The sequence below is a fragment of the Aggregatilinea sp. genome (assembly GCF_036822615.1).
In the GTDB taxonomy this organism is placed as follows: domain Bacteria; phylum Chloroflexota; class Anaerolineae; order Aggregatilineales; family Aggregatilineaceae; genus Aggregatilinea.
The window spans coordinates 25,858-83,528 of record NZ_DAISHJ010000003.1; the positions used below are offsets into that span (position 1 = coordinate 25,858).

Genomic DNA, 57,671 nt, shown 5'->3' on the forward strand with positions numbered 1-57,671 from the left:
ATCGCCGGACAGGTGTCCGTACAACTCGTCTTCGTACAGATAGGGCGTCAGGTTCGAAGCCATCGCCGACAGGGCCCGGACGTCTTTGTCCACGTCATAGGACAGTGCCGGCAGTTGAGTGCTCATCGTCTCTCTAACCCTTCGATTAGTGAATACGGGTTAAATCGTGCTACTGCTTTTTCGTGCGCATCACGTTCTGATAGCGGGGATCGCTCTGAAGCTCACGCAGACGCTCGTCCGCGCCAGTCACGAGCCATTCGTATATGTGCTGCCCGCCGTCCCCATAAGACACCGTCGGCTCGAACCCCAGGATCTCTTTGACCCCGGTTACCAACGACTCAATGCCGTCAGCGGGCGTCAAGGCCAACCGCAAATACTGGTTGGGAACCCACTCCATCGTCAGGGGCAAGCCGTTCCATTCGCCTTCGACCTTAAAGGGCGACGTTTCGCTGGTGCAGTTGAGGTAGAGGCCGTTGATCCGGTTGCTCCAAAAGGTGTGATTCACCCGCTCTTCGATGAAATAGGCGCGATGTTCCGGCTCGCGGTAAAACCACGTGGTCGCGTTCGTTGCCATGAACTCAAAAACTCCTCTTAGGCAAAAACGATCTGCCACTAATCATACCATCTATGCGCCCTTTGCGGCTACCCAAGTCCTGAGTAAGGGGCTCGATTTTGAACCGCAACGCCCCTTGCGGTGTATTTTTCACGAGAACCGTCAGCAAAACGCACCCCGCCCCATAACGCGGCGCACCGGAAGGGCTTACATTCATGAGCGGATTTGCCTGGTTAGGCGTTTTAGGAAGCGCCTTCGCCACAACGCTTGCCCTGGCAGCATGGATCGTGATGGCGATCCCATATCTCGACAACGCCCCCTACATCACCGAACTGCGATACAACACGCGCAAGCCGCTGCAACTGGGGATCGTGATGTTCGCCGCGTTCTTTGCGATCTTCTTCCTGGGCGCGCGCTATCTGACCGAGGACACCAGCGGGCCAATGCTGCTGTTCGGGGGCGTGATCGTCGCGTTGCCGATCAGTATGCTGCTTGGCTCAGAAACCTGGGAGCATTACAACCCCAAAGGCATGGATCGCGCGCCGGGTCCGCAGGCGATCGCCATTGCGACGAGCATCGGGCTGGCGGAACTGGTCGGCGTGTCGGTGACGGCGCTGGTACTGCTCCAACTCGGCTGATCGCCCTTCCCTGCTACAGCCACAAAAAGACAGGGACGCTGCCCGGTGGGTAACGTCCCTGTTTTCGTCTGCGACTATCAGGTTAGCGTTGCGGCCAGCGTTCCTCGATGCCGCCGTGATGGATCGTCAAACGTTCCTCGATCAGATCGGCCTGGGCAGTATCAAAGTCGGACAGCGCGATGCTGCTGATCCACGCGTCCTTGATCACCCAGCGCCGGACCTCGACCCCATCATCCACAGCAACAACCGACAATTCGCGCGTGACTTTGGCGGATGAGTTTGCGAGCGTCTCGCGCGTCCAACGGTTGAAGGGCAGAGTCGGGTCCTGCTGGACCATCTTCACAATCACCACCGGCTGAAGAGTCACCTGACCGCTGCCGTCCATCTGCCGGATCGTCAATCCGCGCACGGCAAAGATACCGGCGGCTTCGGCTCCCTCAATCTCCACTTTGAACTCATTTGCGGACAGGCTGTCTACGGCCTGGATTCCGCTGCTTTGCTGCGCCATTCCTGATGCTCCTTCCGCCACTCATCGTTTAGCCGAGTATACACGTCCGGCTGTGTGAGCGACAACGCGGCGGATTGCTTACTCAGTTTCTTTCACGTCCTCGGCCAGACGAATGTGCAGATCCTCAAGCTGGGCAGGTTCCGCTTCCGACGGCGCACCGGCCATCAGGTCGGCAGCCTGCTGCGTCTTGGGGAACGCGATCACCTCGCGGATATTCGGCTCGCCTGCCAGCAGCATGACCAGACGGTCCACGCCGGGCGCGATGCCACCGTGCGGCGGCGTGCCGTACTCGAATGCCTCAAGCATGTGGCCAAACCGTTCGCGCGCGACGTCAGGATCCAGCCCGATCAGCTTGAAAATCTTCTCCTGGATCTGGCGGTCGTGGATACGGATGCTGCCGCCCGCGACTTCGTACCCGTTGCAGGCGAGGTCGTACTGCTGGCCGCGCACCTTACCGGGTTCGGTATCGAGCATGGCCGCGTCTTCCCACATCGGCGCGGTGAATAGGTGGTGGCTGGGATCCCAGCGGTGTTCGTCTTCATTCCACTCAAACAGCGGGAAGTCGATCACCCAGCAAAACGCGATCTTCTTGGGATCGGTCAGGTTGAGCCGGTCCGCCAGGGTGCGGCGCAGCGTATCGAGCGATCCGGCAACAACCGGAGCTGTATCCGAGACGAACAGCAGCAGGTCGCCGGGCTGAGCCTGCATCCGTTCCAGCAGCATAACCAGCAGGTCCGGCGTGAAGAACTTGGCGATGGGCGAGCGCACCGGGTTTTCGTCGCTCTCCTCGACCGCCATCCAGGCCAGACCCTTCGCGCCCGCCGACTTGGCGATTTCTTCCAGCTCACTCAATTCGCGGCGGCTGTAGGAGGCCAGACCAGGCACGCGAATCCCGCGCACCGGGTTCCCCGCTGCGACGTTGTCCGCGAAGACGCGGAAGGACGTGCTCGCCGCGATGTCGCTGATGTCCACAATTTCCAGGCCGTAGCGCAGGTCGGGCTTATCCGTGCCGTAGCGCAGCAGCGCGTCGTGGTGGCTGAGGCGCGGGAACGGCTTGTGGACCAGTTCCAGCCCGGCAACATCTTCCACGACGCGCGTCATCATACCTTCAACAAGATCCATCACGTCTTCACGCGTGACGAAGCTCATTTCCATGTCCAACTGGGTGAATTCCGGCTGGCGGTCGCCGCGCTGATCTTCGTCACGGAAGCAGCGCGCCACCTGGAAGTAACGCTCGTAACCCGCTACCATCAACAACTGCTTGAGCTGCTGAGGACTTTGCGGCAGCGCGTAGAACTTGCCGGGATGCACGCGGCTGGGCACAAGGTAGTCGCGCGCACCTTCGGGCGTGGTCTTGAACAAGATCGGCGTCTCGATCTCGACAAAACCCCGGTCGCCCAGGTAATTGCGGATGAAGCGCAGCACGTTGTGACGCAGCACGAGATTATGCTGCATCGAGGGGCGGCGCAGGTCGAGGTAGCGATAGCGCATACGCAGCGCTTCTTCGACCTTCTCGTCCTTGTTAATGTAAAACGGCGGCGTCTTGGCGCGGTTGAGCACCACGATACTGCTAGCGTGCACTTCGATATCGCCCGACGCGAGATCCGGATTTTCCATACCTTCGGGCCGCTTCACGACTTCGCCCGTGACCTGGATCACCCACTCCGAGCGGATATCGCGTGCCAGTGTGTGCGCCTCGGGCGCGGTCTGCTGGTTCACAGTCACCTGCGTGATGCCCCAGCGGTCGCGCAGATCCAAAAATACCAGGCCGCCCTGGTCGCGCCAACGATGCACCCACCCCGCAAGGGTTACGGTTTGGCCTGCGTTCTCAGCGCGCAGCTCGCCGCAGTTATGTGTCTTCAACATAGATTAAGTCCCCCGTGCGCAACGTGTGGTCCAGGCAGCCCGCCGGTAGCCACCTGTACAGTGTAAAATGCCGACAGAATATTCGGGGTAGTATAGCGCACTGCCCACACTTTTGCCTGTGTAGTGTGCACATTTACTGTATACCGCGCACCGGTTCGAATGCAGAGCAACAGCGCGGAATCAGGGTCGCGCGGCGCCCTGCCCATGCAAAATAAACAAAAAAACGCCCCGGCGGACGTGCCGGGGCGCTGCATTCGGAATGGAGGGACGGCGCAAAAATCACATCAAGCATCTCAGCACAAGCGTGACGTGCGACCTGATCGCAGCTTTACGGTCTACCAGCGACCTCAAAAGGCGGATATGCGCGAGGCTAACGAGCCAAACTCGATCCGGTCGGATCAGGGTGTTGAAGCTGCATGTAGCTGACGTCGGGGAGAGAATAATTCTTCCACCGGTACCAGTGATATGTCAGCAGGCTGCCAAGAGCCAACGGGTTGAGCAACTGCTGTAATTCGAAAAGATGTGGCTGATCCGCCGCAATAACAAGCCAGGACGTTGCAAGGATACAGAGCAGTAGCGGCGCATTCCACATTGTGTTGCGGCCAACCCACAACATGAACCAGATCGGGAGCAGCGTATAGACCAACGTATAATCATGGGTCTGCGGCAGGACCATCAAAGTGACGAGAATGAGCACAGACATGCTCCACAGCAACCGGGTCTCGTCCGGCAAAGACCGCATTTGTAAAAGCAGCGACAATCCCCAGACCACAACCGCAGCGATAATGAAATTGGATATACCCTCTCCGAATACACGTGTGGGATAGCTTGAAATTCCCCGCTCCTTATAGAACTCCACGCCATTGAAAAAGTCTGGAATCCAGAATCCGATCTGCAAAACGGTCAGTAGGAAAACCGTGCCTATCAAGCCAGCCCAGATCGCTACAACTTTATACCGCCGCTTCAGCAGCAGATCCAATAGAATGACGGCGACCAACAAGGCCCCTTCTGGGCGAATAGTTGCTCCAAGCAGCGCCAGTGCAGCAAGCCATGAGCGATTCTCAAGCAGCAGCCACCACGCAAGCAGCAAACAGGCCAAAACGAAAGGCACGAATTGGCCGAGCACGTAGACATTGACCGAATGGTAGTTCCCGACTGCTGAGGCCATAACAACGAGAGCCAACAGAAGCGGCTTAGCCCGCCAGCCCAACCGCGCAAACATCAACGATGGGGCCACCATGAAGATCAGGAGCTGCAAACCGCACCAAATGCTGACAGCGATCTTGATCGGCAGCAGCCAGAGAGGAAGCAAGATCCACGTAATCGTGGCGAGGTACAAAAAATGTTCCGATACAAACGGGGGCAGCTTGTGAGATGCGCAATAAGCATCATCAAACACCAGGGCATAGGGATTCTCTCCCCGGAGCATAACGTTTGCGCCAGCCCACCGTGGGTAGAAATCGAAATTGGTCTGGATCGGAACAAGCCACAAATACGCAGTTATTGAAAAGGCCAGCCACAGAATCAACACAAGTGATCCGAGTAGGACTTTCTGCCGCACCGCGTTATGCACCTGACGCACCCTTTCGAGGGGGTCACCAGGAAAGAGGGTCTGCGCTTCCCGTTATCGAGCCATTCATACGGGCAGCACCGGTACGCAAGCACACATACCGCTGCCCCAGTCAGGCAACAAAGAAGCTGCTGTATCACTGTAGATCTTGTTGACGCCCGGACCTCAGGCCGGCAGCGGTACAGACAAAGCGAGGTCCGGCCCCAACCCTACCCACCACATTTCCCGCTACCCCAGAGGATAATACCGCGAGCCTGTAAAATACTCAGGTTGCAAGTTCATTTATCATAGCATCTAATAATAATTACTTCAAAGTGACTAAATACAGTACGATAGGCGAAAAATGAATGTATTTTTTAACACACCAGAACTACACACAGGGGTTCGCCGTGCAGCCGTCACCATATCTGGAGTGCATCGAAGCGCCGTGATTCCGAGTGAGCCGAAGGAAAACAAAAACGCCCCGGCACTTTCACCGGGGCGCTGCATTCGGAATGGAGGGACGGCGAGAATTACGCCATACGTACGTAGGTCTGGCCTTCGACCCAGCGCGCAATGTAGGGATAACGATAATCCCGCCCGTTCCACGTTTCGACCGCCGCGATCACGGAGTAGATCACCATCGCTACCGGCAGCGCAAAGGTCGCCACGAAGTAGACCAACGCCAGAACGAGCACGATCGGGGTGAGAATGAAGCCAACCAGCAGCAGGATCAGCAGCATGGACAGGATCAGGAGCGCCCCCCAGACGATTGCGCCACCGATCAACAGCGACATGAAACCAACCGTGCCCACCAACTGAATGGTGAAGGCCTGGAGCGCGTGGAAGGCCACATACTGCGACCGCTTGCGGAACGCAAAGTAAATCAGGAGCGGCACGAACATCGTGAACAGCACGCCCGTACCCACGCTCGGCAGCGCGACGAGCGCCGTCAGCAGCGTGCTCGCATGCGCCAACGCGGCCCACTTGCGCTCGTTGGGGTGCACCGGGCTTTCCCATGCCTTACGCTTGGGCTTGCCCGATACGGGCGGCAGCTTCACGCCCTCCATGGGCGCTTCCAGGCGGTTGCGACGCTCCGGCGGATCGGGATAGTACCGATCCTGATATTCGCGCACCACCTGCTCGCCTTCGGAGTCGTCGCCAAGGCGCGACTTGATACCCTCTACGGCCTGGCGGATGTGATCCGGCACGGGCACGCCTTCGATTGGATCATTGGGCGCCGCAGGCGTCCCGGTGATGTTATCACTCGCGTTTGGATTCTGATCGCGCTCTTCCATCGTGTGCTCCTGGTAAGTCATCCCTGTAAACCAACACCGCTGAAGGTGATGTTCGCTCGTTGCTGTCGTCGTTCACTTGTTTATACGCAAGCCAGCGCACAAGGGTTGCGCATGGAATTCACCAGTTTCAAAAACTGTTTTCACGCCACCGTCCTACGGTATACTCGGCCCGCCGAGGAGGAACCCCCTATGCGCGACATCTTTCGAGACGATTTCACATTCACCAAACGGCACCTGGGCGTCATGCTGTGCGCCGCCGGTCCCGTGCTGATTGCGGCAATGCTGGCCGCCGAGTGGCTCGACGCCGATTCGGGCGGATTCGGACTGGTGCAGCGGCTGGGCGTCGTGCTCGGCGCGGCGGCGCTGGTGCTCGGCCTTTCGCTGATTCCTCTGGGCAACCAGCCCGCCTGACTATAATCGTATGGCAACCTATACTTCACCTTCCACGGATTCATCATACGCTTCCCGCGCCGCGCTCTGGATCGGGCGCATACTGCTCGCGGCAGCGGCGCTGCTGCTGATCGCACACACGCTGATTTACATCCACTACGCGATCGGGCTGATGCGCTTTCCCTTCGACTACGACCAGGGCGAGGGCTTCGAGCTGGTCGATACGGTGATGTTCAGCCACGGGGATTGGCCGTACCGCAGCAACGAAGTGTATCCGTTTTACGCCAGCAACTACCCACCCCTGTTCCACCTGATTCTGGTCCCGTTCGTGTGGGTCTTCGGCCCGGCATACTGGTACGGGCGGCTGATGGGATTCCTGGGCACGCTGATCACCGCATCCGCCATCGGTTATGCTGTCCACCGGGAAGGCCGACACCGGCTGATTGCGATCTTTTCTGCCCTGGCGTTTTTGGCCTCCAACTACATTTATCACGTGGGTCCGCTGTTCCGGCAGCACCTGTTTATGGTGATGTTTGAAACCGTAGCGGTGGTCGTGCTGGCGCGCGTCACAGACCGCGCAGATCGGAAATGGCCCCGCCGCACGATGATAGCCGGGCTGGCGCTGCTGATCTGTGCTGGCTACACGAAGCAGCTCGCGGCGGCGACCGTCGCGGCGGTATTCGTGTTCCTGTTTCTGCGCAATCCACGGCGCGCGGTGGCCTGGGCGGTCCCCTTCGCGGGGGTAGCGGGCGCGATCTTCCTGTTTATCAACGTCTCGACGCACGGCGAATGGTGGACCAACATCATCGCCGCGAACGTCAACACGTTCATGCCCCAGCAGGCGCTCGACCTGTTCCGGCAGTGGTGGCGGCTGCACTGGGCGCTGGTAATCATGGCGGGACTGTTCGCGCTGTACGAGCTGTACTTCGCGCGGCTGTCGCTCTATACGATCTGGTGGGCTGCCGCCATCGCGGATTCGGCACTGTCGGGCAAATGGGGCGCGGGCGACAGCTACTTTGCAACGGCCATCGCCGCGACCTGCATCCTGTCGGGCATCTTCGCCGCGCGCACGCTGCGCGGGATGTGGAACCCCGCCGACAACCCGATCTCACGCCGGCTGCGTGTACTGTGGAACCGGGCCGGGACGCGGACCGTGTGGATTCGCGCCGCCGCGCTTATCGCCGTCCCTGCGCTGTACGTGATTTACGGCTTGAGCGTGATTCACATGCCGACCGAGGGGCGGTTCTTCGGCTCGCTGTCGGATGCGCTGAATCTGACGTCGAGCTACGGCGACCGGTATGCGTTCTACGATTCGGCGGGCTGGGTTCCCGGCTACGCGACCATCGGGCACGTGCCGTCGCAGACAGACATCAACAACGGCTGGCGGATCGTGGATATTCTGTGCGCCAGCGACAAGCCTGCCATGAGCGAGGAGGCGGGCTTCAGCCTGCAAGCGGATCGGGACGTGATCACCAACCCGACGCAGCTCAAAAACCTGTACGAGAACGATCTGTACGATCCCACAAATCTTGTGAATGCGATCCGCGCGCACGACTTCAGCGTGCTGATCTTCCGCGCGCAATTCTACCCGCCGCCGGTGCTGGACGCGGCGTACGAGGCGTATTACCCATCCGAGGTGATCGTCATGAACGGGTTTAACTACGAGATCTGGCGGCCCGGCCCCTCCCAACCCGAACGCGACGCAACCGCCGCCGCGCTGGCCGATCTCGCGCCGGGCGAAGAAATAACGCAGCCGATCAGCCTGGAGCCGGACGCCGCCGCGACCTGGATCACACACATGCTCAGCCGCCAGCATTGGGAACGGAGCGAGTCCGCGCCTGCGGCGAACTGCACCGCGCAGCACTACACACGGGATAATGAAACGCTCGCCGTAGAAGTCTGCCCCGCCGGGGATGGCGCGGAATTAACGTTTGGGGCTGTCGCAACGCCCGAGTAAAAAAGCGTAGGGGCGTACATGATACGCCCCTACGCCTCTGCGACTTCAAACCATGCTAACCACGATCAACGCAGGGCGAAAACCAATCCCAGCAGCGCCAGCAGTGCGCCGACAGTGATCGCCGCATAGGGGATCGTCGTGCCGTACAGGTTGATCTGGTCGATCGCATCCTGGGCGTCCATCTTGGCATCCTGCACGGACTCGTCAGTCGCCTGATAGGTCAGATCGTAGACGGGCACGCGCAGGTTCGCGCGCTGATCTTCGGGCAGCGCAGCCAGCGGCGATCCGGCGATCATGTCCTCGGAAAGACCCACCGCACGCAGCTCGTGCTTGGACGTATCGATCAGCACGCCCGTTTCCGGCTCGATCCAGTACTGCGCCTCGTAGCTGTAGTAGTACTGGAGCGGCACGGTGTCTTCGGGCCAGTTTTGCAGCAGCGTAGGCAGCATATTCTTGACCATTGGGCTGAGGTCCGTGTTTTCGATCAGCGCCGCCAACTGTTCTTTGGGGAGTGCCTCGGGCAGCCCCATCGCCTGAACCGCGATAGGATCGATGAGCTGAGGCTCGCTGCTCGACGTAAACAAGTAAGTATCCAGGCCGCTGCGGTCGTGCGTCACTTCTTCTGCATAAACCAGCGGAACCACCGAGTTATAATCGTCGCTCCAGCCATCGTAATCTTTCTTTTCGGTATCTATCGGCCAGCCGATAACCAGACCGCCGCGTGGGCGGAATCCATCCATGCTGTCCCAATCGGATGGATGATCGGCGGTATATGCCATCGTCTTGCGATCGATGGCATACCGCTTGAGTAGCGACTGAAGCGGTTGATCGCCGGTCTTGAGCTGCTGTTCCTCACTCACCAGGGCCACATCACCATCGGTTTCTTCGGTTTTGATATGGCGATCGATCGTTACCTCGAGATCGTGCATAAACTCGAACGTCTGGGCATTCAGCAGCACCGGCATTGTACCGGCGTAGGTCCGGGTGGTATCCACGTCGTCCGGCCACTGCTTCATGCCGGGCACGATCGCCAGCATCAGCACCAGCCCCGCCGCAACGACCACCAGACCTACCACAAGCAAGAGTGCGCCAATAGTCTTTCGGCTCACGGCCAAACCTCCCTGGCCCTTCCGGGCCTATGTGAAATATTTCGGATTGACTATACACCTATGATGTAAAAACAAATAGACACGCGACTAGTTATGGTCACATGTCTAGAAATTCACAAATTGGGAGGTCGTGAAGGGAAAAACTGGGTCGGATACACAAAAAGCCGGTGGCAACGATCAATCCCCAATCTGGCGTGTTTGCCAGAGGCTGCCCGCCGCCAGCAGCGCAAACGACGCCACATAGACCGCCATGTAGAGGATCATGCCGGGCGCGTCAACAAACGCGATCGCCAGTCCGACCACAGCATAGAGGCCGAGCACGATTTCGCCCACCGTGGTCCAATCGGGCCGGATCACATAGCGTGTGCTCGCCAGACGATCGCCGCGCTGCACCACGCGGAACTTGGGCGTACGCTTGAACGCGTTGCCGCCGCGATGCGTCACGGCTTCAAACACGGCGCGCGAATTGCTGAGCATCATGCCGGTGTTGAACAACAGCAGCGCCGGAAAGTAGAGGAGCCGCCCGATCCAATCGGGATAAAGCGCGATCTGCCCCATCGCCAGGATCATGGTCGGGGCAAGGCTGGCAATCCCCAGTGGAGCCAGCGGGAGCTTGCTCAACAGGCCCGCCGCCAGCACGGGCGGCGTCAGTACGAACAACAGCAGGACAAAGGGCTGAATCGCGTATTGGCCCAGATGAGACATACCCATCGCTTTTTGCAGCGGGGAGAGATCCGCGCGCAGCAGCTTCCCGGCGTGCTTGAGCAGGCACTGGGTCGATCCCTTCGCCCAGCGCGCCTGCTGCACCTTGTAGGCGGTTAACTGCGGCGGGATTTCGCCCGGCACGCTCACATCCACGAGGTAGCGGAAGCGCCAGCCCAGCATAAACGCGCGGTAGCTCAGGTCAAGGTCTTCGGTGAGCGTATCGGCAGTCCAGCCGCCCGCCTGCTCGATCGTCTCGCGCCGCCAGACGCCGCCCGTTCCGTTCATGGACATCGGCAGATCGCCCCGGCTGCGCGCCACCTGTTCGATGGCGAAATGCTGGTCCATCGACAGCGATTGAGCGCGCGTCAGCAGATTGTAGTCCACGTTGAGGTGCGCCCAGCGCGTCTGCACCAGGGCCACATTGGGCGAACCATTGAAATGCGGCATCACGCGGCGTAGAAAATCGGGCGCGGGCACAAAATCGGCGTCGAACGTCCCAACGCACGCCGTCTCGCACCGAGATAGTCCATACGCGAGCGCCCCCGCCTTGTACCCGATACGCTCGGGCCGCCGGATCAGCTCGATGTCCAGGCCGCGCGCGCGCCACTCGTCCACTTTGGCGCGCAGGAGATCGGTCGTCTCGTCGGTCGAGTCATCGAGAACCTGCACACGCAGCTTGTCGCGGGCATAGTCCAGCGCGCCGACCGCATCGATCAGGCGATCGACGACGTGCTGCTCGTTGTAGATGGGCAGTTGAAGCGTCACGGAGAGCAAGTCGCCGTCGGGTACGTCGGGCGCAACCGGAGCACGCTTGCGATTGAAGAAATACACCGTCAGCAGAATGAAAAAGCTGGCGGAGTAAAGCGCGATCACCCCCGCCGCCAGCATATATCCCGCGCCAAGCAGGGTTAGCAGCACGTTCAAATGAGATACCTCATTCCAACACCGATTACAACGCGCGCAACTCGTCAATACGATCCAAACAGGCCGCGTATTCGCGCTCCAACTGGGCGGCCATCTCGCGCAGCAAGTTACGCCCTTCGCGCGCGGCAAATTTAGACTGGATGCTCAGCCACATCAATTCCCCATTGAGAAGCTCGCTGCGCTCGTGACGCAGGGCCGCCAGGCGCGCCTCAAGCTGGTACGCGATCTGCTTCAGCTCGCGCAGGGCCAATGCTGCCAGAGGCACGTCAGGCGTCGCACCTTCGGGCTGCTGAGACAGCAGATGCAGTGCATTCAGATCGCGGTTGGCATACGCAGAGTTGATCTCGGCCATCAGACGTGTACGGCGAGTGCGCTCGTCGGGGTCGGCAGCCAGATCGGGATGGTAACGGCGCGCCAGGGCGCGATAGAGGCGCTTGAGCATCCGCTCGGGATCGTCATCGAGGATCACCTGACGCACAGGCGGATCGGGTTCGGAAGGGGCCGCACCGCGCGGCGCGATCCAGGTGCGCCAGAACTGCTCCTCGACGGATACGTAATCGGGCGGCGGCGACCAGCCATCGGCAGGCTGCGAGGCGTATCCATGAAGCTGCGGCGGGGTGAGCTTTTCGGCTTCCAGATCCGCCACCACCGCGCGCATGACGTCCAGACGTTCCACGAGCGGGCGGATCTTACGGTTATAGTCGCGGGTGAACGATTCCAATTCACGCCGGAGGTCGATTATTTCTTCCTCCAGCGCGGCCAGTTCCATCTCTGCCCCGGCGATCTGCGCCTTCAGCCGCTCGATCTCGGCTCCGGTATCGTCCACCTACTGCCCTATCTCGCGCTGTGCCGCTTGATCCCGGTCACATGGTACATCACGCTGAAATCGAGGCGCGGCTTCATTTTGCGCGGCTCCATCGGCTCCATGGTGAACAGCTCGGACACGCGGTCGTAGGTGCTCTGGCTCAACATGACTTCACCCGGCAGCGCGTTTTCCTGCAGCAGCTTGGCGAAGTTGAACGGCGCGCCGATGGCGGTAAACTCGCGGCGGCTGGGGCTGCCCACGTTGCCCAGCATCGCCAGCCCGGTATCGATCCCCACGCCGTACGAGAGGCGCTGATCCGGCTCCAGGATCTCATGCAGCGCCGTCACGTCATAGACCATCGACAGGGCCGCGCGCACGGCTCGCTCGGCGTGATCGGGTTGCGGATTCAACTGCGTATTGAACAGGCCCACGACCGCATCGCCCAGGTACTTATCGATGATGCCGTCGTGAAGCTGAATCGCGTCGGTGCACACGGTCAGGTAGCGGTTGATGATCGCCAGCAGTTCTTCCGGCGGCAGATGCTCACTGAAACTGGTAAAGCCGCGCACATCCGCAAAGACGATGGAAATCTCGCGCTCATCGCCGCTCAGACCCAGACGATCGATACTCTGAATGTTGCGCACGAGGCTTGGCGGCAAATAGGTGCGAACCACGTTAAGGGTCGCGTCGCGTTTTTTGATCTCCGTGAGGTCATCCACCACCAGCGCCACGCCATAAATCGCACCGCCGCTGTTGGTTAGGGGCGCGAGCTTCAGGTTGAGCGTCACCGGGCCCCGCCCCGGAAGCACCGGCTCGATCTCGATCACCTGCTGGCCGCCCTGGCTTTTTACCGTTGCCAGGGTCGTGTCGAACCGCTCGGACAGCATGGGCAGCACCGTATGCAGCGACTGCCCGAGCGCATCCTGCGCTGCAACGCCCAGGATCGTCTCGGCGGCGTTGTTGTAGGTGACGATCAGGTCATTTATATCGGTGGTAATCACACCGCTGGCGATGGACGCGAACACGTCGTCCATCAACTCTTTCATGTCGATGATCTCGTTCAGCGCGCGGCGGATGCGATCGAACAGGCGCGCATTTTCGATACCCACCGCCGCCTGATTAGCGAAGGCTTCCAACAGCCCCAATTCCTTTTCACCAAACAGATCCGGCACGTGATGGTTATCGGCATACATCACGCCGGTTTGTTTGCCCCGGAAGAACAGCGGCACGCACAACACCGAACGCGGCGCGTGCAGCACGACGCTTTGCTGTTCACGGTAGCGCGGATCGAGCAGCGCGTTACGCGCGACGACCGGCTTACCCGTTTCGTTGACCTCGGTGACGATGGTCCAGCTCACGCTGAAATCGCCCTCTTCGATGTCTTCGCGGTGCATATCACGCGCCACGCGGAAACGCAGCTCGCCCGTCTTCGAATCACGCAGGACGATATAGCCGCGCTCCGCGCCCGTCAGCGCGATGGCGGTGTCCATCACTTCGCGCAGCACGAGGTCCAGATCGAGCGAGGTGTTGATCAACTTGACCGTGTCGGCCAGCGCGCGCAGTTGGGCCAGCTCTGCGCCTTCGTCCAGCACGCGCTTGGCGACCCCCTCTAACGTGACGCGCAAGTAGTAGAGGCGCTCGAAGACTTCAGGCGGCAGCGACAACCCGCGCTGGTATAACAGGCCGTACTGGGACCGCAGCGTACCATCCAGATCGACCACTTCTTGAGTCAAGCGGCAGAGGTGCTCATAAAGGATCGTATTCATATTGGCAGTGCTGAGCATCTGGCCCTACCTATCTCCGCGGCATACCATCAAGAAGCAACGCGGACTTCATAGACGGTCGTCGTCTGGCGGCGCCCCCGAACCTGCACAGCGGGATGCTGCGAGATCGACAGCCTCGATTCCATTTCGATCAGCTTCTCGGCGCAGTGTCGGTAGGTGTCTTCGCTGATGATGATCTGTCCCTGTTCGGCGTTTTCTTGCAGGCGCTTCGCCAGATTCACGCTGTCGCCAATCGCGGTAAAGTCGCGCCGCGTCGCGCTGCCCACGTTGCCGAGGGTCGCCACGCCGGTATGCATGCCGATCCGGTAGTAAGGGACAGCTTCCTCGCCCAGTTGGTCCGCAAGCGCCAGACACGTCTCGGTAAGGCGCAGCGCCGTATTGACCGCGGCCCAGGCATGATGCTCCTGGGGGTTAAGCTGCGTGTTGAACAGCACCATGATCTCGTTGCCCATGAACTTATCGATCACGCCCGCGTTCTGGTGGATGACTTCAGCGCCTGCGGTCAGGTAGAGATTCAGCCACGCCATCAAATCCTGAGGGCTGAGATGCGCCGGAAAAGACGAAAAAGGCCGCATCTCGACAAACATCACGGTGATCACGCGGCGCTCGCCACCCAACCCCAGGCCGTCGATACTTTGAATGTTATCAATCATCGTGGGCGGCAGGTAGCGGCGCACCATGTCCAGCGTTGCATCCCGGCGTTTGATTTCGGTCAAGTCTTCGACCACGATCGCGATACCCTGCGTTTCGTCTTCGTCCTTCAGCGGGGTGAGCTTGAGATTCAGCGACACCTTACCCCGCGACCGCAGATTCAGCTCCATGTCGATCGTTTCACGAGCGCTCTGCGCGTATACCCGCGCCAGCGCGTCCGCGATGGGATGATACAGCGCAGGCAGCGCCTCGGCCAGCGTATGACCCAATACGCGATCATGCGGGAGGGCAAGGATACGCTCCGCCGCAGCGTTATACGTCGTGATCGTGTCATAGATGTCGGTCGTAATCACACCGCTGGCGATGGACGTGAACACGTTGTCCAGCATTTCCTTGATCTCGGTGACCTCGGACAGCGTGATCTGCACGCGGCGGTAAAGCCGCGCATTTTCGATCGCAATTGCGGCCTGATTGGCGAAGGACACCAGCAGCGACAATTCCTGCTCGCCAAACAACCCATCCCGAACCCGGTTATCGGCGTATACCACGCCGGTCACCTCGCCCTTGACCGTCAGCGGCACGCACAACACCGAGCGCAGCGCGTGAAGCATGACGCTCTGCTGGTGGCTGAACCGCGGGTCCGACTGGGCATTGGTCGTGACCACCGGCTGCCCGGTCGCGGCGACCTCCTCCACGACGGTCCGGCTGACGATAAACCCGCCCTCGTCGATCGTCTCGCGGTCGAGGTTGCGCGCGACACGAAATTCCATCTGGCCGGTCTGCTCGTCGCGCAGCACGATGTAGCCACGCTCGGCTCCGGTCAGGGCCACAACTTTGTCCATCACTTCGTTCAGAACTTGATTGAGGTCCAGCGACGAGTTGACCAACGCGGTCGTTTCCGCCAATGCACGAAGCTGGCTTAACTCGACCGACGCGTTGATGATCTGCCGCGAGAAGTTTTCAAGATCCATCTGGACGCTGCGCAGAACGTTCAACGATCCAGGTGGCAGCGTCATACCATGCTGGCGCAAAAAATCGCGCTGCACACGCAGCACGTCAATCAGGTCGGTCGTGGCCTGCAACAACCACTTTATCTCGTCCTCAACCGGAGGTCGTCCGTTGGGTTCGCTCATTCCGATCATTCCTCAGCGCTGTGGAACGCTAAGCTCCATGTCCCCGCATCATAATCCCGCTCGCGCACAAAATCCACACGCCAGCGCGGGTCGTACACTGCGTAAGACGCACAAGCCGATTATACCTGTCCGAAGTTACCCGGCAATAACAGGGACGGGCTGAAATATATCCTTATTTGGAGCGATTAGAAGACCTATTCCACTGCGATATATCGAATGACGTACTAGTCTTATTCAGAGAGTGATCTATAATAATTTCAGGATTATCCAATGCTGGTATTGAAAGGAGAGAGTCATCCAGCATTGTTGTAGGGTATGCGCCCTGCTTACTTGCTGTCCATATAGTAGCCTTTTGGAGGAGAATTAAAGATGTCTCGACGACTTGTTACGTTGGCAGTTGCTTTGGCCCTGGTTTTGCTTGCAGTGGCCCCCACCCTGGCCCAGGACGACCTCAGCGGCCAGTTGGAAATCTTCTCATGGTGGGCTGGCGACGAGGGCCCCGCTCTGGAAGCCCTGATTGCCGAATACAATACGCTGCACCCGAATGTTGAAGTGAACAATGCCACGGTGACCGGCGGCTCCGGTGTGAACGCGAAGGCCGTCCTCAAGACCCGTATGCTCGGCGGTGATGCTCCCGACTCGTTCCAGGTCCACGCGGGCCAGGAACTCATCGGCACGTGGGTCGTGGCCGACCGCATGGAAGACCTGACCTTCCTGTTCGAGCAAGAAGGCTGGATGGACACGTTCCCGCAGGGCCTGCTGGACCTGATCAGCACGGACGAAGGCATCTGGTCGGTTCCGGTGAACATCCACCGCTCCAACGTGATGTGGTACATCCCCGACAAGCTAACCGAGTGGGGCGTCGAAGTACCGACCACCTGGGACGACTTCCTGGCGATCTGCCCGACCCTGCAAGACCAGGGCATCACCCCGCTGTCGGTTGGTGAAAACTGGACGATGATCCACCTGTGGGAAAGCGTCGCCGTGTCGCAGCTGGGCACGGACGGCTGGAACGCTCTGTGGGCCGGTGAGAAATCCTTCCTGGATGACGATGTCGTCGCCACCTGGGACCTGTTCGGCCAGATCCTTGACTGCTCGAACGCCGACGAAGACGCCGCGACGCTGTCCTGGCAGCAGGCGACCGACAAGGTTGTCAACGGCGAGGCCGCGTTCAACGTCATGGGCGACTGGGCCGCGGGCTACATGATGACCACACTCGGCCTGGAGCCGGAAACGGGCTTCGGTTGGGTTGCGTCACCGGGCACGGAAGGCACGTTCATCATGCTGTCTGACTCCTTCGGCCTGCCCATCGGCGCGCCGGATCGTGACAACGCGATCGCCTGGCTGCAGCTGCTCGGCTCGAAGGAAGGCCAGGACATCTTCAACCCGCTCAAGGGGTCCATCGCCGCACGGCTCGACTCTGACCTGAGCCTGTACAGCGTCTACTCGCAGTCCGCCGCCGCCGATTGGCAGTCGAACACCATCGTCGGCAGCCTGCAGCACGGCGCCGTTGCTAACGAGTCCTTCATGGGCGAGTTCCCGACCGTCATGGAACTGTTCCTCGGTGCGCGGAATTCCCAGGCGGCTGCCAACGCATCGCAGGTCGTCTGCATCCAGGCCCGTATCTGCCAGGGCTAACCACTGACCTTCAGCTCGCTGCGCTCACCATGAGCGCGGGCTGAGTACAACAGGGCCTCTGCGAGCCACTAGCGCCCCAGAGGCCCTCTGTCACTCCGGTCTTGTTCTGTCCCTTGCAGCCCGCGGAGCAACAATACTAATGGCAACACTTACGCGAGAGAAAACCTCCAGGGGGGCGCGCGCCAGATTATCCCTATCGCGCATGGACCGGGATCATCTGTATGCTTTGCTTACAATCCTGCCCTCGGTGATCCTGCTCGGCATCTTTGTATACGGCTTCATCGGCGAGACAGTATACTGGTCGCTGACGAGCTGGCGCGGCGTCGAACTTAATCCCACCAAAGCCTATATTGGTATTCAAAACTATAAAGATTTATTCACCGCCTTCGGCTCCATCGAACCGAAATTCCGGTTGGGCATTGTCAATACATTTTTCTTCACCGCTTTCTTCCTGGCGGGCTGCCTGACGCTCGGCTTCCTGCTAGCGGTGCTGCTCGATCAGAACATCAAGGGCGAAGGCGTGTTCCGCACCATCTTCCTGTTCCCGATGGCGCTCTCTTTCGCCGTGACGGGCACGATATGGCGCTGGCTGTTCAACCCCAACGGCGGCATCAATGCCCTACCTACTGTTGTCGGTGCTGACCCATTTACCTTCAAATGGCTGAACAACCGCAACGCATTTACCTTCAACTGGCATGAAGTGCCCTGGCTGATTACCGCGCTCATTGCCCTGGGATTGCTGGTGTACTTCGTCATGCAGATCTCGCGTCGTAACTACCTCAAGGCGATCTTTTTCGGCGTACCAATGGCGCTTATCTTCGCCTGGATTGCTGCCGACTTCGCCACGTGGGACCCCGCGCGCAAAGACGAGTTGATGCACGGGCTGTTCCAATGGTCAACCATGCTCGAAGTCATCGCGGCGATCGTCGTGATCCTGTTCTGTTTGGGTACAATACAGGCGTTATGGCATGGCAGTCGGCGCTCAGCCATCTGGATGGGCATCCCGACCGTGCTGCTCATCCTCTGGTACTTCACTGGCGGTCCCGACCGCCTGCCGCAGCTTGACATTCCCGCCGCCGAATCACCATACGGCTTCAACATGGCGCTCATCGCCCTGATTGTCGCGGCAGTATGGCAGCTTTCGGGCTACACAATGGCGATGTATCTCGCCGGAATTCGCGGTGTCTCCGACGAACTGCGCGAAGCCGCCCGCGTCGATGGCTGCAACGAGATCCAGGTCTACACCAAGATTGTGCTGCCGCTGCTGCGCCCGATTACACTCAGCGCAGCGATTGTGCTGGGTCACATCTCGCTGAAGATCTTCGACCTGATTTTTGCGATGGTCGGGCCAGACTTCCTGCCGACGACCGTACCCGGCGTGCAGGTCTATTCGATGTTCCGCAGCAACGAATTCGCCAAAGGCAGCGCGATCGCTATCGTGCTGTTGGTGATGGTCGCCATCATCATCATCCCCTATCTGGCAACGCAGCTGCGCGGCGAGCACGAGGTCTAAGGAGAGATACGCATGGTTCCTTACATTTTCTCCTGGATCGTGTTCGGCCTGCTGCTCGGCAGCCTGGGGTCGTACCTGTTGTACCGGTACTTCGACCGCGAGGAAGAACAACAGCACGCCGCGCTGATCGGAGGGCTGGTCGGTGCGGTGGGTAACCTCATCGCGCTGATTCCGCTGTGGATCTATCTCTATTCGCACAATACCACCGCCCCGTCCCAACTTGCTGCCGCTGGCGCGATGGCCGAGGGCGGGTCCGGCGCGATCCCTGCGACCAGCGACGCAGTCCGGTGGCGTCCAGAAGCCAAACGCAAAAGAATCACAAGTGATCGGCAGGTCAGGGCAAAACGGACTGCCAGGACTGGCGGACGGTTGCTGCTCTACATCCTGCTGATCGTCCTGGCGATGATATACCTGATGCCGATGTACACCGTCATCACCACCAGCCTGAAGACGCCGGACGAAGCCGGACAGCTTAACAGCGTGTGGAATCTGCCGACGAAAATCAACTGGAACAGCTACCAGCAGGCATGGGATCTGCTGGGACCGAAGCTGCGCAACAGCGTGATTCTGACCATCACGGCCACGATTCTGTCAGCAATTATGGGATCCATCAACGGGTACGTGCTGGCGAAATGGAGGTTTCCGGGGGCGAACATCGTCTTCCCGCTGATGTTGTTCGGCATGTTCATTCCTTACCAGAGCGTGCTGATCCCGGTGTTCCAGTTCATGAGCGACGTCAATCTGGGCGGCACGGTCGCCGCGCTGATCATCACGCACGTGGTGTACGGTCTGCCGATCACCACGCTGATCTTCCGCAACTACTACGTCGAAGTGCCAACCGATATGATCGAGGCGGGCAAGATCGACGGCGCGGGGTTCTTCGGCGTATATCGCTGGATCGTGTTCCCGCTGTCGCTGCCGGGCTTCGTAGTGGTCATCATCTGGCAGTTCACGCAGATCTGGAACGAGTTTCTGTTCGCCGTCACGCTCACCAGCGGCACAAAGGCGGAACCGATCACGGTTGCACTGGCGCAGTTGGCGGGCGGCGAGGCCGTTAAGTGGAATCTGCCGATGGCGGGCGCGGTCATGGCCGCGCTGCCGACGCTGTTGGTATTCATCTTCCTGGGCCGCTACTTCATCCGTGGGCTGCTGGCCGGGTCGGTCAAGGGGTAACGCGTTGAAGATGCTCTGCCCTCACGGGCTGCGAAGTGATGAGCAAGACTGAGGTTTTTTCTCGCTCGAATGAGTAGAACAAAAAACAGGCGCTGCGAACGGTATGCAGAGCCTGTTTTTATTCGGCGGATCGGGGAATGCTAATCCTGAGCCGGAGTCTTCTTAGCTGAAGATTTGGCGGTCGTTTTCGACGCGGTTTTCGTCTTCGACGTTGATTTCGTCGCAGTCTTTGACGTCGATTTTGAGGTGCTCTTGCTCGTTGACTTCGCGCCAGATTTCGTGCCGGACTTGGGCGCGGTCTTCGGCGTCTTCTCAGCCATCTTCGCACCCTTCTTGGCGGCAGGCTTCTTGGTCTGCTTCTCGCTCAGCAGGGCCAGGGCCTGTTCCAGCGTCACATCCTGCGCCGTGAGCGACTTCGGCAGCGACGCGTTCACCTTGCCGTGCTTCACATACGGGCCGTAGCGCCCCTCGTAGAGCCCCACGACGCCGCCTTCGGGGTGCTCGCCCAGCTCGCGGATCATCTCCGTCTTGCGGCGGCCCTTCTCTTGAGCCAACAACTCAAGCGCCCGCGCAAAATTGATCTTCAGCACGTCGTCGGTCTTCGCCAGAGAGCGATATTCCCCATCGTGGCGCACGAACGGCCCGAAGCGCCCAATCCCGGCTTCAACCGCCTTGCCATCGTCGGGATGCGGGCCGAGATTGCGCGGCAGTTCCAACAGGGCAACCGCCTGATCCAGCGTGATCGTTTCCGGCTTGAGCGTCTTCGGCAGCGAAACACGGGGCGGCTTGACCTTTTTGCCACTGGCTCCGCTTTCGCCATTTTCGCCTAACTGCGCATAAGGACCATAGGGGCCGATCAGGATAAACACCGGCTCGCCTGTCTTGGGATGGTGGCCCAGCGGTTGGGGCCCTTCCTCTTTCTGGCGCAGCAGGTGCTGAATCTCTTCATCCACGAGATCGCCGGGGGGCATCGCCTCGGGCAGCGAGACACGCACCAGATCGCCGCCGTTCTCGTATTCGAGGTAAGGGCCGTAGGGACCGATACGCACACGAGCACTCAGCGGCAGGACCTCAAGCGCGTGGATCTCACGCGGGTCGATCTCCTGTTCCTTCGACTTGACCTGCTGATCGAGACCGGTTTCGCCCAGGTAAAATGATTTCAGGTAGGGCACGCCTTCGATGCCGCCGCTGGCAATATCGTCGAGCACCTGCTCAACGCGTGCCGTAAACTGCGTATCGACCAGTTCGGGGAAATGCTCCTCCATGAGCCGGTTGACCGCAAATGCGGTGAAGGTCGGCACGAGCTGGTTACCCTGCTTCACAACGTAGCCGCGATCCTGAATGGTACTGATGATGGTCGCGTAGGTGCTGGGACGGCCAATGCCGTTGCTTTCCAGCTCTTTGACCAGCGTCGCGTCGGTGTAGCGCGCGGGCGGCTTCGTATCGTGGCGGGTGGGATCCAGCGCACGGCAGTCTACCGGCTCGCCCTGCTTGAGCGGCGGCAGAATCGTCTCCTGGTCATCCAGGGCCGCACTCGGATCGTCCGCGCCCTCGACGTACGCCCGGAAGAATCCAGGGAACACGACGCGCTTGCCCGATGCGCGGAATTCCGCATCCGCAACTTCAGTCGTGACCGTGCTCAGCTTCAGCCTGGCGTTCGCCATCTGGGTGGCAATGGCGCGCTTCCAGATCAGGTCGTACAGGCGGAACTCCTGCCCGCTCAGGTGAAGTTCTTCCGCCGTGGGCATCTTCTGCCCGGCGGGACGGATCGCCTCGTGAGCTTCCTGCGCGCCCTTCGACTTCGTGCGAAACTGGCGCGGCGTCGGGCTGAGATAATCCGTACCGTACTTCGTTGATACGCATTGGCGAATCGTCGCCAGCGCCTGTTTGGACAGGTGCACGGAGTCGGTACGCATGTAGGTGATATACCCGCGCTCGTACAGGCGCTGGGCGACCTGCATCGTCTCACGCGCGGACAGGCCAAGCTTGCGGTTGGCTTCCATTTGCAGCGTGGAGGTCGTGAACGGCGGCGAGGGCGTGCGCTCCTGCTCGCGCTCGTTGACATCTTTCACGGACCACTGGCTCTTCAACAGCCGGTCGCGCAGATCTTCGGCCTGCTTCTGATCGAGCAGAACAACTTTCTTACCCTTCGGGATCTTGCCCGTCGATTCGTCGAAGTCCGTACCCGTCGCCAGACGCACGCCGCCCAGGGTGACCAACTGGGCCGCGAACTGCTCCGCGTGCGCTTCGATCGTGGCTTTGAGGTCCCAGTAGGAGCCGGAACGGAAATTGCGCCGGTCCTGCTCGCGCTGGACCAGCAGGCGCACGGCTGCCGACTGCACGCGCCCGGCAGAAAGGCCCGGCGCGACCTTCTTCCACAGCAGCGGAGAGACGGTATAGCCCACCAGCCGGTCAAGGATGCGGCGCGTCTCCTGCGCTTCGACCAGATCCTCATCGATGGTGCGGCATTTCTTCAGCGCATCCTGGATTGCTTCGCGCGTGATCTCGTGGAAGACCATGCGCTTGATCGGGATATGCGGCTTGAGCACCTGCGTGAGATGCCACGCGATGCTTTCGCCCTCGCGGTCTTCGTCCGTCGCCAGAATGAGTTCGTCAGCGGATTGGAGCGCGATGCTCAGTTCCTTGACGACTTTCTTCTTGTCTCTTGAAATCACGTAGAGCGGCTCGAAACCCTGCTCGACATTCACACCCAGACGCGCCCATTCTTCGCCTTTCAGCTTGGGCGGGATCTCAGCGGCGGAGGCTGGCAGGTCACGGATGTGCCCCATGCTCGCCTCAACCTGATAGTCCTTGGGCAGAAAATCGCGGATCGTCCGCGCTTTGGTTGGTGATTCAACAATGACCAGCTTGCTCACGCGACACCTATGATGACTACCTGATCACAACAATCGTCCGGTGATACGGAACCAACGTGCAGTAAAGTTTTATGACAAACCGTGTGATTGAAAAAACTTTTGGTAGGAGTCTTGCGGAAGCCTACCACTGTATTGGTAGGCTGGCAAGTGCCATTTACCAGGGGCCCGCTGCCCGGCACTGCCGGAAACACGTCTTTACTATGGCCGAAAACGAGCGAAAAGTCTACTAAACCTCTGTTAGAACGCTGCCAACCGTCAGGCTTCCGGCGCGGCGACCGGCGGCAGTTCGAGCATGCCGTCCACATCTTCAACGACCACATCACCCGGCGTCAGGTGAAACACCAGCGACGCGTCGTAGGGCACGACGATCGAAAAATCGGCGCGCGAAAGCTGGCCCATGATCGGCTTGCGGCGCGCGACGATGTACACTCCGGCGTCGTCCTGCTCACCCACCAGCTCGAGTCCAAAGGCGGCTTGCATCGCAGCCTGTACGATTACTTTGGGCGCAGCATGGCGCTGTACGCTGACGCGACAGCCGCTGCCGCGCACATAGACAGTCACCGGCAGCGTCACGCGAAACACCTGCGTTTCGGTGCGCTGCGAGACGCGCGGTACCGCCTCGCTCACGGCAGTCACCGCCGACGGCCCACCAAACCGGACCGCCCAGCCCATCAACGTACGCATCATCTTCAACTTGCCCATGTCTGCTCCGCCAGCCACTCCTCGACCACGTCCGCGACCGCCTCCGCCTGCTCCAGCGGCAGCATATGCCCTGCCCCATCGATCTGCACGAGCGTGCTGTTGGGAATGCGCCCGGCAAGCGTGGCGCTGAACTTGGGCGGGACCATTCGATCCTCGCTTCCCACTAATATTAAGGTGGGTGCGGCGATCCTGCCAAGCTGTTCGCGCACGTCGAAGCGCTGGCAGGCGAGATAATCAGCGCGCAGGACATCGGGCCGCACAGCCTGCAGATTATCGAGATTACGCTGCTTCCAGGCGGGCAAAGCCCCTGCGCTCCACGAGCCGTCTACGATCCAGGGCAACGTAGCATCCCGGTCCGAAACGACACGCTCAGGCAGATCGGGCGCAACAGGCAGCTTGCTCCCGGTCCCAATCAGCACCAGCCCCGCGACGTGCTCCGGCCAGTTGAGCGCGATCTGCTGCGCGATCCCGCCGCCCATACTGTGCCCGGCGACGATCGCGCGCGCTATACCCAACGCGTCGAACAGCCCGCTTACAGCCTCAGCATAGGCCTGCGTATCCTCGCAGCCCGATCCGCTCGATTTGCCGTGTCCGGGCAGATCCACCGCCACGATACGCGCTCCTGGCAGCCGCCGCAGCGACGCGGGCCAATCGAGGTGCGACCCGCCTGCCCCGTGGACCAGCACCAGCGGCGGGTAGGCGCTGCCATCGAGCTTACGCTCGGCAACGTAAAGCGTTTCCGTCCCAACAGACACGTGCGGCATACCGGCTCCTTGACACAGCGATCGCGCACCTTCAAGTCTAGCCCAGAGCCGCGCACCGATCCAACTGCGGGCAATTTGGCTTGACGCTCCCGCGTGGGGCGGCTATACTCGCTTCTGGACTGTGATGCTGGCTTTCTGCGAGGAAAAACTTATGGCAGATGACGCAACCTCTACCTCCATCAGCCCGGAGCTGCTCGACATTCTGCGCTGCCCGGTCGCCGTGCATTACACCGATCACGGAGACGATCCGGGCCGTCTGGAGCTGGCGCACGGCTGCTGGCTGGTTTCCAAAGATTCCGGCTACAAGTACCCGATCCGGGACGGCATCCCGGTGATGCTGGTGGAAGTGGGCGAGAAGTACAAAGACGTCGCAGTTGACGACCTGCCCGTTCCGCCGCCCAGCGAAGACTGATCGCGTGCATTGAAAGCTGAGCGCCCGGCCCTTATGCCGGGCGTTTTCGTTCACGCTGCCGCCTGAAATTGTGTAGCCCCATAGTCAGCTAGTCCCGCGTAACAGCTTCTGCTATACTGGCGTGCAGATTACCTCCTATATTATGACGCGTGTTCCGGGTGAAAATAACGATGGGCCAATCACCAGATCTCCCGCAAAATTCTGCTTCGAACCACGCCGACCTTACCGTACAACCGCCCGATCCGCTTTTTGGGCGCGACGCGGAACTGAATACCCTCCGCTTCGCGCTGGAGGACCAATCGGCGGTGCTGCTTTATGGCCCAGCGGGCATCGGTAAAACAGCCCTCGCGGCGCGTGTCGCGGAAGAATACGGCGAGCAGCACGAACTGCTCTGGTTCACGCTGCACGGCGATCCGCTGCATGCGCTGCTGAACCAGATCGCGCGCGCCTACGACGCGGATGTGGTCAGCCCGGAAGACGATCTCAGCGAACAAATCGGGCGCATTCGCGCGCTGCTTCAGGAAAACCAGCCGCTCATCGTGCTGGACGGGCAGATCGACGTGCGGGTGGCACGCCAGTTCGTACGGGACTGCGCGACGAATGTTCCGGTCATCGTGACGCATCCGCGGGCCATCGAAGGGCCGTGGACGCAGCACGAAATCGCCCGGTTGGATGGTGACGCCTCGAACGCCATGCTGCTGCATCTGGCCGGACCGGACCTGGAAGCCGACCTGATGGACCTGATGACGCTGGGCGAGCAGCTTGGCGGCAATCCGCTGGCGATCTCCATCGCAGGCCACCACCTTTCCGCAGGCATCATGTCCCCCAGCATCCTGCTCACGCAGATGTCGGGCATTCCTACCGCCCGTCTCAACCCGCCCGCCGCCGTCCTGGCCGCTGCCTATCGTGCGCTGCCCGCGCCCCTGCGCGGCATGCTGCTGTTGGCAGGCACGACCTTTACCGGGGGCGTAAGCGAAGAACTACTCGCGGATGTGAGCGGTGCGCCTGCCGCCGCCGTGCGCGCCGGAATGCGCCAGCTTGTAACACGCGGCCTCGCCACGGAACGAACAGCTTACAACCAGCCCTACTTCTCCGTGCACGACGTGGTGCAGGCTTTCGTCTACGCCCTGCTGACCGGCAAGCAGCAGATCGACACGCTGCGCCAGCGTCACCTGAACGGCCTGCTAAGCTACGTCCAGCGTCACAGCCGTGACGATACGCCCGAGGATTACGACCGGCTGACTGCCGAGATCGACACCATCATGGCGGCGGGTCTGTACATGGCACGCACGCGGCGGGACGAGGATCTGCAAACGCTGATCGAACTGCTCGATCCCGACGAGCCGGAGAGCTTCGTCAACACCTGCAATTACCAGTCGGAATTCGACTGGCTGCTGTACATGATGGTCTATCCCGACAGCGCCGAAGACGAGCCGGTCGAGGCCGCGCCTGCGCCACAAGCCGTTGTGACCGCCGAAACTGCCGAACCAGAAGCGGAACCGGAGCCAGAAACCGAGCCGGAAGCCGAAATAGAATCAGAGATGGAATCGATCCCCGCGCCGGTTGCGGAAGTCGAAGCCGCACCGGAACCGGTCGAGGAGCTTGAACCCGCCGCCGAAGAAATGCCGCTCGACTTCCTTAATATGGACGAAGCGCCGGAAGAAACCCAGACGGCGGATGATTGGTTCACCCTGGAAGCCAGCGACTCGCTCGTGGAGCCGGAAGTGATGGACGCGGCGTGGCTGTTCGCGGATGAGGATGCCGAGGAAACCGCAGCCGGTACGGACGAGGCTTCGGGCGACGCGGAACTCATTGCACCACCGGCCAGCGCAGCAGAGCAGGACGCACCTGCCGAAGCCAGCGAATTCTTGACAGAACTGGCAGAAGAAAGCGAGCCCGATGAGGCCGAGGCGAATGACGCAGAGGACGAGGACGTACTCGAACCGCTGGACATCATGAGTCTGGCGGAGCCGCTCAGCGATGTCGAACAGGTAGAAGCCGAAGCCGACCTCCCTTCAGAACCCGAACCGCAGCCCGAACCTGAACCGGCGGCTGCGCCAGAAGTGGTGAAAAAAGCGCCCACCGATGAGCCGACGCTCTCCGCCATTGCGCCCGCCGTGGACGCGGATCGCCTGCTGGAACAAGCCCAACAGGCGCGCGAAGCAGGCCAAATCGTGGAAGCGACCACGCATTACGAGCAGGCGCTGGAAGCCTATACTGCCGCCGAGGATGCGCGCGGCAGGCTCACGACGCTGGAAGCATTGGCGGAACTCAGCTTAAAGCAGCGCAGCTACGAGGACGCATTGAGCTACCTTGAACAAGGGCTGCAACTGACCGAGGACATCAACGTTCCGCAGGTCGAGGGCAAACTGCTGATGCTGCTGGGCGATCTCGAAGCAGCGCTGGGCAAACATGAAGGTGCGGAAGACGCATACCGCGAGGCGCTCAATTTGCTGCGCCCCTTCGAGGAATGGCCCGCGATCGGCAGGATTCTCGATAAGCTTGGCGCGCAGTACCTCGCGCAGCAGCGGTATAACGACGCGGCAGCGGTATTGGAGCAGGCCGTCTCTATCTTCGAGCGCACCAACGAACCCGAAATGCTCGGGTTAGCGCTGGACAAGCTGGGAGAGGCACAAACGGCGCTGCTGAACTGGAATGGCGCCAAAGGCGCTTACCGGCGCGCAATCAAGCTGGCACGCGACGCGGGAGACAGCGACTGGACCTATGATCTACTGATGGATCTGGGCGGCGTTACGGAAACCAGCGGCGATCAGCCGGGCGCGCTCCGGCTTTACCAGCAGGCGCTGCGGGCCGCGCTGGATCTGGGCGACGAGGCGGAGATCGGGCACGTGCTGCTTACCCTGGCACGGCTGCTCGTAGATGACACGATGCAGATCAACCGTGCGGTGCAGCTGCTGCAAGGGGCCGTGGAACGCCTGCCCGATAACACCGACGCACGGCGGCTGTTGAGCCGCGCCAAAGCCCGCCAGGAGCGGTTGACCAGCGCAGGTGTCACCCTCGCCGCGCCAGAGCCTTCGCTGGACGCCTTTGCGCTGCCCATCACGGACATCCAGCCTCAGAACTTGCCCTGACGAACGGACACATCAAGGGGAGCCAATGGCTCCCCTCTTTTTTCGCTCAATGTCGGTTACTTGCTCAGTATAGCGCCAGGGACGGATCAATGTCCCGCGCCCACTGGTTGATGCCCCCTACCATGTTCGTGACATTCGAATACCCCGCCTTGCGCAGATGCTCGACCACCTGGCCGCTGCGCACGCCAGACCGGCAGATCACGACTACAGGCTTATCGAGCGGGATCTCGCCCAGACGCTGATCCATTTCGCTCATCGGGATCGCCAGCGCATTATCCAGGTGGCTGATCAGCAGCTCGTACGGCTCGCGGACGTCCACCAGCACTAGCGGATCGCCTGCATCCAGGTGCGCTTTCACTTCCTGCACGGTCATTTCGGGCTTCATATCGGTCATGGAATCTGCCTGTGAAACATGCCCCGGCACGCCACAAAAGGCATCGTAGTCGATGAGCGCCGTAATCGTCGGGGGATCCCCGCACACCGGGCACTCGGGCCGTTTGCGCAGCCGTACTGTCTCGAATGTCATATCCAGTGCGTCATACAGCAGCAGGCGTCCCACCAGCGGTTGTCCGACGCCCAGAAGCACCTTGATCGCTTCGGTGGCCTGGATGGTACCAATCGTGCCGGGCAGCACGCCCAACACCCCGGCCTCGGCACAGCTTGGCACGAGATGCGGCGGCGGCGGATCGGGCAGCAAGCAGCGGTAGCAGGGACCGCCCTCCACACCGAACACGCTTACCTGGCCCTCGAAACGAAAAATGCTGCCGTAGACGAGCGGCTTGCCAAGCAGCACCGCCGCGTCGTTCAACAGATACCGGGCGGGGAAATTATCCGTGCCATCCACGATCAGATCGTATCCGGCCAGGATATCGAGCGCGTTCTCGCTCGACAGCAGCGCCTGATGCGTTTCGACCGTGACGTAGGGGTTGAGATCGCGCAAACGGGCCGCTGCCGACTCGACCTTCGGTACGCCGAGCGTACTCTGGCCGTGCACGATCTGGCGCTGGAGGTTGCTGGCATCTACGACGTCAAAATCGACCAGCCCAATCCGCCCGACGCCTGCCGCCGCCAGATACATCGAGACCGGGCTGCCCAGGCCGCCCGTTCCCACAACCAGCACGCTGGACGTCTTCAGCTTACGCTGCCCCTCTACGCCCACCTGCGGCAAACTGAGATGGCGCGCATAACGGGCCAGTTCTGCCTGTGACAGAGCCTCCCCGTCACCATTCAACGCAGTCATAACCTGTCCTTCACTTCCTACTGCGGCGTTCCGGTTCATCGAGGAAGCTCCCGCCGCTTTCAAAAACCGCTTTCTAGAGATTAACACAACCGCGCCCCAGGAACAGATGTTCCCAGGGCGCGGATTGTAGCACGCGAAAACCAGTTGGGGCAGTTAATTACCGAACTTGCCCGACCCCGCGCCGAAGATCCGGCCACTGAGCTTGAACCCACTCTCTTCCAGGCGCTCGGTGAACTTGGGCCGGAAGCCGCTGGGCATCAGTTGGCCGCCGCCCGCGTGGCTGGGGCCTGATCCGCGCGAATCGGGCGTCTGGTACACGAAGATATCCTGCAGCGTCACCTGATCGCCTTCCATGCCCTGCAGTTCCGTGATCTGGATGATCTTACGGCTGCCATCCTTCAGGCGGCTTTGCTGCACGATGAGCTGTACTGCGCTGGCGATCTGGCGGCGAATGACGTTCAGCGGCAGATCCATCCCGGCCATCAGCGCCAGCGTCTCAAGGCGACCAATGGCGTCGCGCGGGCTGTTGGCGTGAACCGTGGTCAGCGACCCGTCGTGACCGGTATTCATCGCCTGCAGCATGTCCAACGCCTCACCGGAACGGCACTCTCCCACCACGACGCGATCGGGGCGCATACGCAGGCTGCCCTTCACCAGATCGCGGATGATGAGACGCCCTTCCTCGCCATCGCCCTTCGGAATGGGCGGGCAGGTTTCCAGACGCACGACATGGCGCTGCGTTAGCTGAAGTTCCGCCGAGTCCTCGATCGTGATGATGCGCTCATCATCGGGAATAAACGCCGAGAGGACATTCAGAAGTGTCGTCTTGCCCGATCCCGTACCGCCCGACACAACGATGTTGAGCCGCGCCACCACACACGCGCGCAGGAATTCCGCTACTTCTTCCGACATGGAACCGAAGCGGATCAGGTCGTCCACGGTGAGCGGCTTGGAGGGGAACTTACGAATGGTGAGCGTCGTACCTTCCAGCGCGGACGGCGGCATAATCAGGTGCACGCGCGACCCATCGGGCAGGCGGGCGTCAACCATCGGGTTGCTGCGGCTGAAGTCACGCTGAAGGGGCCGCACGATGCGTTGGGCAGTCCACTGAACGTGATCTTCGTCGTCGAACGTAATCTCCGTCTCGGAAATTTTACCTTTGCGCTCGGCAAAGATGGTCTCAGGACCATTCACCATAATTTCCGAGTAGCTGACATCCTGCACCAACGGATCGATCGCCCCGAAGCCGAGCAAATCGACAATCAGGGCCTCTTCAAGCTGCGCCAGCTCTTCCGGCCCGAGCTTGATATTGGCCCGCTCAAGCACCATGCGCAGCCGGTCGCGCACGATCTGTTGGTGCTCAGGATTGGTGCTCGACATCTCGTCAAATTCATCCACCGTCGCCAGCAGCTTCCCACGGAGCTGTTTCCGCAGCATCGCAATACGCGGCGGTGTGCGGCGCTTGTCGGGTTCGATCTGCTGTTCCGGCGCAAACAATGTTGGAGAAGTGGGCCGAACCGGTTCCGGTGGCGTACCCATTGTCGGCAGCGACGTCGTGCTGGTGGGCTTTTGCTCTTCGGCCCCAACTCGATTAAGACGAGAAAGTCGTGATGACATACTGGCTTACCCCTCACCGCTCTGCGATGTGCTTACGAAAGTAATCCTTAAGACAGTGTAAGCCAGTTTATCGATATTTACACGTCATTCATGCATTTTTCATGAGAGCGTTGATTTAAGGGTCATCCGGGGGGAGCGCCAAACGCCGCCAACCAGCGGCTCACCAGCTTACGGCGCTTATCGTTGGCAGGGATCAAAGTCTGCGCGTACTCGGTATCGCTGCGCGCCTCTTCAGTCTGCCCGGCACGGTGCAGCGCCGCCGCACGATAGAGGTAAATTTCGGGACGGTCCGGCGCCAGGCGCTGCGCACGGGAAAACGCGTCCACGGCGGCACCCCACTGCTCCGCCGCGAATGCCCGCATACCGCGCCCGTAGTACGCGAGCCACTGCGTCGGGTCGAGCACCAGTCCGTACGCAAAATCATCGTCGGCGTCTTCGGCCCGGTTTTCGCCAAGCAGCGCCAGCCCGCGCGCCACGTATAATTCAGCGTTTTTGGGCTCGTTCTGGATGGCGGCGTCCAGATCCGCCACCGCAAGGTCGTATTTACCTTTTTGATAGTAATACAGGGCACGTTCATAGTAACGCTCGGCTACGCTGAGTCGGCGCCCAATCCGTCCGAACCGTTCATACCACGCGGGCTGGCCCATAACGAGTCCCTTTCACACCACCATAACTTCTACCTACCAGTATACCCTTCATAGAATCAGCGCCAGAGCGCGAAATGCGTTTGGCAGGTATCATACTTCTTGTATACTTCTTCATATTGGATTTATTTTACACACCAAGGACAACACGGTGCTCACGTGTGAAAAATGTGGTTTTGAGAACCCGGATGGCGTTCTGTTTTGCGCCAAGTGCGGCGCAGAACTTGAAGAAGAAAGCGACACCGATAGCGAAACTTTCCGCATCGAAATGGCCCAGGAAATTCAGCACCAACCGCGCTGGGGTACGGCACGCCTCGGAGAACACCGCCGGTTGTTTTTACATATTCGCGGATTCAGCCAACCACTTATTATTGATTTGCGCGAGCGGCTCGTGGTGGGACGCTTCGACCCCGATCACGGTGAGCAGCCGGACATTTTGCTGGATGAATACCACGCTCAGGAAGAGGGCGTCTCGCGCCGCCATGCGGCGTTTCTAGTTGAAGACAACGCGTTAAAATTAACTGACCTGGGCAGCGCCAATGCCACCTACTTGAACGGCATCGAATTGACGCCGTATCAAAAGCGGATCATGCGCGATGGTGACGAGGTACGTCTGGGGAACCTGGTCATGCAGGTTCGATTTGCCTGACCCACGTGGGGTCCTAGCACCGGCGGACAGTCCGCCACGATATTGGGAACTATGGCTAACCGCTCAACACAAAGCACACACAATCAAACCACCGAGAGCTTCTCCAACCCGCCTGAAAGGGAGAGCATGGCCGAGCCTCAGATGCCAACGTGGTACAAAGACGCGGTCTTTTATGAACTCTATGTGCGAGCGTTCAAAGATGGGAACGGCGACGGGCACGGCGATCTCAAGGGTCTGCTGTCCAAGCTCGACTATCTTCAGGCGCTGGGCGTAGACTGCATCTGGCTGCTGCCCATCTATCCCTCGCCGCTGGTTGACGATGGCTACGACGTGGCGGATTACCGTGGCATCCACGAAGACTATGGCACGCTCGAAGACTTCAAGGCGGTCGTCGATGGCGCGCACGAGCGCGGCATGCACCTGATCGTGGACATCGTCTTGAACCACACGTCCGACCAGCATCCCTGGTTCAAGGCGTCGCGCACCTCAACCGATTCCCCTATGCGTAACTGGTACGTCTGGAGCCGGACGAATCAGCTTTACCAGAACGCGCGCATCATCTTCCTCGACACAGAGTCGTCTAACTGGACGCTGGACGAAACGACCGAGGAATATTACTGGCATCGCTTCTTCAGCGCGCAGCCGGACCTGAATTACGACAGCCCTGCCGTGCAGCAGGAGATGCTGGACATCATCGACTTCTGGATGGAACTGGGGATCGACGGGTTCCGCGTGGACGCCGTGCCGTACCTGTTTGAGCGTGAGGGCACAAACTGCGAAAACCTGCCGGAAACGCACCAGTATGTGAAGCGGATGCGCGCACATGTAGACTCCAAGTGGCCGGGTCGCCTGCTGCTGGCCGAGGCGAACCAGTGGCCGGAAGACGTGCGCGCTTACTTCGGCGATGACGACGAATTCCAGATGGCGTTTCACTTCCCGATTATGCCGCGCCTGTACATGGCACTGAAGCAAAAAGCGCGGACCAGTATCGTGGATATTTTGAACCGCACGCCGCCGATCCCGTCGCTCGCACAGTGGTGCATCTTCCTGCGCAACCACGACGAACTGACGCTCGAAATGGTGACGGAAGAAGAACGCCGCTTTATGTGGGATCAGTACGCGCCGGAACCGCGTATGCGCCTCAACCTGGGCATTCGCCGCCGCCTCGCTCCTCTGCTGGACAACGACCGCCGCCGGATCGAGCTGCTCAACGCGATGCTGTTCACACTGCCCGGCTCCCCCATCATCTACTATGGGGATGAGATCGGCATGGGTGACGACATCTGGCTCGATGACCGGGACGGCGTGCGCACGCCGATGCAGTGGGACGACTCGAAAAACGCAGGCTTCTCAGACGCAGAGCGGCTCTACGCTCCGGTCATCAACGACGAGACCTTCAGTTACCAGAAGGTCAACGTCAAGGCGGCGGAAGCGGACGAGACGTCCCTGTGGCACACTATGCGGCACATGCTGGACGTGCGCCGCCAGTTCCGCGCGTTTGGGCGGGGCACATTTACGTTTGCGTTGCCGGATACCGAAGAAGTGTTGGGCTACTGGCGCATATACCGCGCCGATGGCGAGGATCGCCCAGAGGAGCACGTCCTGGTGCTGGTCAATCTGGCAGACGCGCCGCAGGAATTTACGCTCAACCTGGGGAGCTATGTAGGCGTCACGCCCAGGGATCTGCTAACGGGCGAAACATGGACGCCCATCAGCAGCGATCCATACACGGTCAAACTGGCCCCTTACGGCTATCACTGGCTGGTGTTTTCGACGTCCGCCGAATAGGTTTCCTGAACTTCGGTCTTCACCAGCCGGGTATGCAGCGCGCCAGCAATAACCAGCGCTGCCGATTCGGCCCACTTCTGCGCGCGCTCGAAGAGTGACTGGTCCGCCTGATGCAGGCGCAGATACTCCAGACCGCGCGCAGAATCCACGGCAAGTTTATTCCCCCCGACCGCACGAGAACGCAGCAGGTTCGTGTTGGTTTCGTGCCCGGTTTGAGCCAGCAGCAGCGATTCATCGGACAGAGTCAGGTAGACGCCCCAAATATTGAGCAGGTACGTCACCTCGGTCGCCAGCCCGCCGCTTTCTTCACGCATCTCGCTGCGCTCGCGGACGGTATGGCGCAGCTCCACGTTGCGCACGTCCGCCGTCTTGAGAACACGCGCCTGACCGCCCAGAAAGGCCCCCAGAAGCCCCGTCGGCGGCATGAGCCGGATTGTGCCCTGTTCGAGGTTAATGACACACTGGTTAAACGAGGGCGCTTCGTGGCGCTTCTGCGAAGAGGTAGCATCCTTCGCAAGCCGGAGCGTTACGCCCGAGCGTTCGCGTCCAAGCCACATCGACGGGTACTGAATCGGCAGCGAAATAGGCTCCGCCAGTTCCATCACCTGTCGCGGATCGATCTCGTCGCGCCTATGCGGCGTCAGGGGCCCCGTTACGATTCCGCGCACATCCGGGTCGTTGAGCGGCGCAGTCACCTTCTTGGCTCCGAAGATCTTCAGCGGGCTGCCGATGTAATCCGCCAGCGCGCGCCCGGCCTGCTGCGCCGCCGCGCCATACATCCGGTTATCTCCGACCGGCCAGTGGACCAGTTCCACCCAACGCGGTTTATCCTGGGGTTGGTTCATGTAAAGGCCCAACAGCCACCGCCGAGATTTTTCGTCGTATCCGATCACGACCGACTGCACGTGCTCCACCGCGCATACCGTTCCCGGCAGGCGGCGCGCTTCGCCAAAGTCAGCGGAGTATTCCATCACCGCGCCCCCGTGCACGGCACGAAAGACGGCCTGAATGGTCACCAAATCGCTGGTTGGAACCAGTTCCCACATGGTATTACGGATACGAACTTCAAGTTCATCGGCAGGTATAACAGTCATCATGAGGGCCTTCCACCTAATGTTTTTATACGTTCTTAAGTTTAAAGGCTTTTAGGCGGGGCGTCTAGCAGGTCTCAGGTCCTTATATGCCCGCTCAGTTCGCTCTGCTCCAGGGGAACAAAAAAGGCAGCCCCGAAACCGGAGCCGCCTTTTGTTCAACAGGTGTTAAGCCTGGAGGCAAAACTACTTGACGTCGATGACCGCGCCAACAGCTTCCAGCTTCGACTTCGCGTCCGTGGCAACTTCCTTGCTCACGGCCTCGAGAACGTTGTTCGGCGCGCCTTCAACCAGGTCCTTGGCTTCCTTCAGGCCCAGGTTGGTCAGGCTGCGGACGACCTTGATGACTTCGATCTTCTTGGGGCCAACGTCCTTGAGCACGACGTTGAATTCGGTCTGCTCTTCGACTTCTTCCGCCGGAGCAGCAGCCGCCGCGCCGCCACCCATGGCCATCATGGGCATCGCGCCCATCGCCATCGGGGCCGCCGCCTCGACACCCCACGCATCTTCCAGCAACTTCTTCAGTTCAGCCGCTTCCACGACGGTCAGCGCGCTGAGTTCGTCAACCAGCTTCTGCAGGTCAGCCATTGTGAATTACTCCCTTATATGGTTATCAGTTGTAGACTGTTTAGCATCGAACGAGAACGAAAACCGCCGTTAGGCAGCTTCCTCTTTCTGGACGTAAGCGGCCAAGACATTGACCAGGCCATCGGACCCAGCCTTGACCACGGCGACCAACTGGCGAGCAGGTTCTTCCAACAGGCCAACCAGCTGCGACATCGGCATGCTGATCATGCCCAGCAACTGCGCACGCAACACATCGATAGACGGCAGGTTGGAAACCATCTCGAGCTGGCTCTCGTGGAAGATCGACTCCCCTACGACGCCACCCTTGACGATCAGCAGCTCCTGACCATTGCTGAAATCCAGAACGGTCTTGACCATGCCCGCCAAATCTTCATTAGCCGAGATGATCGCCGCCGGGCCTTTCAGCAAATCCTCCGGGACCGCCATACCAACTTCGCTCAGAGCGATCTTCAGCAGGGTATTTTTGGTCACGGTGAAGCTGGAGTTATTTTCGCGCAGCTTCGCGCGCAGTGCGTCGAGCTGTTTGACGGTCATGCCACGATATTCCGTGACGACCACACCCTTCGACTGCTGCAGCAGGCCGATATACTCCGCGACCAGCTCATCTTTACGCTGTTTTGTAATAGCCAAGCGCGTATTCCTCCTTTCCTCAAAGATGAACCGTCCGTCATCCTTGTGGACAACAAAAAACGGTCTCCGCAACCGGCGAAGACCGTGAATAAACATTCCCACGACGTGACAACGTCACATTTAGGGTCGTTGAAGGGTCTTCACCTCGGCAGGCGGCGGGAAACCCCGATTATGCTCTACGAGCACCTGCTGTCTGCGGCAAAGGGCCAGCATCGCTGGCTCTCTCAATTATGGGGCTGATGATACCAGCCGCCCTGTGCGCCGTCAAGTCCGACTTCGCCTGCGCCGAGCTATAAGCGCTGTTACTTTCGGCGGCGCAGCCATGCCAGCTTACGCCGGATGAAGGCCGTTCGCGCCTCGTGCCATGCCGTCTGCATCGTCTGCGGATCGGAGGGGCCGGGCTGGCGCGCAGGCGATCCGTAACGGTCCACGATGTAGGCGCGGGTGATGGCGTTGATCGGCTCCTCGCCTTCGGGCACCGCGCCAATCAGGTAACGCCGCCGTTCGTCGGGCGTCGCAGCCTGCGCGGGACGCAGCCCGAGCCAGCGCCCGTAAATCCCCAGGCGCGCATAGGCCTTCTGCACGGCGGTGAGGCCGCCTAACCCGCGATATTCGATATACCAGATGATGAACGCACCCAGCGCAATCCCGGCCAGAACTACCAGCATGAAAATGCCCAACGTCAGCAGAATCGTGCGGCCTATGCTGCTGCCGCCCGAATCCACGCGGGTCACGTTCTCCGGCGCGGCAGGCGTTGCGGTCGGTGTGGGCATCGGCGTAGACGTTGCGGGCATCACGGGCTGCTCGGCGGCACCGGTCGGCGTCGCGTTCGCGCCCCCGTCGGGCGTCGGCGGGACCGGCGTATCCGTGGGCTGCGGAGTCGGCGTGAAGGTCGGCAGCGGCGTGAACGTAGGCTGTGGCGTCTGCTGCTGTGAGGTCACCGGTGACTGATCGCCTTCACGATCGAGCGGGGCCTCGTCGGCGGTCGGTTCGAACTCGATCCAGCCGTAACCGGGGAAGTAGACTTCCACCCACGTATGCGCGTCGCGCTCTTTGACCAGAAAACCGCCCTGCTCTGGGTCCCACACGCCTTGTGCAAATCCGGCGGCCATACGCGCAGGGATGCCCTGCGCACGCAGCATCATCACCATCGAGGTCGCGTAGTAGTTGCAGTACCCTTCACGCAGATCGAACAGGAACCACTGCACCGGATCGACTCCGGCAGGCGGCTCGGGAATCTGCTCGTTGTACATGATATTCGCACGCAGCCAGCGCTCGATCGCTTTGGCTTTGTCGTAAGGCGTGACCGCGCCCGCGTCAGATACGATCTGCGCCGCAAGCTGCTGCACGCTCGGCGCGACGCTGCCCGCGCCCTGCAAATAGAGCCGCAGCACCCAATCTGGATAGGCCATATCGGCAGCGCGGAGCTGATCGGCGGTGGCCGTGCTGATCGAGGATGTCACGGTGTAATGCGTCCCGGTGCGCAGCGTTTCGCGCGCCCGCACGACGGACACGTCGGCGGGGCGGTTTTCGTTGACGCACAGGCGGCCCAGATCCTCCACGCAGTCCAGTTCGGCCTCGACCGGCAGGCCAAATTCCACCGGCTGCGGCGCGGCGTAGACAAGGCGGGTGGAGCGAATGAGCATCGTCACCGTCTGCTCGACGTCCTGGCGACTGCCGGGCGTGAACTCACCGATGTTCAGTTCCAGCCCATCCGATTCAGTATAGGCGCGCACGGTACGCGTATGCCGCCACTCCCACTGCGAGCCATCGAACCCGTAGCGGTCGAAAACGGTCGAGCGCCAGTAGTAACGCGGCCCTTCGGGAGCCTCGACCAGCATCACGGGCTGATCGCCCAGGCGGATCGCACCGCCGAGTTCCAACTGGTCGCCGCCGTAATAATCCGCCGTGGCGATCCCCTCGCCTTCCAGCGACGAAAACAGCCGGTTCCACAGATCGGCCAGATCCGCGAACGGCTCGCCGGAGAGAAACTCGTTCAACCGGTCGAGATTTTTGTCATCCTGGCCGACTGGCGCGAGCCACGCCAGCGACACGATCAGCGCAGCCAACACGCCGCCTGCCTGGAAAAACGTGCGGCGCACGCTGCCGGGAAAACTGACCCGGTGCATGTACCAGTCGAATTCGCGGGCGTCGATATGGGAGCGGATCAGCAGCAGCAGCGAGAGCACGAAAAACGCCGCGAGATAGATGCTCAGCGAGGCGTCGCCCTGGTAGTAAAACTGGTTGGTGATGAGCACCAACCCGGTGGGCACGATGACACGCCATACGCGGTCCACGCGGAAGATGTGCCATGCCGTGTTATGCCCGAGGAACCAGAACAGGACAGCCAGAAACAGCACAAATACCGTCTCGTCGTTAGCGGGCTGGCCGCCCGACACAGCCTGGCTCACCCACGCATTGATGCGCTCGGCCAGCGTCGCCACGCGGCTGCGCAGCGATCCGTCATCCACCAGGGCGATGGAGGCCAGTCCACTGACCACCAGCACGCTGTACGACATCGTGACCAGCAGCGCGATAAGCTCGGAGAAGTGGCTGCGCGCCAGCAGGAATCCAAACGCAACCGATACGATGCTGACCGTTACCAGCAGGCCGGTTCCGGCAGCCCAGTGGGCAGCATCCAGCGCCAGTGCCGTGACGATCATCAAACCCCACGCCATCAGCAGGCTGCTGATATCGCCGCGCGCAAACACGGCGCGGAAGTTATTACGCAGGCGTCGGCGCCACCGGCTTGGCACTTTGGCGGGAGGGCCAGAACGTGTGGAGCGTGCCCGCACCGGGCGCATGGATTGAGTCGTGGTCATAGGTCGCTAACTTTACACTCAGCGTCTTTGAATCCTATTACAATACCGCTATAAGCCGTTCCCATTGTACGGGTTTCCCCGTGGAGCGCCAAAGTTTCCGGTTGTATCCGTCTTTTTTCGCGCCTATAATTCCGCCTATGATAACCAAGTCCCGCGCCCTCCTCCCATTCGTTTACCTGACGCTTGTCATGCTCACCGCATGTGAGCCGCTCGCACCCAGCAGCACACCCCTCCCCCAATCCGCCACCGCTCCGGCCCCGGTTGTCGTGCACAATACGGGCAGCGGAGAAACCGAACTCATCAGCGCGCACGAGCAAGTCGTGACCCTGATCCCCACACGCACGCCCACACCGACCCTGCTGCCCAAGCCGACCACGGCTCCCCCGGCGTTAGGATGCGACGATTCGGACGGGCAGATCGTCTTGGGCTCGTTTTACAGCGCGATCGAGGGCGACAACATCGATTACCGGGTCTATCTGCCGCCGTGCTTCTACAACACGTCACAGCGCTACCCGTACGTCATTTTGCTGCACGGGACGGGATACGACGACGCGATGTGGGACGATCTGGGTGTGCAGGCAGTGATGGATAACGGCCTCGCCAAAGATACTCTGCCGCCGATGGTGCTGTTCATGCCGGACGGCGGCTACCTGTCGGAGATGAACGACCAACCGGCGGGCGAATCATATGCCGACGTGATCGTGGACGAGATGATCCCCGCCTTCGAAACCGAATACTGCCTCTGGGGTAGCCGTGAAGGCCGGGCAATTGGCGGGATCTCGCGCGGGGGATTTTGGGCGTTCAGCACCGCCTTGCAGCATCCGGAACTGTTCAGCGCCCTGGGCGGCCACAGCCCGTATTTTGCAGAAGACAACGCCCTACCCGACAGCAACCCGCTCGATCTGGCACAGGTAGCGAACTTCGCCAAAAACCCGATGCGCATCTACCTGGATAACGGTGCGGAGGATGTCGTTGGGCATAACACGCTGCTCATGTCCGGCATCCTGCGCGAACAGGGCGTCTCGCACGAGTACACGGTCAGCATGATCGGCGGGCACGATCCCGACTATTGGAGCGCACACCTGGTGAACTACCTTGCATTTTATGGGGAAGAATGGCCGCACAAGGCCAGCGAGCTGCCTTCGTGTTTCGAGCCAAGCCCCGGTAACGGATGAGCTCCACACCCCTTTCGACCGCGACGAAACGCGCTAAAACACCCTGCCGAACAACTCCAGGAACGCCATGAAGACAACGAACGCCCCGATCGAGGACAACACGATCACGACCAGACAGCCGATCCGGCCCGCACGGCTGGCAACTATGCCGCGCAGGATATAGCGCGCCAGCGTCGCCACGGCGACCGACGCGCCGCCCGCCAGCACCGCCGCCACATCATCGGCCTGCCCGGCGACCGGGAGAATATCGGGAATGGCATCGACAGGCGAGAGTACATACAGTACGGTGATCACGACGATGGCGAGGATGCTGCCGCCCAGCGCCCAATCGACGCCCTGGCGCAGCAGCGAGTTCTCCTGGCGGCGAGCCGGTACTGCCGCGCGCCGCGACTGGGCGGCCCGGCGGGGTCGCGCCGGGGGTAGCTGCGCTAGCGCATTGGCATCCTCTTCGTCTTCGTAGTATTCCTCGTCGTAATCCTCGTACTCATCATCATAGCTCATGGCTGTTTGCCCTCAAGCTGCTCCGGTTGCCGCACGTCACCGCCACAATCTGTTATAATGGCCCGCTTGGGTGGCTGGTTCACTATTGAGCCTAACCGAACCTGGCCGGATCTGGCAAGCAGGTTGCATCCCGCCCGGCCCCGGTGGTATTGTAGCGCCGCGCCGGAACACCTACAGGAGGAATGCGGCATTCCCGGCCTTTCGGCCCACCTGCCGCGACGATCATGGAACTGAAAGCGATCTGGCAGTTTCTCTTTCGGCGCTGGTGGCTGATCCTGCTGCCAGCGATCGCCGCATTCATACTGGCACTGTCGGGCCTGCGCGGCATGATCTCGCCTGCCGTGTCGTACACCGTACAGATCCGGCTGACCGCCGCCACGCCGCCGGAAGCAGAGGGCAGCACAACCGCGAGCGCGCCGTATGAGGACAGCGTATACGTGCCGTTCCTGGCCTCGGAATATCTGGTCGTGAACCTGCCCGCGTGGATCACCAGCGATACGTTCGCGGAAGAAGTCAGCACCGCGCTCCGGGCACAGGGCCACATCATCTCGGCGGACAATTTGCGCTCCGCCTTCGCTGCCGACAGCTACCGCAGCGTGCTGGTGCTGTATGTGACGTGGGACGACGAGAGTGACATCCGCCTGATTGCGGACAGCGCCGTCAAGGTGCTGCAAACCCGCAGCACGTCGTACCTGCCCCAGACACCCGCGTCGCTGGCGGTCGTGCCGTGGGATGACGTGAACGTCAACCAGATCGCGCCGCCGCTGATGACGCGTTTTGCGCCGCTGCTGCGCATCGCGGTTGGACTGGCGGCGGGCGTCGCGCTGGCGCTGCTGGCGGAATACCTGGACGGTTCGATTCACTCGCGCAGGGACGTTGAAGCACTGGGAATGGCGCTGTTAGGCGAGATCCCGCCGGAGCGTTAACGACCATCGATTCCGGTACGCGGGCCTGACAACCGTCCCGCCGGGGCGAATCCCCTGCTATAATAACGGCGTATGGCGCGGCTGCGGCTGTGTAACAAGGACCACTATCACATGAATCTAATGTATTACGTTCGTATTTTGATCCGGCGCGGCTGGATTCTCGCCCTGGCGGTCATCGTGACGGCAGCGGCGGCTTTCGGCTTCAGCAAGCTCCAGACCCCAACCTACCGCGCCACCCAGGTCGTGCTGTTCCAGCCCGCCCGCAGCGATTATGGCCTGACCGAAACGCTGCGCACGCTGCTCGCCAGCAACGTCGTGTGGATGAACAGCGATGAGCGCGCGCAGGACGTCATCAACCGCTTGCAGCTCGACATGATGCCCGGCGAGCTGCGCAGCCACGCGATCTTCGCGTCCGACCCCACCAAGCTCACCGTGCAGATCGACGTGACGATGGAAGACGGCCCGCTGGCCGCCCAGGTTGCCACCGAATATGGCACGCTGCTCGAAGAATATCGGACGGAAGAAAACCGTGACGCCCAGCGCGAAGACCGCATCGACGCCATGAAGATCGATACCGCGACCTACGGGCAGTATTCCCCCAAGACCAAAATCAACGTGATCGCCGGAGCGGTGCTGGGACTGCTGCTCGGCGGCGTGATCGTCTTCGTTCTGGAATATCTGGATTCGAACATCGTGCGCCGCCGGGAAGATGTCGAGCGCTTCCTCGACCTGCCCGTGCTGGCGGCTGTGCCTGCCGAAGATTCGCGCTCCTGAGGTAAGATCATGCCTGATGCCCAACTCGTTACGCTGACCGACCCGCGCACGCCTGCCGCCGAAGCCTACCGCGCGCTGCGCACTAACCTGATGTTTTTCAGCCTCGATAAGCCGCTGAGCCGCCTGCTGGTCACCTCGCCCGTGCCGGGGGAAGGTAAAAGCACCGTGCTCGCCAATCTCGCCGTGACGCTCGCCCAGGGTGGCAACCGCACCATCGTCGTGGATGCGGATCTGCGCAAGCCCTCGCAGCACGACATCTGGCACCTGGATAACCAGCGCGGCCTGACCACGATGCTGATCGAAGACGCCGAGATGGCGAACCCCGCGATCCAGGCGACCTCTGTGCCCAATTTGAGCGTGCTGACCAGCGGTCCGCTGCCGCCAAATCCGGCGGACGTGCTCGGTTCGCGCCGCATGGACGAGGTGATCGCGGCGCTGGCGGAACGCGCCGATTACGTGCTGTTCGACGCGCCGCCTGCCCTGGCCGTCACCGACGCCGCGCTGCTCAGCGCGAAGGTGGACGGTGTCATCCTGGTCCTACGCGCGGGCATGTCCCAGCGCGACCACGCCGCACGAGCCAAAGAACAGCTTGAGCGCGTCAAAGCGCCGCTGATCGGGACCGTGCTCACCAATGCCCGTTACGACGCGCCCGTCGGCAGCTACTATTCTCGTTAACCCGGAACCACAGGGAGAAAAACACCGTGAAGGGTCTGATCCTCAGCGGGGGCAAGGGCACGCGCCTCTACCCGCTTACCTACACACGCGCCAAGCAGTTGATCCCGGTCGCCAACAAGCCGGTGTTGTTCCGTGTGATCGAAGCCATCCGCGACGCGGGCATCACCGAGATCGGCATCATCATTGGTGATACCGGGCCGGAAATCCGCGAGGCGGTGGGCGACGGGTCGCAGTTCGGCGTGGAAATCACCTATATCCCGCAAGACGCCCCGCTGGGTCTCGCCCACGCGGTGAAGATCGCGCACGACTTCATTGGCGACGATCGCTTCGTGATGTTCCTGGGCGACAACGTGATTCAAGGCGGCATCAGCCCGCTGATCGCGGACTTCGCGCATCACGACGAATGGAACAGCCAGATCGTGCTGACCGCGGTCGAGTTCCCCGAGCAGTACGGCGTGGCGCAGCTCAACGCAGATGGCCGCATCGAGCGGTTGATCGAAAAACCCAAGCAGCCGCCCTCGAATCTGGCGCTGGTCGGGATCTACATGTTCGATCACCACATTTTTGAGGCGACGGAAGAAATCAAGCCGTCGTTCCGGGGCGAGCTGGAAATTACCGATGCGATCCAGTGGCTGATCGAAAACGGCTACAGCGTCTACCCGCACATCCATACCGGCTGGTGGATCGATACCGGACGGCCCGGCGACATGCTGACCGCCAACAGCCTCGTGCTCGAAGAACTCACGCCGGAAATCAAGGGCACGGTCGATGCCGAGTCCGAGGTCGATACGCGCGTGACGATTCAGGACGGCGCGGAAATCATCAACAGCGTCATTCGCGGCCCGGCGATCATCGGCCAGAACACGAAGATCGTCAACAGCTACGTTGGCCCGTTCACCAGCATCTATCACGATGTCGTGATCGAAAACAGCGAAATCGAACGCAGCATCGTCCTGGAACACAGCACCGTGTGCAACATCCCGACGCGCATTCAGGACAGCCTCATTGGCCGCCATGCGTCGGTCGGCATCAACACGCTGCGTCCCAAGGCGATCAAGATGCACCTGGGCGATCACAGCCGCCTGGAACTGCTCTAACAGGACTGCGCCATGCCCGACACATCACAGCCCAAAATCCGCCTGATCGTCTCCGATCTGGACGGCACACTACTCAACACGGCGCACCAGATCGGCCCGGCTACCGATGAAGCAGTACAGGAAGCCGTCCGCCAGGGCGTGCTGTTCACCGTCGCTACCGGGAAGACGTTCCCATCCACGCAAGGCGTCATCGACCGCTACGGGATCTCGATCCCGGTCATCACCAATAACGGCACAGTGCTCAACGACACGGACGGCAGCGTGATCTGGGATCATCCCATTCCGCTGGACATCGCGCTGGAATCGATCGAGCTGGCGCGGCATGAAGGCATTTTGCCGATCGTCTATGCCGGGCCGGAACTGATCGTCGCACCGCTCAACGGCAGCCGTGATGCAATCGACCGGAACATGAGCATTCTCATGGCCCACTACGAGCCCGCGCCACACATCGTGGACGACCTGACACAGGCGCTGCGGTCCGACTTCAAGCCGCACAAGATCATCTTCATGAACGCGGACGACCTCGACGGTGTGGCGGCGTTCCAGACCACGCTGGCGAACACGTTCGCCGGACGGGCCGACGTCATGCGTAGCGGGCTGGTGTCGCTGTTCGAGATTCTGCCACACAGCGTTTCGAAAGAAAACGCGCTGGCCGTGATGCTGGACCGGATGGGCATCGCGCCCGAACAGACGATGGCGATGGGCGACAATTCCAATGACCTGGGTATGATCCGCATGGCGGGCCTCGGCGTGGCGATGGGCCAATCGCCGGACATTGTGCGCCGCGATGCCGATTATGTGACCGGGACCAACGACGAAGACGGAGTTGGACACGCGATTCACGAACTGGTGCTCACACCGAGCATGGCAAACCGTCCGTAACGAAGCACACCAGGACTCTTAAGGAGCATTCAATGCAAAACATCATGGTTACCGGCGGCGCCGGTTTCATCGGCAGCGAGTTCGCGCGCAGCATGGTCGAGAAGTACCCGAACTACAAGATCGTCGTGTTCGACAAGCTAACCTATGCGGGCAACCTGGACAACCTGCTGCCGATCAGCGATAACCCGAACTATGCGTTCGTGCGCGGCGACATCACCGATCACGACGCAGTAGAACGCGCCCTGACCGAGCACCAGATCGACACGATCGTGAATTTCGCCGCCGAATCGCACGTGGACCGTTCGATCCTCAACCCGGACGCGTTCATCCAGACGGATGTCGTAGGCGTATACGTGCTGCTGGAAAGCGCGCGCAAATTGGGCGTCAACCGCTTCCACCACGTCAGCACGGACGAAGTATACGGCTCGATCCCCGATGGCTTTTTCCGCGAAGGCGATCCGCTGGAGCCGAACAGTCCCTACGCAGCCAGCAAGACCGGCGGCGAGATGATGGTCCGCGCCTATAACGTGACATACGGCATGCACACCAGCGTCACGCGCGCCAGCAACACCTTCGGCCCGTACCAGTACCCGGAAAAGATCGCGCCGTTCTTCATCACTGAGGCGCTGGACGACCGTCCGCTGCCGCTTTACGGTGACGGGATGCAGGTCCGCGACTGGCTGTATGTGGGCGACCACTGCGACGCGATCGATACCGTGCTGCACAAGGGCGCGCCCGGCTCGATTTACAACATCGCCGGGGAGCACGAGATGCACAACATCGATCTGACGCACTTCATTCTGCAGGCCCTGGACAAGCCCGAAACGCTGATCCGCCACGTCGCGGACCGTCCCGGCCACGACCGTCGTTATGCGCTGAACAACGACAAGATCCGCGAGGAACTGGGCTGGTCGCAGAAGCACACGTTCGAAGAGGCGATGGCGGCCACCGTCGAGTGGTACAAAAAGAACGAGTGGTGGTGGCGCAAAATCAAGACCGGCGAATACCTGGAATTCTACAAGGCGCAGTACGCGGAGCGCCTCGAAACGACTGAATAGCACGCCCACGCCCAACAACACAACAGCCGTCCTCACAAATGGGGACGGCTGTTTTTGATCACACCGGAGACGCCATACCTTATTCGTTGATCGACGTATCGCGCACGACGAGGTCATCGAACTGCACCACGGAGTTTGGGCCAATCGACAGCGAGAGCGTACCACCCAACTGCTCCACATCGCGAACGACCGCCAGCAGGCGCTGATCGGCAAAAAACGCGATCTTGTCGTCCAACGTAACGACTTCGAGCAGATGCCAGTTGCCAAAGGTCGCATCGAGTGGCTTTTCGTACAACATCGCCTGTTTATTGGCGGTATCGGCGCGCACCTGAACGCGCAACGTGCCGCTGCTGTCCTTCACCAACTCTACGACGTACTGGTTCAGGCTCGCCCCGTCGGGCGTCAGCACGGAGCGCACGCCAAGCCCGCCCGTGCTGCCTACCGCCGCGACAAGGGGCAGCCGCACGTAACCGCTGACGTAAATATCGGTCGAGTCGAGAAAATCGATCCGGTCGTTTCCCAGGCCGAAGACGCGCCCAGCCGAATCAATATCTTTGTTAAAAAGCCGGAAAACCGGCGTGTCACCGGACATCAGTTGGTAGTAGCGCCGCCGCTCGGACGCGGCCTCGTCAAAAATGTATTCGCCGGGATCGGCTTCCTGCCCACCGACCCACCACGCCGCGTTGACTTCGGCATTGTCGAAGAACTCGTACCAGTCGGACAGGCCGTCACGGATCGGACGATCTTCCAGGTCGCTGATGAGGTCGAACGCAAACCGCGCATCGACCGTGGGCGACAGCGCGGTTTCGGCAAAGAGGCAGTCATCGACACGCAGGCGATCGCCTTCATGCGTGGTGAAACGCACGCCTCCCGACGACGGTGCGTTATCGACCAGCTCGTCGAGAATCGTCTCACCCTGGCGGTACACCGTCAGGCGGTTGCCGACTGTGACCACAGTGAAATCGAACCATGCGCCGCGCCCGTAATAGTTCTGGCGCGTCCACGTGTGCACGATATCGCCCTGGGCGTCCAACTGCTGAATCTCCAGGTTACCCGCGGTCATGTTGAACTGGTAAGCGCCTTCTGTCCCTTCACGAACGCGCACCTGAAGGCCGCCCACTTCGCTGTATAGGCGGCAGGACACAAACACGTCACCCAGCGGCGGTGTGATCGGCAGAAGATCGACTTCATCGAAAATATAGACGTACTGGTTGCCGTCCGTCTCTGCGCCGAGATCGACGTTGGTGATGCTTGTCGCCTGCCAGGTGGTCGGGAAACGCGACCCTTCGAAGTGATCGCTGGCGCTTTCGGGACGCTGGATCACGATGTCATCGAAGCCCACCTGCCCCGCTTCCGCGCTGAGCGTCTGGAGCCGGATCGCGCCGCCAGGAGGCAGCGCCAGCCCGGTATCATTCGCGGCCAGCCGCAGTTGGTGATCGATGTAGACAAATACGCGATTACCCGCGATCCAGATGGTCACCTCGTACCAGCGCCCGGCCTGAATGGACGCCTGCTGCCAGTCGCGCAGGAGCCGCTCGGACTGGCGATCCACGTCGCCGGTTGCGCCGCGTTTGAGCATCATGTAGCCGGGGACCAGTTCCAACACGTAGTACCCGTCCTGCGTGGCCCGGAACATGATACGCCCCACGCTGTTGTTGTCGCGCAGACTGACGCGCATGGTGACCGCCAGTGCCTGCTCGGTAGGTTCTTCCCATTCCGGCTGCTCGTCCCCCAGAATCTCCATGTAGTCGTTCATACCGGAAAGCCCCATCAGCACGACGTTGCCACCTTCAGACAACAACTGCCAGTGCATCGGGTCGTAATTCCAACCGGTCAGCGCATCCTCCCCTTCCATATCCTGGATGTAGGGAAGTTGCCCCACCGGAACAGGGGTCGGTTCGGGTGCGCTCGCAGTCGGCAGCGGGAGTGCATCGGCAGTACTGGACGGCATTTCCGTCGCGGACGGCTCCGGCAGCACCGTATTGGTCGGCGCGGGCGTCACGCTTGGCTCATCGGTTGGCGACGGGCTGGTAGCGGTCTCCGTCGGCATGGGTGTCTCCGTCGGCGTTCGGGTCGGGCGCGGAGTACGTGTAGGCGTCTGTGACGGCGTATCGGTCGATGTGGGGCGCGGCGTATCCGTCGGGGTTGATGAAGGGGTCTGGCTGTCTGTCGGTGTCAGGGACGGCGTATATGTCGATGTAGGTGTCTTTGTGTTGGTAGGCGTGCGCGTGGGCGTCGGCGTATCGGTCAGTGTAGGCGCCATCGCTATCGCCGTCACCAGACTGGCGTTGTCCAGGGGATCGGGCAGCAGCGTCAGCGGCGAAGGCCCAACCAGATTCATCACGGACTGCAAATTCGGGATGCGCTCCGGCGCGATCGGCGGGCTGACCGCCTCAAGGTCGGCGTTCATCGTCACGCGCGTCGAATATCCGGCAGGCACGTCACGCGTCACATCCTGCGACTGGACCGAAACCGTTCCATCCAGGGCGATCACGGCCATCTGGCCCGCGGGCGTCGCCTGCAAAATGACAGTGGTCCCGGCGGTGATCGTCACGCCGTTGGCGACAAACTGCGCCTGCTCGCCCTGCGGCACCTGCACCACCAACGCAGCGGGCGGCGCTTCGGGGCAAGCTTCGAGCGTCACCGCGTTGGTCTGGAAGTTGAACGCACGCATGCGCCCATCCAGCGGGTTGATTTGCGCGTCGCCCAGCATCAAAAATGCAACGCTGTTTTCTTCGCTCAGGCTCGTCTGGGCATGGATGACGGCGATGCCCCACGACTGGGTCGTTTCGCTGAACGATCCGGCGTTGGCAGAGACAATCGCGGACAGCGGCAGCGGGCCACCTAACTGGCTCAGGCTGGCAGTCAGGCCGTTTTCGAGCGTCATCATAACGGGGCTGTTGCCCAGGCAGATCTGGTTATTGCCCACGTCGGCGCACTGCGTGCGCACGTTGTCCAACGACTGCCGCACGAGCTGCGGGCACATGGAGCGCGTGGGGATAAATGACGGCTTGACGTCCGGGCCGCCCTGCAACGAATCACGCAGCAGCAGGTACGCTCCACCAACCCCAATCAACAGCAGCACAGCCAGCAGTGCGACACCCCACCGGCGGCGATCGCTGCGGCGAGACGGAACCGGACGCGGGCGCATGGTCGCGGGCGTGGAAGCAACCGGCTCTTCGGGCAGCAAAATCTGACCGTCCGGCAGCGTCGCCGATTCGGTCGGAATTTGTTTCTCGATCGTCTGCGCGGCCTGCGCTTCGATGCGCTGCCGTTCCAGGTCGGCAATCGTTTCCGCCGCGATTTGCTGGAGGTGCTTGGGCGTCTGCGCCGCGCTGGGACCAATCGCGGCGATCAGATCGTCGGCCATTTCGGTCGCGGTCTGGTAGCGATCGTTGGCGTCCTTCGCCATCGCCCGCAGCAGCACCTTGTCAACATCCGGCGAAATATCGGGGTTCTCAGCCGAAGCCAGCGGCACAGGATCGCTGATATGCTTCAGGATCACCGCCATCGGCGTCTCGGCGCGGTAAGGAGTGTGGCCCGTGATCATCTCGAACATCATCACGCCGAGCGCGTAAATATCGGCGCGATTGTCGATCGGCAGCCCCATGCCCTGCTCAGGGGCCATATAGCCGGGCGTGCCCACCGCCAACCCGCTTGCGGTCAGTCCCTCCGCGCTTTCCAGAATGCGCGCAATACCAAAGTCGGTCAAAAAGGCATTGCCGTCACCATCGACCATGATGTTCGAGGGCTTCACGTCGCGGTGAATGACGCCCTGGCGATGCGCGTAATCCAGCGCGGACGCGATCTGCCGGACGAGATAGGCCGCTTCCGTAAAGGCGAGGTGATCGCGCTGGAGGATGTCTTTCAGCGTGCCCGTCGGCATATAGCGCATGACAATGTAAGGCGGATCGTGCATGCCGTTATAGTCGTAAATGGGCAAAATGTGGGGATGCTCAAGGCGCGCAATCAGCTTCGCCTCGCGCTCGAACCGATCAAGGGAGGTGCCTTCGGTGGCGATTGCACGATGGATGATCTTGATCGCAACAAAACGATCCATGGACGGCTGCCATGCCCGGTACACGGTCGCCATGCCACCATGCCCGATTTCGTCCATGATTTCGTACGGGCCGAGCCGAGAACCGATCATCCTATTTGCCTTAGACAGTGGGCGCAGACAGGTGCACTGTCAGCGAATTGTAGCATAGGTTGTTAGCCGCGCCTAGCAGGTAATAGCGCGGACAAGTGGCAAATAAAACTATTACAGGTGATATAAATAGTCAATTATAGTCAGGCGGACGCAATTCGCACAATCAGATCGTGATCGTCACGTATCGCCAGCCCCATCACCGGCTCGTTCGGATAGTAGGTAATGCCGGGGTAAAGTCCCAGCACCACCCCGTCATAGTCGCTGCACAGCCAGCCCTGCCCGCTGCCCACCGGGCGACCGTAAATATCGACCATGCGCGCCACCGGCTGCCCGGCGGAAACGCGCTGGCCCGGCTCTACCAGGGTGTGCACGATGCAGGCTTCCGTCACGCGCGGATGCTGAACCCGGCGCACCGGGCCGCCGAGATCCGCGACAGGCGTGTGCGCGACCGATTCGGCAGGCCCCGGCAGCATCGTCGCCCAGCGCATCATGTTCCGAATCCCCGCAGTAACCTCTCTAATAGAAGCGGGGTTCACCACATTCTGACCGCCCAGCTCGATCGTCACCGCCGGGATGCGGGCCGTGTTGAGCGTCGCCCCGCTTACCGATCGGTGCAGGCCCATCTGCATGTACTGATCCGACACGTACTCGTTGATGACGGTCAGCCCCAGCGCCGTGATCATATTTCCCACGAGGCGCTGTAAGCGCACCGCAGCCTGATAATCACGTGCGTCACGGTAGAACACCGGGTCGCGGAATACGAACGGGATCGAGCGGCTGCCGTAGTTATGAAGATCGATCAGGAAATCCGCCGTGGCATCGATGCGCGCAAACAAACGCGCATAGGCCAGTTCCAACGCCGTCGGGAGATGCAGATCGCGCGGACCGTCATCAAAAGATACGCCGGGAAACAGCCGGTTCGGATCTTTGCCGTGCTGGTAATGGGGAGTACGCTCATTGGTGCGCAGGCCCGATGGATTCAAGGTGGGGATGGCAACGATCGTCCCGGTGAGCTGTTCCACCAGCTCGGGGGTGATCAGCTCGTGAATGACCAGCAGACCGTCGTATTCGTTGCCGTGAATGCTCGCCGTCAGCCACAGCACCGCGCCTTCGGCATGTCCCTGCGCGATGATGACCGGCAGTGCATCGACGCCGCCCGTCGGCAGGGGCACAGCGTCGAATTGCCCGTAAACGATCTGCCCGGGGCAGCTGCGCGCGGTGCCGATTTCAATGGGAGCAGCCATGTCGTCTTGCCTTGCCTATCAGCACAACGCGTCTTTGCCCCCAGAGTGCAGTCTCAGCTCTGTTTTGACAGTGCGCTGGCAAGCTGGGCGCTGACGAGTTCAAGCATCAGTATGCCCTGCTTGGTAATGCTGCCCGGTTGGTTGCGGCAGGCGAAAATCACGCCAAAGCGAAAGGTAGACCCAATCGGAACGCACACCCCTGCCCCGAATCGCTTCTCGCGCAGGAACGGGTGGCTGGGCTCGTCCCCCGGCCCCACAATGCGGCTCTGGCCGCTGCGTCCAACCCACGCCACCAGCGATTGCGGGCCGCTTTCCTCGCGGGACGCGCCGTCTTGCAGCTCGCGCGGACCATCCTGCACGGCCAATTTCAGACTGCCAGGATCGGAGGGCATCGCCTGATAGACCGCGGCGTAATCATAGCCCATCTCACGCACTGCCGTGATCGCGGCCTGCTGGCGGGCATAACTGGACGCCGCCCGGCGCAGCGACTTGGCGAACGTACGGATCTGGGGCAGTACGTCCGTGCGCAAAGTTTCCAGGCGGCGATCTTCGGTCATACGCTTGATGCGTTTCAGCAGATCGCTGTTTTCAAACGGATCGACGGACACCTCGTCGGCGCGGCCCGGCATCCCAAAATCCGCGTCTTCGTCCACGAGCAGAATCAGCAGTCGCGGGTAGCGCTCGCGGAGAGAATTGATCAGGCTGTAAACATCGCCAAGCGCATAATCGACGACGAGAATATCGGGTAGTTCCTGGCCGCCATCGAGGGCCTCAAAAATAGACTTACCTGTTGTGACCAGCCGCAGCGCGATTTGTGTATCGCGCGAAAGAAACGTCCGGTAGCGTTCTTGCGACGATGCGGCTATCGCTGCCAGGACGTGAATCTGACCTACTTCGGCCATAGACCACCATAACCTGCACTGCACGAACCCAATTCAAATTTAACCGCAGCCGCCCTATCGTCTGGCGGCTGCGTCGTTCAATCTGCCGGGTCACCGCGCGCCATTGCGCGCCGATCCTCCCCTGTGGGCGGTGGCGGCTCCGCACGCAGAGACAGCACCCGCCCGCCCTGCAAAAATGCCGCTGCCAGCAGTCCTAAGACGCTGACCAGCGCGCCCACGTACTGCAATTCCTGGATCGCCTGCACCGCCGCATAGAACTGGGCATCCACCGAGGCTTCAATGACTTCGCCCGTATCATTTGACGGCGTGGACGTTCCTTGATCGCGCACCAACTGATCCACACGAGCCAAAGAATACGTCGTTAGCGACGAAATCGCCAGTGTCATACCGATCAATCGCAAGATCAGGACCAGCGCCGATGCGACGCCGCGCTCGTCCTCATTCACGTCATTGATGACCGCCGTGCCAATGGGCGAGATCGTCAACCCCAGGCCGATGCCAACGAGCACCATCTCAGCGCCCATGATCCAGTAAGACGTATCGGCCTTCCAGGTCAGCCCAGCGAGCACGAACCCCACCGCAGCCAACGACATGCCCAGCACCGTCGGGAACCGGTAGCCGCGCCGGTCGCTCAGCCAACTGCCCGGAAGGGCAGCCAGCGCCATTGGAATCGTCAGGCCCGACAGCAGCAACCCGGCGATGTACGCGGCCTGCTGGATATCGTCACTCGTCGGACTCTCGGCGCGGATGTTCACCAGCAGCGGCGCGCTGACCAGCCCGATCGCCAGGCAGAATCCGACCAGCAGATTCGTGCCGGATGCCGAGGCAAAGTTACGCCGCGTGAACAGCCTCAAGTGCACGAGCGGATCGCGGACGCGCGTTTCCATCCACAAGAATAACAAGAAGAAAGCCAGGGCCGCCAGCAGGAAATAAACGCCTCTGCCGCTGGATGCTTCCTGCAGCTCGTTGATGTTGCCCGCGCCCATCGCCGCTTCGGGGCTGGCGCCCAGGCCGAGATTCAGGGCAATGAGGCTGGCGCTGAATAACAGCGTGCCGATGATGTCGAAGCGCCCGGTTGCGCGCGGCCCCGCGACGGAGCGCAGCGCCCACCATGCCCCGAACAACCCGATAACGCTGATCGGGATATTCAGGATGAACAGTGTTTCCCACGAAGGGTGCGAGACACTGATCCCCAGGCTGTCGAACGCGTTGACGATGCTGTCGCCGTGCAGCCCAAAGAAGCGCACCATCACGCCGCCGTACAGGTGCCCCAGCCCCCATCCGACGGTATCCACAGCGCCCACAACGCCCAGCGGGCGAGCGCGCTCACCGCGCGGGAACAGATCGCCGACCAGTGCAATGGTGATGGGGACCATCGCCCCTGCCCCAAGCGCCTGCACAATTCGGGCAGCGATCACGAGATAGAGGTGGCGTTCCTCCAGACGCGGAGGACGCATGCCCAGCACGCTGTTATAGAAGCGCGCGATCAGGCTGTTGAGGAACGTGCTGTCGTAGGCCGTAACCAGATACGAGCCGATCATAAACAAGATCAAGCAGACGATGTACACCGCGCGCCGCCCGATGAGATCGGACAAACGCCCGGTGAACGTCATGCTGAGCGCGTAGGCGAGCAGGTAGCCGTTGACGGCCCAGGACGCCTGATCGAGATAATCCTTTACCGGCAGCTTCAAGCTGACGATCACTTCCGGCAGAACTGCCGAAATGATCGTCAGGTCGAGCGCGCCAATGAAAACCGGCAAACTGACAATTGCCAGTATCCACCACGGCGACAACTGCCGGTTCGAGGAACGAGAGATAGTCATTAGTTTGACGGCTCGCTGGTTACATCCTGAGCATCCGGCTGCGCAGCCTCCGTACCGGGAATATCACTCCTGGCCTCTTCAGTCGCGGGCGCTTCGATAGTGTAGCTCTCGTTGTAGCCCTGGAGCGAGATCGTCCACACAGTCGGCTCAAGATCCTCGGGCTCCGCCTCGGCGGTCGCGCCGCTGGCAGCGTCCTGCGTCGGCACAACCGGCGGCGGCTCATGTAGCACGATCTGCTCGACCGTGTGATCGTCCGCCATGATGTAAATGTCGGCATCCAGCGCGCCCTGCCGCGATCCCATGAGGCCAAAGGTCAGGGCATAGACGTTCGCCGCGTCGATCTGGCCGCGCAGGTGGTACACGTCCAACCCGTCCAGGTCGGCCCGCCCAACCATTTCCAGATTCGTGATCGAGTTCAACGCGCTGGTAATGCCGCCATCTTTCGAGAGCAGCACCGACGGCGCAAAACCGGGGATGATTTCCTCTTGCAGCCAACGGCCCTGCGTCAGCGTATCGCTGCGCATGAACTGCTCGTTGCCAATCGCCACCAGATCAACGGTCGCCGCCAGATCACCCAGACTGACCTGCACGTTCGCGCTCAGGCGATCGGGCGAGATGAACGTGCCGCGCGCGTAGTCGAACTGAAGGGGCAGATCCATGGGCATCGGAAAATCGCCCACGTCGATACTTACCGGATAACCGCTGAGCGCGATCTCCAACTCGAATGATGCGGCGTCCTCGACTTTCTGTGTCGCTTCTTGCAACAGGGTGCGCGCCTCGGGCAGCGGCTCATCCTTATCCGACCCACCACAGGCAGCCAGCAACAGGCTTGCACCGGCAATTAACACGATCAAATACGTCAGGTAACGACGCATACAAGCTACCTCCACGACTGAAGGATAAGATCAAGCATAATGATCTACGGATTAGCCTACCATGCGTTGCACCAAATTCACAACGGGCGCATTACACAGAACGATCCGGACCCACGCGGATCGTCTTCATCGGGCACAACGTAGAGTCTACACTACACGAGTACGCTCTAGCACGTCTACGACGCTGGCAGCCAGATCGTAGCGCCCGAAAGCAGGCATGATGTAAGCCCCCTGTGTCAGAGGTTTGATCCGTACCAATAGCTCACGAGCGATCTGCACGCCCTCCTCTGGCGCACCATCACCCGCCGCATCGATCCGCTTGCGGACATCGTCGGGGATAACGATACCGGGTACTTCGTTGTGCAAAAAGGCGGCATGGCGGCTGCTATAGAGAGGCATCAGACCCACCAGGACCGGCAGGTCCAGCAGGCCATAGTCGGCGGCGTAGGCTTCCAGGAAGCGTTCGAGGGCCGAGGGGTCGAAGGTCGGTTGGGTCAGCGCAAAGTCCGCGCCGGAATCGAGCTTCTTACGAAGCAGCTTGACCTCGCGCGGGAGATCGAGCGCGCCGATGTTCAGCGCGCAGCCGACATGAAACGACGTCGGCTGGCCGATCGAGTTACCAGCCTGATCTTGACCGTCATTCAGATTATGCTTGATCAGGCGAATGAGGCCGGTCGGCGCGATGTCGTGTGTGTCGAACGCGTCGGGATAGTCCCCGATCGTGGTCGGGTCGCCCATCACAACGAAGATATTGCGCACGTTGAGCGCGTGCGCGCCGAGCAGGTCCCCCTGCACGCGCAGCAGGTTGCGGCCCCGCGTCGGGAAGTGCAGCACCGTTTCGATGCCGACGTTCTTCTGGATAAGGTGGCACACCGCCCACGGACTCATACGCATCCGCGCCATGGGGCTGTCGGAGACGTTGATCACGTCCACACCTGCTTCTTTGAGCAGCGACGCAGACGCGATCACTTTCTGCGCGGTATAGCCGCGCGGCGGGCGCATCTCGACCGTGACCACAAACTGTCCCGCGTCCAGCTTCTGTTGAAGCTGCGTCGGCTGTTCGGGGACGTCAGTGCGTGCCAGCTCGACCCGCTCTTTGACTGAAATTAATGCGGGCTGGTGGTGCGAAGGATCGTCGAGGGACTCGCGCATCAGGTGGATGTGCTCCGGCGTCGTGCCGCAGCACCCCCCGATCAAACACGCGCCCGCCTCTTTGAACGCCAGCGCGTAATCGCCAAAGTATTCGGGCGTGGCCGAGTACATCACACGCCCGCCCGCCATCTCCGGCCAGCCCGCGTTGGGCATCACGGAGAAGCGCGCAGCCGGTGCGGCCTCGTGCATCTGGCGCAGCACGCGCAGAAGCTGCGACGGTCCGCCGCTGCAGTTCACGCCGATCACGTCCGCGCCCGTGGCGGCCAGCGCCAGCGCCACCTGCGCGGGCGTATCGCCCAATACGGTGCGATCGTCGCGGGTAAACGTCATCTGCGCCACGACGGGAATATCGGGGTCGATGGCGCGCGCGGCCTTGACCGCCTGCACGATCTCATTCAGATCGGTGAACGTCTCGAATACGATCAGATCCGCGCCCGCTTCGATCAGGGCGCGAAGCTGCACGGTGAAAGCATCAAACGCCTGCTGTGCCGTCACGCGGCCAAACGGCGCGAGCCGCACGCCAAGCGGCCCGACCGATCCGGCGACGTACAGGTTTTCACGGAACATCGATTCCACCACGCGCCGCGCCAGCTCCACGCCTGCACGGTTGATCGCCGCACACTGGTCTTCCAGCCCGCAGTCGGCCAGCTTGAAGACATTGGCGCTGAACGTGTTGGTTTCAACGATTTCGGCCCCGGCTTCCAGGTAGTGATGGTGCACGCGCGCCACCGCCGCCGGATTGTCCAGGTTCAGCAGGTCGAAGCAGGTGTCAATCGGCAGGTTTTCCTGGGCATGCAGCATAGTGCCCATCGCACCATCGGCCAGGATGACATCGCCCTGCGCGAGCCGCTCTCGGAACGGGATCTTCGCCATGTTGTTCTATCCTATGCGCTGGTGAGCTGCTCCGCCCGCGAAACGCCCACGCTGTAGTACTTGGCTTCGGGATGGTGCACGACGATCGCCGCTGTGGACTGCTCGGGTACGAGCTGGTACGCGGCGGTCAGGGTCATGCCCAGTTTTTCCTCGGCGGGCAGCAGGCGGAACAGGGTCGCATGATCCTCCAGATCCGGGCAAGCCGGATACCCCCAACTATACCGCTTGCCGCGCGAGACCGGAATGCCCAATTCGCGGTTGACGTGGCGATTCATGTAGGTCGCGGTCGCTTCGGCGGTCTGCACGGCGAGGCCGTGGAAGAAATAGGCGTCGGTGTATTCATTGGCCGCTTGCAGGCGATCGAAGGCATCCGTCGCGCCTGCGCCGACCGTCACGACCTGCAGCGGGCACACGTCCACGCGATCGCCCCCGACCGGCGCGAAGTAGTCCGCGAG

The 57,671-nt window shown here is 61.0% G+C and carries 45 protein-coding genes and 1 other annotated feature (1 of these 46 running past the window's edge); of the genes, 17 read left to right on the forward strand and 28 right to left on the reverse strand.

Annotated features, from left to right (window positions below):
* Positions 1-169: 169 nt before the first annotated feature.
* Positions 170-574 (reverse strand): hypothetical protein, encoded by a 405-nt coding sequence (locus V7116_RS02045; RefSeq protein ID WP_324389904.1) that lies wholly within the window; start codon positions 572-574, stop codon positions 170-172.
* A 194-nt stretch (positions 575-768) separates the two neighbouring features.
* Here V7116_RS02045 and V7116_RS02050 point away from each other — a divergent pair, with 194 nt between their 5' ends.
* Positions 769-1,191: a hypothetical protein gene (locus tag V7116_RS02050; RefSeq protein WP_324389907.1), complete on the forward strand. Its 423-nt coding sequence runs from the start codon at positions 769-771 to the stop codon at positions 1,189-1,191.
* A gap of 82 nt (positions 1,192-1,273) precedes the next feature.
* On the opposite strand, the gene V7116_RS02055 is transcribed toward V7116_RS02050, so the two are convergent.
* From V7116_RS02055 to V7116_RS02070, 4 genes are all read right to left on the reverse strand, one after another.
* Positions 1,274-1,699, reverse strand: coding sequence for a phage tail protein (locus V7116_RS02055; protein ID WP_324389909.1), 426 nt, complete (start codon positions 1,697-1,699; stop codon positions 1,274-1,276).
* Positions 1,700-1,777: 78 nt separating this feature from the next.
* The gene (gene aspS, locus V7116_RS02060; RefSeq protein WP_324389911.1) at positions 1,778-3,565 is read right to left on the reverse strand and encodes an aspartate--tRNA ligase; all 1,788 of its coding nucleotides are present in this window, start codon (positions 3,563-3,565) and stop codon (positions 1,778-1,780) included.
* A gap of 370 nt (positions 3,566-3,935) precedes the next feature.
* Entirely contained in the window at positions 3,936-5,126 is a 1,191-nt protein-coding gene (locus V7116_RS02065; RefSeq protein WP_324389913.1) for a glycosyltransferase 87 family protein, read from the reverse strand.
* Between the two features lie 521 nt (positions 5,127-5,647).
* Entirely contained in the window at positions 5,648-6,412 is a 765-nt protein-coding gene (locus V7116_RS02070; protein ID WP_324389915.1) for a DUF4870 domain-containing protein, read from the reverse strand.
* A 189-nt stretch (positions 6,413-6,601) separates the two neighbouring features.
* Here V7116_RS02070 and V7116_RS02075 point away from each other — a divergent pair, with 189 nt between their 5' ends.
* Both V7116_RS02075 and V7116_RS02080 read left to right on the forward strand, forming a co-directional pair.
* Positions 6,602-6,823, forward strand: a complete 222-nt coding sequence (locus tag V7116_RS02075; RefSeq protein WP_324389917.1) for a hypothetical protein — start codon at positions 6,602-6,604, stop codon at positions 6,821-6,823.
* A gap of 10 nt (positions 6,824-6,833) precedes the next feature.
* Entirely contained in the window at positions 6,834-8,759 is a 1,926-nt protein-coding gene (locus tag V7116_RS02080; RefSeq protein ID WP_324389919.1) for an ArnT family glycosyltransferase, read from the forward strand.
* A 65-nt stretch (positions 8,760-8,824) separates the two neighbouring features.
* On the opposite strand, the gene V7116_RS02085 is transcribed toward V7116_RS02080, so the two are convergent.
* The 5 genes from V7116_RS02085 to V7116_RS02105 form a co-directional block, all read right to left on the reverse strand.
* The gene (locus tag V7116_RS02085) at positions 8,825-9,868 is read right to left on the reverse strand and encodes a porin PorA family protein (RefSeq protein WP_324389921.1); all 1,044 of its coding nucleotides are present in this window, start codon (positions 9,866-9,868) and stop codon (positions 8,825-8,827) included.
* A 177-nt stretch (positions 9,869-10,045) separates the two neighbouring features.
* On the reverse strand, positions 10,046-11,491 hold the full coding sequence (locus tag V7116_RS02090; RefSeq protein WP_324390092.1) for a glycosyltransferase: 1,446 nt from the start codon (positions 11,489-11,491) through the stop codon (positions 10,046-10,048).
* Between the two features lie 31 nt (positions 11,492-11,522).
* Entirely contained in the window at positions 11,523-12,323 is an 801-nt protein-coding gene (locus V7116_RS02095; RefSeq protein WP_324389923.1) for a hypothetical protein, read from the reverse strand.
* Positions 12,324-12,331: 8 nt separating this feature from the next.
* The gene (locus tag V7116_RS02100) at positions 12,332-14,068 is read right to left on the reverse strand and encodes a GAF domain-containing protein (RefSeq protein WP_324389925.1); all 1,737 of its coding nucleotides are present in this window, start codon (positions 14,066-14,068) and stop codon (positions 12,332-12,334) included.
* Between the two features lie 47 nt (positions 14,069-14,115).
* Complete coding sequence (locus V7116_RS02105; RefSeq protein WP_324389927.1) at positions 14,116-15,870, reverse strand: GAF domain-containing protein; 1,755 nt, start codon at positions 15,868-15,870, stop codon at positions 14,116-14,118.
* A gap of 369 nt (positions 15,871-16,239) precedes the next feature.
* Between V7116_RS02105 and V7116_RS02110 the strand changes: the two genes are divergently transcribed.
* The 3 genes from V7116_RS02110 (at position 16,240) to V7116_RS02120 (ending at position 20,194) form a co-directional block, all read left to right on the forward strand.
* Positions 16,240-17,508, forward strand: coding sequence for an ABC transporter substrate-binding protein (locus V7116_RS02110; protein WP_324389929.1), 1,269 nt, complete (start codon positions 16,240-16,242; stop codon positions 17,506-17,508).
* 226 nt (positions 17,509-17,734) lie between these two features.
* Positions 17,735-19,021: a carbohydrate ABC transporter permease gene (locus tag V7116_RS02115; protein ID WP_324389931.1), complete on the forward strand. Its 1,287-nt coding sequence runs from the start codon at positions 17,735-17,737 to the stop codon at positions 19,019-19,021.
* A 402-nt stretch (positions 19,022-19,423) separates the two neighbouring features.
* Positions 19,424-20,194 (forward strand): carbohydrate ABC transporter permease, encoded by a 771-nt coding sequence (locus tag V7116_RS02120; RefSeq protein ID WP_349258394.1) that lies wholly within the window; start codon positions 19,424-19,426, stop codon positions 20,192-20,194.
* Between the two features lie 140 nt (positions 20,195-20,334).
* Here V7116_RS02120 and topA read toward each other — a convergent pair whose 3' ends face one another.
* The 3 genes from topA to V7116_RS02135 form a co-directional block, all read right to left on the reverse strand.
* The gene (gene topA / locus V7116_RS02125) at positions 20,335-23,070 is read right to left on the reverse strand and encodes a type I DNA topoisomerase (RefSeq protein ID WP_324389935.1); all 2,736 of its coding nucleotides are present in this window, start codon (positions 23,068-23,070) and stop codon (positions 20,335-20,337) included.
* A gap of 255 nt (positions 23,071-23,325) precedes the next feature.
* Complete coding sequence (locus tag V7116_RS02130; RefSeq protein WP_324389937.1) at positions 23,326-23,772, reverse strand: hypothetical protein; 447 nt, start codon at positions 23,770-23,772, stop codon at positions 23,326-23,328.
* Positions 23,760-24,536 carry an alpha/beta fold hydrolase gene (locus V7116_RS02135; protein WP_324389939.1) on the reverse strand — a complete coding sequence of 259 codons (777 nt, stop codon included), beginning with the start codon at positions 24,534-24,536 and terminating at the stop codon, positions 23,760-23,762. Before V7116_RS02135 ends, V7116_RS02130 begins: the two co-directional genes overlap by 13 nt.
* A gap of 151 nt (positions 24,537-24,687) precedes the next feature.
* Here V7116_RS02135 and V7116_RS02140 point away from each other — a divergent pair, with 151 nt between their 5' ends.
* Positions 24,688-24,948 carry a Trm112 family protein gene (locus V7116_RS02140; RefSeq protein WP_324389941.1) on the forward strand — a complete coding sequence of 87 codons (261 nt, stop codon included), beginning with the start codon at positions 24,688-24,690 and terminating at the stop codon, positions 24,946-24,948.
* Between the two features lie 170 nt (positions 24,949-25,118).
* On the forward strand, positions 25,119-28,040 hold the full coding sequence (locus V7116_RS02145; RefSeq protein ID WP_324389943.1) for a tetratricopeptide repeat protein: 2,922 nt from the start codon (positions 25,119-25,121) through the stop codon (positions 28,038-28,040).
* A gap of 64 nt (positions 28,041-28,104) precedes the next feature.
* Here the strand turns inward: V7116_RS02145 and moeB are convergent, their stop codons facing one another.
* From moeB to V7116_RS02160, 3 genes are all read right to left on the reverse strand, one after another.
* Entirely contained in the window at positions 28,105-29,280 is a 1,176-nt protein-coding gene (gene moeB / locus V7116_RS02150) for a molybdopterin-synthase adenylyltransferase MoeB (RefSeq protein ID WP_324389945.1), read from the reverse strand.
* Positions 29,281-29,433: 153 nt separating this feature from the next.
* Positions 29,434-30,897, reverse strand: a complete 1,464-nt coding sequence (locus V7116_RS02155; protein WP_324389947.1) for a CpaF family protein — start codon at positions 30,895-30,897, stop codon at positions 29,434-29,436.
* 122 nt (positions 30,898-31,019) lie between these two features.
* Positions 31,020-31,544: a tetratricopeptide repeat protein gene (locus V7116_RS02160; protein ID WP_324389949.1), complete on the reverse strand. Its 525-nt coding sequence runs from the start codon at positions 31,542-31,544 to the stop codon at positions 31,020-31,022.
* A gap of 148 nt (positions 31,545-31,692) precedes the next feature.
* On the opposite strand from V7116_RS02160, the gene V7116_RS02165 reads away from it, so the two are divergent.
* Entirely contained in the window at positions 31,693-32,190 is a 498-nt protein-coding gene (locus tag V7116_RS02165; protein ID WP_324389951.1) for an FHA domain-containing protein, read from the forward strand.
* 126 nt (positions 32,191-32,316) lie between these two features.
* The gene (gene treS, locus V7116_RS02170; protein WP_324389953.1) at positions 32,317-33,978 is read left to right on the forward strand and encodes a maltose alpha-D-glucosyltransferase; all 1,662 of its coding nucleotides are present in this window, start codon (positions 32,317-32,319) and stop codon (positions 33,976-33,978) included.
* Here the strand turns inward: treS and V7116_RS02175 are convergent.
* From V7116_RS02175 to V7116_RS02190, 4 genes are all read right to left on the reverse strand, one after another.
* A complete protein-coding gene (locus V7116_RS02175) occupies positions 33,945-35,075 on the reverse strand; it encodes a hypothetical protein (RefSeq protein WP_324389955.1) in 1,131 nt (376 codons plus the stop codon). The genes treS and V7116_RS02175 overlap by 34 nt on opposite strands.
* 180 nt (positions 35,076-35,255) lie before the next feature.
* Positions 35,256-35,657, reverse strand: a complete 402-nt coding sequence (rplL, locus tag V7116_RS02180; protein ID WP_324389957.1) for a 50S ribosomal protein L7/L12 — start codon at positions 35,655-35,657, stop codon at positions 35,256-35,258.
* A 69-nt stretch (positions 35,658-35,726) separates the two neighbouring features.
* Positions 35,727-36,287, reverse strand: a complete 561-nt coding sequence (gene rplJ / locus V7116_RS02185; RefSeq protein ID WP_324389959.1) for a 50S ribosomal protein L10 — start codon at positions 36,285-36,287, stop codon at positions 35,727-35,729.
* A gap of 45 nt (positions 36,288-36,332) precedes the next feature.
* Positions 36,333-36,504, reverse strand: a sequence feature (ribosomal protein L10 leader region).
* A gap of 85 nt (positions 36,505-36,589) precedes the next feature.
* Entirely contained in the window at positions 36,590-39,043 is a 2,454-nt protein-coding gene (locus V7116_RS02190) for a transglutaminase family protein (RefSeq protein ID WP_324389961.1), read from the reverse strand.
* Positions 39,044-39,297: 254 nt separating this feature from the next.
* On the opposite strand from V7116_RS02190, the gene V7116_RS02195 reads away from it, so the two are divergent.
* Complete coding sequence (locus V7116_RS02195) at positions 39,298-40,284, forward strand: alpha/beta hydrolase (RefSeq protein ID WP_324389963.1); 987 nt, start codon at positions 39,298-39,300, stop codon at positions 40,282-40,284.
* A gap of 33 nt (positions 40,285-40,317) precedes the next feature.
* Here V7116_RS02195 and V7116_RS02200 read toward each other — a convergent pair whose 3' ends face one another.
* On the reverse strand, positions 40,318-40,785 hold the full coding sequence (locus V7116_RS02200; RefSeq protein ID WP_324389965.1) for a YkvA family protein: 468 nt from the start codon (positions 40,783-40,785) through the stop codon (positions 40,318-40,320).
* Positions 40,786-40,967: 182 nt separating this feature from the next.
* On the opposite strand from V7116_RS02200, the gene V7116_RS02205 reads away from it, so the two are divergent.
* From V7116_RS02205 to rfbB, 6 genes are all read left to right on the forward strand, one after another.
* Positions 40,968-41,711, forward strand: a complete 744-nt coding sequence (locus V7116_RS02205) for a hypothetical protein (protein ID WP_324389967.1) — start codon at positions 40,968-40,970, stop codon at positions 41,709-41,711.
* 111 nt (positions 41,712-41,822) lie between these two features.
* A complete protein-coding gene (locus V7116_RS02210) occupies positions 41,823-42,485 on the forward strand; it encodes a YveK family protein (protein ID WP_324389969.1) in 663 nt (220 codons plus the stop codon).
* 9 nt (positions 42,486-42,494) lie between these two features.
* On the forward strand, positions 42,495-43,160 hold the full coding sequence (locus V7116_RS02215) for a CpsD/CapB family tyrosine-protein kinase (RefSeq protein WP_324389971.1): 666 nt from the start codon (positions 42,495-42,497) through the stop codon (positions 43,158-43,160).
* Positions 43,161-43,186: 26 nt separating this feature from the next.
* The gene (locus V7116_RS02220; protein ID WP_324389973.1) at positions 43,187-44,257 is read left to right on the forward strand and encodes a glucose-1-phosphate thymidylyltransferase; all 1,071 of its coding nucleotides are present in this window, start codon (positions 43,187-43,189) and stop codon (positions 44,255-44,257) included.
* A gap of 12 nt (positions 44,258-44,269) precedes the next feature.
* Positions 44,270-45,139: a Cof-type HAD-IIB family hydrolase gene (locus V7116_RS02225; protein ID WP_324389975.1), complete on the forward strand. Its 870-nt coding sequence runs from the start codon at positions 44,270-44,272 to the stop codon at positions 45,137-45,139.
* Positions 45,140-45,171: 32 nt separating this feature from the next.
* Positions 45,172-46,197 (forward strand): dTDP-glucose 4,6-dehydratase, encoded by a 1,026-nt coding sequence (gene rfbB, locus V7116_RS02230; RefSeq protein WP_324389977.1) that lies wholly within the window; start codon positions 45,172-45,174, stop codon positions 46,195-46,197.
* 79 nt (positions 46,198-46,276) lie between these two features.
* Here the strand turns inward: rfbB and V7116_RS02235 are convergent, their stop codons facing one another.
* From V7116_RS02235 to metH, 7 genes are all read right to left on the reverse strand, one after another.
* A complete protein-coding gene (locus tag V7116_RS02235) occupies positions 46,277-50,347 on the reverse strand; it encodes a serine/threonine-protein kinase (protein WP_324389979.1) in 4,071 nt (1,356 codons plus the stop codon).
* Between the two features lie 140 nt (positions 50,348-50,487).
* Complete coding sequence (locus V7116_RS02240; protein WP_324389981.1) at positions 50,488-51,591, reverse strand: succinylglutamate desuccinylase/aspartoacylase family protein; 1,104 nt, start codon at positions 51,589-51,591, stop codon at positions 50,488-50,490.
* 53 nt (positions 51,592-51,644) lie between these two features.
* Complete coding sequence (locus tag V7116_RS02245) at positions 51,645-52,493, reverse strand: GAF domain-containing protein (protein WP_324389983.1); 849 nt, start codon at positions 52,491-52,493, stop codon at positions 51,645-51,647.
* 77 nt (positions 52,494-52,570) lie between these two features.
* A complete protein-coding gene (locus V7116_RS02250) occupies positions 52,571-54,316 on the reverse strand; it encodes an MFS transporter (RefSeq protein WP_324389985.1) in 1,746 nt (581 codons plus the stop codon).
* Positions 54,316-55,191, reverse strand: a complete 876-nt coding sequence (locus V7116_RS02255; RefSeq protein WP_324389987.1) for an LppX_LprAFG lipoprotein — start codon at positions 55,189-55,191, stop codon at positions 54,316-54,318. Before V7116_RS02255 ends, V7116_RS02250 begins: the two co-directional genes overlap by 1 nt.
* A 147-nt stretch (positions 55,192-55,338) precedes the next feature.
* Positions 55,339-57,216, reverse strand: coding sequence for a bifunctional homocysteine S-methyltransferase/methylenetetrahydrofolate reductase (locus V7116_RS02260; protein ID WP_324389989.1), 1,878 nt, complete (start codon positions 57,214-57,216; stop codon positions 55,339-55,341).
* Positions 57,217-57,227: 11 nt separating this feature from the next.
* Positions 57,228-57,671 carry the final stretch of a methionine synthase gene (gene metH / locus V7116_RS02265; RefSeq protein WP_324389991.1) on the reverse strand. It continues 3,093 nt past the right edge of the window, so the window shows 444 of its 3,537 coding nt (coding positions 3,094-3,537); its start codon lies off the right edge, out of view — the gene reads right to left on this strand; its stop codon occupies positions 57,228-57,230.

What these genes read in the sequence shown, in the direction of transcription:
- V7116_RS02135 (WP_324389939.1), bottom strand. Translation starts at nt 24,536, where the DNA reads ATGCCGCACGTGTCTGTTGGGACGGAAACGCTTTACGTTGCCGAGCGT.
- V7116_RS02070 (WP_324389915.1), bottom strand. Translation starts at nt 6,412, where the DNA reads ATGGAAGAGCGCGATCAGAATCCAAACGCGAGTGATAACATCACCGGG.
- treS (WP_324389953.1), top strand. Translation starts at nt 32,317, where the DNA reads ATGGCCGAGCCTCAGATGCCAACGTGGTACAAAGACGCGGTCTTTTAT.
- V7116_RS02215 (WP_324389971.1), top strand. Translation starts at nt 42,495, where the DNA reads ATGCCTGATGCCCAACTCGTTACGCTGACCGACCCGCGCACGCCTGCC.
- V7116_RS02155 (WP_324389947.1), bottom strand. Translation starts at nt 30,897, where the DNA reads ATGTCATCACGACTTTCTCGTCTTAATCGAGTTGGGGCCGAAGAGCAA.
- V7116_RS02260 (WP_324389989.1), bottom strand. Translation starts at nt 57,216, where the DNA reads ATGGCGAAGATCCCGTTCCGAGAGCGGCTCGCGCAGGGCGATGTCATC.
- V7116_RS02120 (WP_349258394.1), top strand. Translation starts at nt 19,424, where the DNA reads ATGATATACCTGATGCCGATGTACACCGTCATCACCACCAGCCTGAAG.
- V7116_RS02195 (WP_324389963.1), top strand. Translation starts at nt 39,298, where the DNA reads ATGCTCACCGCATGTGAGCCGCTCGCACCCAGCAGCACACCCCTCCCC.
- V7116_RS02130 (WP_324389937.1), bottom strand. Translation starts at nt 23,772, where the DNA reads ATGGGCAAGTTGAAGATGATGCGTACGTTGATGGGCTGGGCGGTCCGG.
- V7116_RS02140 (WP_324389941.1), top strand. Translation starts at nt 24,688, where the DNA reads ATGGCAGATGACGCAACCTCTACCTCCATCAGCCCGGAGCTGCTCGAC.
- V7116_RS02045 (WP_324389904.1), bottom strand. Translation starts at nt 574, where the DNA reads ATGGCAACGAACGCGACCACGTGGTTTTACCGCGAGCCGGAACATCGC.
- V7116_RS02145 (WP_324389943.1), top strand. Translation starts at nt 25,119, where the DNA reads ATGGGCCAATCACCAGATCTCCCGCAAAATTCTGCTTCGAACCACGCC.
- V7116_RS02110 (WP_324389929.1), top strand. Translation starts at nt 16,240, where the DNA reads ATGTCTCGACGACTTGTTACGTTGGCAGTTGCTTTGGCCCTGGTTTTG.
- V7116_RS02050 (WP_324389907.1), top strand. Translation starts at nt 769, where the DNA reads ATGAGCGGATTTGCCTGGTTAGGCGTTTTAGGAAGCGCCTTCGCCACA.
- V7116_RS02235 (WP_324389979.1), bottom strand. Translation starts at nt 50,347, where the DNA reads ATGATCGGTTCTCGGCTCGGCCCGTACGAAATCATGGACGAAATCGGG.
- V7116_RS02100 (WP_324389925.1), bottom strand. Translation starts at nt 14,068, where the DNA reads ATGAATACGATCCTTTATGAGCACCTCTGCCGCTTGACTCAAGAAGTG.
- V7116_RS02160 (WP_324389949.1), bottom strand. Translation starts at nt 31,544, where the DNA reads ATGGGCCAGCCCGCGTGGTATGAACGGTTCGGACGGATTGGGCGCCGA.
- V7116_RS02240 (WP_324389981.1), bottom strand. Translation starts at nt 51,591, where the DNA reads ATGGCTGCTCCCATTGAAATCGGCACCGCGCGCAGCTGCCCCGGGCAG.
- V7116_RS02250 (WP_324389985.1), bottom strand. Translation starts at nt 54,316, where the DNA reads ATGACTATCTCTCGTTCCTCGAACCGGCAGTTGTCGCCGTGGTGGATA.
- rplL (WP_324389957.1), bottom strand. Translation starts at nt 35,657, where the DNA reads ATGGCTGACCTGCAGAAGCTGGTTGACGAACTCAGCGCGCTGACCGTC.
- V7116_RS02075 (WP_324389917.1), top strand. Translation starts at nt 6,602, where the DNA reads ATGCGCGACATCTTTCGAGACGATTTCACATTCACCAAACGGCACCTG.
- V7116_RS02105 (WP_324389927.1), bottom strand. Translation starts at nt 15,870, where the DNA reads ATGAGCGAACCCAACGGACGACCTCCGGTTGAGGACGAGATAAAGTGG.
- V7116_RS02055 (WP_324389909.1), bottom strand. Translation starts at nt 1,699, where the DNA reads ATGGCGCAGCAAAGCAGCGGAATCCAGGCCGTAGACAGCCTGTCCGCA.
- V7116_RS02225 (WP_324389975.1), top strand. Translation starts at nt 44,270, where the DNA reads ATGCCCGACACATCACAGCCCAAAATCCGCCTGATCGTCTCCGATCTG.
- V7116_RS02210 (WP_324389969.1), top strand. Translation starts at nt 41,823, where the DNA reads ATGAATCTAATGTATTACGTTCGTATTTTGATCCGGCGCGGCTGGATT.
- V7116_RS02255 (WP_324389987.1), bottom strand. Translation starts at nt 55,191, where the DNA reads ATGCGTCGTTACCTGACGTATTTGATCGTGTTAATTGCCGGTGCAAGC.
- moeB (WP_324389945.1), bottom strand. Translation starts at nt 29,280, where the DNA reads ATGACTGCGTTGAATGGTGACGGGGAGGCTCTGTCACAGGCAGAACTG.
- V7116_RS02200 (WP_324389965.1), bottom strand. Translation starts at nt 40,785, where the DNA reads ATGAGCTATGATGATGAGTACGAGGATTACGACGAGGAATACTACGAA.
- aspS (WP_324389911.1), bottom strand. Translation starts at nt 3,565, where the DNA reads ATGTTGAAGACACATAACTGCGGCGAGCTGCGCGCTGAGAACGCAGGC.
- V7116_RS02205 (WP_324389967.1), top strand. Translation starts at nt 40,968, where the DNA reads ATGCGGCATTCCCGGCCTTTCGGCCCACCTGCCGCGACGATCATGGAA.
- V7116_RS02175 (WP_324389955.1), bottom strand. Translation starts at nt 35,075, where the DNA reads ATGATGACTGTTATACCTGCCGATGAACTTGAAGTTCGTATCCGTAAT.
- rfbB (WP_324389977.1), top strand. Translation starts at nt 45,172, where the DNA reads ATGCAAAACATCATGGTTACCGGCGGCGCCGGTTTCATCGGCAGCGAG.
- V7116_RS02245 (WP_324389983.1), bottom strand. Translation starts at nt 52,493, where the DNA reads ATGGCCGAAGTAGGTCAGATTCACGTCCTGGCAGCGATAGCCGCATCG.
- V7116_RS02080 (WP_324389919.1), top strand. Translation starts at nt 6,834, where the DNA reads ATGGCAACCTATACTTCACCTTCCACGGATTCATCATACGCTTCCCGC.